This is a genomic window from Actinoplanes hulinensis (assembly GCF_019429605.1).
In the GTDB taxonomy this organism is placed as follows: Bacteria; Actinomycetota; Actinomycetes; order Mycobacteriales; family Micromonosporaceae; genus Actinoplanes; species Actinoplanes campanulatus.
Genome location: NZ_JAHXZI010000009.1, coordinates 164,647 through 220,013 on the forward strand (window position 1 = coordinate 164,647; position 55,367 = coordinate 220,013).

Annotated in this window: 57 protein-coding genes and 3 pseudogenes (2 of these 60 only partly in view); 29 read left to right on the forward strand and 31 right to left on the reverse strand. The window is 70.9% G+C overall.

The features are described from left to right. The 4 genes in view from KZ829_RS18590 to KZ829_RS18605 are tightly spaced (at most 25 nt apart) and all read right to left on the reverse strand, a layout consistent with a single transcriptional unit that may run on beyond the window. Positions 1-402, reverse strand: the 5' portion of a protein-coding gene (locus KZ829_RS18590) for a VOC family protein (RefSeq protein WP_246635841.1). Its footprint begins 288 nt before the window's first position; only the first 402 of its 690 coding nucleotides appear in the window; its start codon is at positions 400-402; its stop codon lies off the left edge, out of view. A 14-nt stretch (positions 403-416) separates the two neighbouring features. After that, positions 417-1,157: a metallophosphoesterase family protein gene (locus KZ829_RS18595; RefSeq protein ID WP_220145176.1), complete on the reverse strand. Its 741-nt coding sequence runs from the start codon at positions 1,155-1,157 to the stop codon at positions 417-419. 25 nt (positions 1,158-1,182) lie between these two features. Beyond that, positions 1,183-1,761: an HD domain-containing protein gene (locus KZ829_RS18600; RefSeq protein WP_220145177.1), complete on the reverse strand. Its 579-nt coding sequence runs from the start codon at positions 1,759-1,761 to the stop codon at positions 1,183-1,185. After that, positions 1,758-2,345, reverse strand: coding sequence for a hypothetical protein (locus tag KZ829_RS18605; protein WP_220145178.1), 588 nt, complete (start codon positions 2,343-2,345; stop codon positions 1,758-1,760). Before KZ829_RS18605 ends, KZ829_RS18600 begins: the two co-directional genes overlap by 4 nt. 48 nt (positions 2,346-2,393) lie before the next feature. Here KZ829_RS18605 and KZ829_RS18610 point away from each other — a divergent pair, with 48 nt between their 5' ends. Next, positions 2,394-2,804 carry a hypothetical protein gene (locus KZ829_RS18610; protein ID WP_220145179.1) on the forward strand — a complete coding sequence of 137 codons (411 nt, stop codon included), beginning with the start codon at positions 2,394-2,396 and terminating at the stop codon, positions 2,802-2,804. A 45-nt stretch (positions 2,805-2,849) separates the two neighbouring features. On the opposite strand, the gene KZ829_RS18615 is transcribed toward KZ829_RS18610, so the two are convergent. The 4 genes from KZ829_RS18615 to KZ829_RS18630 form a co-directional block, all read right to left on the reverse strand. Then, positions 2,850-3,434, reverse strand: coding sequence for a pyridoxamine 5'-phosphate oxidase family protein (locus KZ829_RS18615; protein ID WP_220145180.1), 585 nt, complete (start codon positions 3,432-3,434; stop codon positions 2,850-2,852). Between the two features lie 34 nt (positions 3,435-3,468). After that, complete coding sequence (locus KZ829_RS18620; RefSeq protein ID WP_220145181.1) at positions 3,469-3,888, reverse strand: DUF6086 family protein; 420 nt, start codon at positions 3,886-3,888, stop codon at positions 3,469-3,471. Positions 3,889-4,152: 264 nt separating this feature from the next. Continuing rightward, on the reverse strand, positions 4,153-4,716 hold the full coding sequence (locus KZ829_RS18625) for a hypothetical protein (RefSeq protein WP_220145182.1): 564 nt from the start codon (positions 4,714-4,716) through the stop codon (positions 4,153-4,155). Between the two features lie 466 nt (positions 4,717-5,182). After that, positions 5,183-6,757 carry a methyl-accepting chemotaxis protein gene (locus KZ829_RS18630; RefSeq protein WP_220145183.1) on the reverse strand — a complete coding sequence of 525 codons (1,575 nt, stop codon included), beginning with the start codon at positions 6,755-6,757 and terminating at the stop codon, positions 5,183-5,185. Between the two features lie 152 nt (positions 6,758-6,909). On the opposite strand from KZ829_RS18630, the gene KZ829_RS18635 reads away from it, so the two are divergent. From KZ829_RS18635 to KZ829_RS18645, 3 genes are all read left to right on the forward strand, one after another. Further along, positions 6,910-7,749 carry an ABC transporter substrate-binding protein gene (locus tag KZ829_RS18635; RefSeq protein WP_220145184.1) on the forward strand — a complete coding sequence of 280 codons (840 nt, stop codon included), beginning with the start codon at positions 6,910-6,912 and terminating at the stop codon, positions 7,747-7,749. Positions 7,750-7,896: 147 nt separating this feature from the next. Next, on the forward strand, positions 7,897-8,829 hold the full coding sequence (locus tag KZ829_RS18640; RefSeq protein WP_246635842.1) for a tyrosine-type recombinase/integrase: 933 nt from the start codon (positions 7,897-7,899) through the stop codon (positions 8,827-8,829). A 12-nt stretch (positions 8,830-8,841) separates the two neighbouring features. Then, positions 8,842-8,991 carry a hypothetical protein gene (locus tag KZ829_RS18645; RefSeq protein ID WP_220145186.1) on the forward strand — a complete coding sequence of 50 codons (150 nt, stop codon included), beginning with the start codon at positions 8,842-8,844 and terminating at the stop codon, positions 8,989-8,991. 555 nt (positions 8,992-9,546) lie between these two features. On the opposite strand, the gene KZ829_RS18650 is transcribed toward KZ829_RS18645, so the two are convergent. The 5 genes from KZ829_RS18650 to KZ829_RS18670 all read right to left on the reverse strand — a co-directional run bounded on the left by KZ829_RS18650 (position 9,547) and on the right by KZ829_RS18670 (position 12,592). Beyond that, a complete protein-coding gene (locus KZ829_RS18650; RefSeq protein ID WP_220145187.1) occupies positions 9,547-10,020 on the reverse strand; it encodes a GNAT family N-acetyltransferase in 474 nt (157 codons plus the stop codon). Positions 10,021-10,029: 9 nt separating this feature from the next. Beyond that, positions 10,030-11,229 carry an RNA polymerase sigma factor gene (locus KZ829_RS18655; protein ID WP_220145188.1) on the reverse strand — a complete coding sequence of 400 codons (1,200 nt, stop codon included), beginning with the start codon at positions 11,227-11,229 and terminating at the stop codon, positions 10,030-10,032. A gap of 18 nt (positions 11,230-11,247) precedes the next feature. Beyond that, positions 11,248-11,595 (reverse strand): YciI family protein, encoded by a 348-nt coding sequence (locus KZ829_RS18660; protein ID WP_220145189.1) that lies wholly within the window; start codon positions 11,593-11,595, stop codon positions 11,248-11,250. Between the two features lie 137 nt (positions 11,596-11,732). Beyond that, complete coding sequence (locus KZ829_RS18665; RefSeq protein ID WP_220145190.1) at positions 11,733-12,152, reverse strand: organic hydroperoxide resistance protein; 420 nt, start codon at positions 12,150-12,152, stop codon at positions 11,733-11,735. Then, complete coding sequence (locus tag KZ829_RS18670; protein ID WP_220145191.1) at positions 12,149-12,592, reverse strand: MarR family winged helix-turn-helix transcriptional regulator; 444 nt, start codon at positions 12,590-12,592, stop codon at positions 12,149-12,151. Before KZ829_RS18670 ends, KZ829_RS18665 begins: the two co-directional genes overlap by 4 nt. A 79-nt stretch (positions 12,593-12,671) precedes the next feature. Between KZ829_RS18670 and KZ829_RS18675 the strand changes: the two genes are divergently transcribed. After that, positions 12,672-13,175: a GNAT family N-acetyltransferase gene (locus KZ829_RS18675; protein WP_220145192.1), complete on the forward strand. Its 504-nt coding sequence runs from the start codon at positions 12,672-12,674 to the stop codon at positions 13,173-13,175. Between the two features lie 58 nt (positions 13,176-13,233). Here the strand turns inward: KZ829_RS18675 and KZ829_RS18680 are convergent, their stop codons facing one another. Continuing rightward, entirely contained in the window at positions 13,234-14,088 is an 855-nt protein-coding gene (locus tag KZ829_RS18680) for a sigma-70 family RNA polymerase sigma factor (protein ID WP_220145193.1), read from the reverse strand. 253 nt (positions 14,089-14,341) lie between these two features. On the opposite strand from KZ829_RS18680, the gene KZ829_RS18685 reads away from it, so the two are divergent. After that, positions 14,342-18,682, forward strand: a complete 4,341-nt coding sequence (locus KZ829_RS18685) for a prealbumin-like fold domain-containing protein (protein ID WP_220145194.1) — start codon at positions 14,342-14,344, stop codon at positions 18,680-18,682. Between the two features lie 13 nt (positions 18,683-18,695). On the opposite strand, the gene KZ829_RS18690 is transcribed toward KZ829_RS18685, so the two are convergent. Genes KZ829_RS18690 through KZ829_RS18715 form a run of 6 tightly spaced genes read right to left on the reverse strand, consistent with a single transcriptional unit; the run spans position 18,696 to position 22,516 of the window. Next, complete coding sequence (locus KZ829_RS18690) at positions 18,696-19,370, reverse strand: Clp protease N-terminal domain-containing protein (protein WP_220145195.1); 675 nt, start codon at positions 19,368-19,370, stop codon at positions 18,696-18,698. After that, positions 19,367-19,762 carry a DUF6204 family protein gene (locus KZ829_RS18695; protein ID WP_220145196.1) on the reverse strand — a complete coding sequence of 132 codons (396 nt, stop codon included), beginning with the start codon at positions 19,760-19,762 and terminating at the stop codon, positions 19,367-19,369. Before KZ829_RS18695 ends, KZ829_RS18690 begins: the two co-directional genes overlap by 4 nt. A 16-nt stretch (positions 19,763-19,778) precedes the next feature. Continuing rightward, positions 19,779-20,594, reverse strand: coding sequence for a sugar nucleotide-binding protein (locus KZ829_RS18700; RefSeq protein WP_220145197.1), 816 nt, complete (start codon positions 20,592-20,594; stop codon positions 19,779-19,781). Next, positions 20,591-21,283: a hypothetical protein gene (locus KZ829_RS18705; RefSeq protein ID WP_220145198.1), complete on the reverse strand. Its 693-nt coding sequence runs from the start codon at positions 21,281-21,283 to the stop codon at positions 20,591-20,593. Before KZ829_RS18705 ends, KZ829_RS18700 begins: the two co-directional genes overlap by 4 nt. A gap of 1 nt (position 21,284) precedes the next feature. After that, positions 21,285-22,148, reverse strand: coding sequence for an ATP-binding cassette domain-containing protein (locus KZ829_RS18710; RefSeq protein ID WP_220145199.1), 864 nt, complete (start codon positions 22,146-22,148; stop codon positions 21,285-21,287). Beyond that, positions 22,145-22,516, reverse strand: a complete 372-nt coding sequence (locus tag KZ829_RS18715) for a GntR family transcriptional regulator (protein WP_220145200.1) — start codon at positions 22,514-22,516, stop codon at positions 22,145-22,147. Before KZ829_RS18715 ends, KZ829_RS18710 begins: the two co-directional genes overlap by 4 nt. 78 nt (positions 22,517-22,594) lie before the next feature. Here KZ829_RS18715 and KZ829_RS44035 point away from each other — a divergent pair, with 78 nt between their 5' ends. Both KZ829_RS44035 and KZ829_RS18725 read left to right on the forward strand, forming a co-directional pair. After that, entirely contained in the window at positions 22,595-24,187 is a 1,593-nt protein-coding gene (locus tag KZ829_RS44035; protein WP_220145201.1) for a methyl-accepting chemotaxis protein, read from the forward strand. Between the two features lie 222 nt (positions 24,188-24,409). Then, positions 24,410-26,281: an ATP-binding protein gene (locus tag KZ829_RS18725; protein WP_220145202.1), complete on the forward strand. Its 1,872-nt coding sequence runs from the start codon at positions 24,410-24,412 to the stop codon at positions 26,279-26,281. A gap of 1 nt (position 26,282) precedes the next feature. Here the strand turns inward: KZ829_RS18725 and KZ829_RS18730 are convergent, their stop codons facing one another. The 3 genes from KZ829_RS18730 to KZ829_RS18740 all read right to left on the reverse strand — a co-directional run bounded on the left by KZ829_RS18730 (position 26,283) and on the right by KZ829_RS18740 (position 29,242). Next, complete coding sequence (locus tag KZ829_RS18730) at positions 26,283-27,686, reverse strand: hypothetical protein (RefSeq protein WP_220145203.1); 1,404 nt, start codon at positions 27,684-27,686, stop codon at positions 26,283-26,285. Between the two features lie 225 nt (positions 27,687-27,911). Continuing rightward, positions 27,912-28,169: a hypothetical protein gene (locus tag KZ829_RS18735; protein WP_220145204.1), complete on the reverse strand. Its 258-nt coding sequence runs from the start codon at positions 28,167-28,169 to the stop codon at positions 27,912-27,914. 191 nt (positions 28,170-28,360) lie between these two features. Beyond that, on the reverse strand, positions 28,361-29,242 hold the full coding sequence (locus KZ829_RS18740) for an LLM class flavin-dependent oxidoreductase (protein ID WP_220145205.1): 882 nt from the start codon (positions 29,240-29,242) through the stop codon (positions 28,361-28,363). A gap of 103 nt (positions 29,243-29,345) precedes the next feature. Between KZ829_RS18740 and KZ829_RS18745 the strand changes: the two genes are divergently transcribed. The 5 genes from KZ829_RS18745 to KZ829_RS18765 are packed head-to-tail and all read left to right on the forward strand — an operon-like array spanning position 29,346 to position 34,336. After that, on the forward strand, positions 29,346-30,155 hold the full coding sequence (locus KZ829_RS18745) for a hypothetical protein (RefSeq protein WP_220145206.1): 810 nt from the start codon (positions 29,346-29,348) through the stop codon (positions 30,153-30,155). After that, entirely contained in the window at positions 30,152-30,748 is a 597-nt protein-coding gene (locus KZ829_RS18750) for a DUF4129 domain-containing protein (RefSeq protein ID WP_220145207.1), read from the forward strand. Before KZ829_RS18745 ends, KZ829_RS18750 begins: the two co-directional genes overlap by 4 nt. Then, on the forward strand, positions 30,745-32,061 hold the full coding sequence (locus KZ829_RS18755) for a DUF4350 domain-containing protein (protein ID WP_220145208.1): 1,317 nt from the start codon (positions 30,745-30,747) through the stop codon (positions 32,059-32,061). The genes KZ829_RS18750 and KZ829_RS18755 overlap by 4 nt, the downstream gene beginning before the upstream one ends. Next, on the forward strand, positions 32,058-33,020 hold the full coding sequence (locus KZ829_RS18760; protein ID WP_220145209.1) for an AAA family ATPase: 963 nt from the start codon (positions 32,058-32,060) through the stop codon (positions 33,018-33,020). Before KZ829_RS18755 ends, KZ829_RS18760 begins: the two co-directional genes overlap by 4 nt. Further along, positions 33,020-34,336 (forward strand): DUF58 domain-containing protein, encoded by a 1,317-nt coding sequence (locus tag KZ829_RS18765; protein WP_220145210.1) that lies wholly within the window; start codon positions 33,020-33,022, stop codon positions 34,334-34,336. Before KZ829_RS18760 ends, KZ829_RS18765 begins: the two co-directional genes overlap by 1 nt. Here KZ829_RS18765 and KZ829_RS18770 read toward each other — a convergent pair. Next, positions 34,303-35,277: a stage II sporulation protein M gene (locus KZ829_RS18770; protein ID WP_220145211.1), complete on the reverse strand. Its 975-nt coding sequence runs from the start codon at positions 35,275-35,277 to the stop codon at positions 34,303-34,305. The two genes, KZ829_RS18765 and KZ829_RS18770, sit on opposite strands and share 34 nt — an antisense overlap. 22 nt (positions 35,278-35,299) lie before the next feature. Here KZ829_RS18770 and KZ829_RS18775 point away from each other — a divergent pair, with 22 nt between their 5' ends. After that, entirely contained in the window at positions 35,300-36,139 is an 840-nt protein-coding gene (locus KZ829_RS18775; protein WP_308285558.1) for an RDD family protein, read from the forward strand. A 127-nt stretch (positions 36,140-36,266) separates the two neighbouring features. Here the strand turns inward: KZ829_RS18775 and KZ829_RS18780 are convergent, their stop codons facing one another. Next, positions 36,267-37,412, reverse strand: a complete 1,146-nt coding sequence (locus KZ829_RS18780) for a hypothetical protein (RefSeq protein WP_220145212.1) — start codon at positions 37,410-37,412, stop codon at positions 36,267-36,269. A gap of 56 nt (positions 37,413-37,468) precedes the next feature. On the opposite strand from KZ829_RS18780, the gene KZ829_RS43095 reads away from it, so the two are divergent. From KZ829_RS43095 to KZ829_RS18795, 4 genes are all read left to right on the forward strand, one after another. Beyond that, the gene (locus KZ829_RS43095; RefSeq protein WP_246635843.1) at positions 37,469-38,095 is read left to right on the forward strand and encodes a hypothetical protein; all 627 of its coding nucleotides are present in this window, start codon (positions 37,469-37,471) and stop codon (positions 38,093-38,095) included. After that, entirely contained in the window at positions 38,092-38,277 is a 186-nt protein-coding gene (locus tag KZ829_RS18785; RefSeq protein ID WP_308285559.1) for an alpha/beta hydrolase, read from the forward strand. Before KZ829_RS43095 ends, KZ829_RS18785 begins: the two co-directional genes overlap by 4 nt. Before the next feature lie 45 nt (positions 38,278-38,322). After that, positions 38,323-38,493, forward strand: coding sequence for a hypothetical protein (locus KZ829_RS18790; protein WP_188124659.1), 171 nt, complete (start codon positions 38,323-38,325; stop codon positions 38,491-38,493). 71 nt (positions 38,494-38,564) lie between these two features. Continuing rightward, on the forward strand, positions 38,565-38,906 hold the full coding sequence (locus KZ829_RS18795) for a hypothetical protein (RefSeq protein ID WP_246635844.1): 342 nt from the start codon (positions 38,565-38,567) through the stop codon (positions 38,904-38,906). A 62-nt stretch (positions 38,907-38,968) separates the two neighbouring features. Here KZ829_RS18795 and KZ829_RS18800 read toward each other — a convergent pair whose 3' ends face one another. After that, on the reverse strand, positions 38,969-40,135 hold the full coding sequence (locus KZ829_RS18800) for a DUF808 domain-containing protein (protein WP_220145214.1): 1,167 nt from the start codon (positions 40,133-40,135) through the stop codon (positions 38,969-38,971). 157 nt (positions 40,136-40,292) lie between these two features. Between KZ829_RS18800 and KZ829_RS44555 the strand changes: the two are divergent. Beyond that, a pseudogene (locus KZ829_RS44555) lies at positions 40,293-40,733 on the forward strand (HAD domain-containing protein); the annotation flags it as partial. Positions 40,734-40,859: 126 nt separating this feature from the next. After that, a pseudogene (locus KZ829_RS44560) lies at positions 40,860-41,342 on the forward strand (GrpB family protein); the annotation flags it as partial. Here the strand turns inward: KZ829_RS44560 and KZ829_RS18810 are convergent. After that, the gene (locus KZ829_RS18810) at positions 41,334-42,251 is read right to left on the reverse strand and encodes a hypothetical protein (RefSeq protein WP_220145216.1); all 918 of its coding nucleotides are present in this window, start codon (positions 42,249-42,251) and stop codon (positions 41,334-41,336) included. The pseudogene KZ829_RS44560 and the gene KZ829_RS18810 sit on opposite strands and share 9 nt — an antisense overlap. Positions 42,252-42,782: 531 nt before the next feature. On the opposite strand from KZ829_RS18810, the pseudogene KZ829_RS18815 reads away from it, so the two are divergent. Together KZ829_RS18815 and KZ829_RS18820 are read left to right on the forward strand one after the other, a co-directional pair. Beyond that, a pseudogene (locus tag KZ829_RS18815) lies at positions 42,783-42,998 on the forward strand (DUF4158 domain-containing protein); the annotation flags it as partial. Between the two features lie 163 nt (positions 42,999-43,161). Beyond that, a complete protein-coding gene (locus tag KZ829_RS18820; protein WP_220145217.1) occupies positions 43,162-43,371 on the forward strand; it encodes a hypothetical protein in 210 nt (69 codons plus the stop codon). A 71-nt stretch (positions 43,372-43,442) separates the two neighbouring features. Here KZ829_RS18820 and KZ829_RS18825 read toward each other — a convergent pair whose 3' ends face one another. Beyond that, complete coding sequence (locus tag KZ829_RS18825; RefSeq protein WP_220145218.1) at positions 43,443-44,045, reverse strand: hypothetical protein; 603 nt, start codon at positions 44,043-44,045, stop codon at positions 43,443-43,445. A 371-nt stretch (positions 44,046-44,416) separates the two neighbouring features. Between KZ829_RS18825 and KZ829_RS18830 the strand changes: the two genes are divergently transcribed. Both KZ829_RS18830 and KZ829_RS18835 read left to right on the forward strand, forming a co-directional pair. Next, on the forward strand, positions 44,417-45,673 hold the full coding sequence (locus tag KZ829_RS18830) for a sensor histidine kinase (RefSeq protein ID WP_220145219.1): 1,257 nt from the start codon (positions 44,417-44,419) through the stop codon (positions 45,671-45,673). Positions 45,674-45,700: 27 nt separating this feature from the next. Then, positions 45,701-46,372, forward strand: a complete 672-nt coding sequence (locus KZ829_RS18835; RefSeq protein WP_220145220.1) for a response regulator — start codon at positions 45,701-45,703, stop codon at positions 46,370-46,372. 301 nt (positions 46,373-46,673) lie between these two features. Here the strand turns inward: KZ829_RS18835 and KZ829_RS18840 are convergent, their stop codons facing one another. Together KZ829_RS18840 and KZ829_RS44565 are read right to left on the reverse strand one after the other, a co-directional pair. After that, positions 46,674-48,260 (reverse strand): OmpA family protein, encoded by a 1,587-nt coding sequence (locus KZ829_RS18840; RefSeq protein WP_220145221.1) that lies wholly within the window; start codon positions 48,258-48,260, stop codon positions 46,674-46,676. A 381-nt stretch (positions 48,261-48,641) separates the two neighbouring features. Then, complete coding sequence (locus tag KZ829_RS44565; RefSeq protein WP_308285560.1) at positions 48,642-50,216, reverse strand: TnsB C-terminal domain-containing protein; 1,575 nt, start codon at positions 50,214-50,216, stop codon at positions 48,642-48,644. A gap of 189 nt (positions 50,217-50,405) precedes the next feature. Here KZ829_RS44565 and KZ829_RS18855 point away from each other — a divergent pair, with 189 nt between their 5' ends. After that, positions 50,406-51,416: a tyrosine-type recombinase/integrase gene (locus tag KZ829_RS18855; RefSeq protein WP_220145223.1), complete on the forward strand. Its 1,011-nt coding sequence runs from the start codon at positions 50,406-50,408 to the stop codon at positions 51,414-51,416. Between the two features lie 219 nt (positions 51,417-51,635). On the opposite strand, the gene KZ829_RS18860 is transcribed toward KZ829_RS18855, so the two are convergent. Continuing rightward, positions 51,636-52,205, reverse strand: coding sequence for a hypothetical protein (locus KZ829_RS18860; protein WP_220145224.1), 570 nt, complete (start codon positions 52,203-52,205; stop codon positions 51,636-51,638). 112 nt (positions 52,206-52,317) lie between these two features. On the opposite strand from KZ829_RS18860, the gene KZ829_RS18865 reads away from it, so the two are divergent. The 4 genes from KZ829_RS18865 to KZ829_RS18880 form a co-directional block, all read left to right on the forward strand. Beyond that, a complete protein-coding gene (locus KZ829_RS18865) occupies positions 52,318-52,935 on the forward strand; it encodes a TetR/AcrR family transcriptional regulator (RefSeq protein ID WP_220145225.1) in 618 nt (205 codons plus the stop codon). A gap of 75 nt (positions 52,936-53,010) precedes the next feature. Then, positions 53,011-54,510 (forward strand): FAD-dependent monooxygenase, encoded by a 1,500-nt coding sequence (locus KZ829_RS18870; RefSeq protein WP_220145226.1) that lies wholly within the window; start codon positions 53,011-53,013, stop codon positions 54,508-54,510. A gap of 51 nt (positions 54,511-54,561) precedes the next feature. Then, positions 54,562-54,891: a nucleoside triphosphate pyrophosphohydrolase family protein gene (locus tag KZ829_RS18875; protein WP_220145227.1), complete on the forward strand. Its 330-nt coding sequence runs from the start codon at positions 54,562-54,564 to the stop codon at positions 54,889-54,891. A 138-nt stretch (positions 54,892-55,029) separates the two neighbouring features. Next, positions 55,030-55,367 carry the 5' portion of a SigE family RNA polymerase sigma factor gene (locus KZ829_RS18880; RefSeq protein WP_308285561.1) on the forward strand. 157 nt of this gene lie beyond the right edge of the window, so only the first 338 of its 495 coding nucleotides appear in the window; it begins with the start codon at positions 55,030-55,032; the stop codon falls past the right edge of the window.

The window sequence follows — 55,367 nt, forward strand, 5'->3', positions numbered from 1 at the left end:
TTCCACCTCCCGGTCATGCACCGCCTCCGGCAGATCCAGGCACACCTGATCCACCAGGCTGTGCCGCCCGCCCGGCCGCACGCTTTCCCCGGACCACTCCACGAGACAGAACAGCAGCCCGGCGGGGGAGCGCAGCACCGTCAGCCCCTCCGCGATCTCGACCAGCTTCGCCCCGAGAGCGGCCGCCCCGTACGACGCGGCCGGCAGATCGTCGACATGCAGATCCAGATGCACCCGCGCCGGACCGTCCCCGACCACCTGCACCCGCAGAAACGCGTCCCCGGCAGCGGGCAGCAGCGTCGCGAACGTGCCGTCCTCCCGCCAGTCCGACAGACCGTAACCGGTCACCGCCTGCCAGAACGGCACCGCCGCCCGGTCCGGGGCGTCCAGGAACCCGGTCATCCACCGCACCGCCATCACGCCACCCGCCCCGTCCGCATCGCCGCCGCCACATCCGGGCGCCCGAAACCCTCCGCCGCCACGGCGGCCCGCTCCCACGGATACTCCACCGCCGCGAACGACACCTCCCACCGCCCGGACACGTCGTCGACCACCGCATAGCGGGCGTGCGGCGACCCCGCCTCCATCCGGTGCGGGTACGGCTCGTCATCGGCATAGGCCGGCCAGCCCACACTGCCCGGGTTCACCAGCAGCGCCCCACCGGGCAACCGCATCGACCCGACCAGATGCGTGTGCCCACACAGCAGCAGCGAATACCCGGACACGTCCCCGAGCCGCGCCAGCACCTCACCGGCCGTCGCCTCGCGCGCCCCCGACGCCTCGACCGTGTGCATCAGATACTGCAGATCGTCGTCCGGCGTACCGTGAAACGCCAGAACGCCGGGTATCGGGGACCGCACCGCAGGCAGCGACCGCAACCACGCCCAATGCCGCTCGGAGAGCACCCCTTTGGTGACCCGGTCGGCCATCCCGATCCGCTCCGGCCCGAAGGTCAGCAACTGCCGCTCGTGATTGCCGGCCACGGTCGGCAGGCCCAGGCCGATCAGCCGGTCCGCCGTGCCCACCGGATCCACATAGCCGGACAGCAGGTCACCCAGATTGACCGTCAGATCGACGCCGTCGTCCTCGATCGCCGCCAGCACCGCCTCCAGCGCCGGCAGATTCCCATGCACGTCGGAGATCACCGCTATTCGCATCCGGCCATCCTCCAAGATCCACCACTCAGACCGGAAACGCGTTCTGAAACGCGAGCCGATCGTCCGCCCCCGCCGCCAGCTCCTGCAACCGATCGTCGAGCGACACGAACGCCTCCCACACCGCGATCCCCGCCACGTCCGCGATCCGCTCCACCACCAACTGTTCCAGGTCCTCGACCCGGTGACCCTTCCAGATCTTGTCGGCCAGGCTCACCAGGCGGTCGTCCACACCGGCCCGCGGGTCATGCCACGATCCGTGGGTGCCGGCGAACCTGGCCAGCCGCGGCGGCACGCCACGCTCCAGCAGCAGCCGTTCACCGGCCGGCTCATGCCGCGTCCCCGGCACCGACAGCTCCGCACGATGCAGCACCTTGCCGATGTCATGGGTGGCCGCCCCGAACAGCACCGCCTCCCGGTCGAACACCACCGCCGGATACGCCGCCTCCAGCCAGCCCGTCAGGTCGCGCGCCACCGCGTACACCGCCCGAAGATGCGCACCCAGCCGGGCCGGAGCACCCAGGGCGACCAGCAACCGCACCGCCTCCGGCGGCAACTCCGGCAACGGTACGGACGCGCCGCGCACCGCCCGCTCCAGCGGCGTCACAACGCGCCGACCAACCGGGCGAAATGCTCCCGCACCTCGGGCGACTCCGCGGCGACCACACTCCACACCGCGACACCGCCGGACACCGCCACCGCGACCCGCGCGTCACCGCCGAACCGGTACGTGGCGTCACACCCCTGGTTCAGCGCCCACCCGTACGTCGTCGGCAACGGCCGCAACCAGCCACCCAGCCCGGCGATCGCCCCCTCCGGCAGGCCGTGATCGAACTCGGTCAGCGTGTCGCGCTCCCGCCACAGCAACGTCTCCCACAGCCGCGCGTACACGTACTCCGAAAAATGATCCGCATAGCGCGACCCGCCGAACGACACCGGCGGATCGTCGTCGCCCGCGCCCGGATCGACCGTCCAATCGCCGCAGCCCTGACCATCCGACTCCAGCACCAGCGACGTCCCGGCAACCCGCAGACCGGCCAGCCGGGTCACCCGATTGTCCCGGCAGACCGCCGCCATCCGCTCGTCACCGCCGAACCGGAACCACTCCCGTACCGCCGCCGGAAACGGCCCCACCGCCACCTCGTCACCGGGACCACCGACCAGATCGAAAGCCGCCACGTTCCACAACATCCGGCGATTGTGGCAGGATGCCGGTCATGCTCGACAACCGAAAGGGCCATGCCGCGTAGGCGCCCGCACGACATCCGCCGCCCCCGCACCACGCCCGGCAGCCCGCGCACCGACATCAACGGCCTGTCCCAGCGGGCCAACGCCGCCATCCGGTACGTCGAAGACGTCCACCTCTGGCCCGGCGCCACCGCGAAAGCCCTGGCCATGTACACCTGGCTGCTGCGGCGACCCGGCCGCTGGCTCGACGGCGACCCGGTCCACAGCCCGGGCATCGAACCCGAAGACGGCCGCGACACCCTCCAGGACGTGATCGACCTACTCCCACCGGCGCCCCGCCGGGAACTCGCACGCCTGCTGAAACCCTTCGACGACGACTACTACCGCCGCACCACACCCCTGCCGCTGCACGGCGGAGAAGACCCGGCCCGCTGGTGGTGGCACCGCGACCGCGAACTCTGAGGCCCACCCGGTGGACCGACCGCCGGTCGATCCACCGGAAAGACCTCAGGGCACCGGCGGCAGGGGGAGCGGCAGGCCCGGCAGCCCGTCCATGCTCACCGCGACATACTCCTTCTTCGCGAAGTAGGCACCCAACGACGCGTCGTCCTCCCGCGCGAACCGCTTGGCGTGCAGATCCCGATCCTCGTCGTACGTCATGAACGGCACCGCATACCCACACGTGTCCCGGATCAGCTCCGCCCGCACCACGACGATCGCCCGCAACCCGTGCCGCGAATAGTCGACAGTGGGGAAGTGGGCGAGCAGATCCGGCCACCGCGGATCATCCCGGAACACCGGCTCACCACGCCCGTGCACCCGCACGATGTTCGGCGGCCCGGCAAACGCACACCACATCAACGTGATCCGGCCGTTCTCCCGCAGATGCGCGATCGTCTCCGCGTTACTGCCGGCGAAATCCAGGTACGCCACCGTCGACTCGTCAAGAACCGCGAACGAACCACGCAACCCCTTCGGCGACAGATTCACCTTCCCGTCACCGGACAGCGGCGCCGTCGCCGTGAAGAACACCGGCTGCTCCTCGATGAACTCCCGCAACCGGCCCGAGATCCGCTCGTATTCCTTACCCATCCGAGCATCCTCACACGAGCAGCCGCGACCGTCGTCACACCGGCATCGCCCCGGCCAACTCCCGCGCCAGCGCCATCAGCCGTTCACCGTCACCTGATGGCGCGATCCCGCCGACACCCACCGAAACATCCCGCCGACTCGTGCCGACCTGCCCCGACAGCGACGGCAACTCACCACCCGCCCGCCGCACCAGCACCATCGCCGCCGGCAGGAAACCCTCCAACAGCGACCGCAGCACCGCATGACTCGACGCCCGGTACTCCCGCACCAGCGCATCCACGAACGGCACGAACACGTCCAGGTCGACCTCGTACTCGTCCCGGCAGTTGTCCACCACACCCGGCGGCAACCCCACCACCGGAGCCACCGCCGCACACGACCGGTAGAACAACTGCGCCACCCGGTTGGACGGATTCCACAACGTCAGATCATCAACCTTGAAGTACTGACTCACCCACTCATGATCACAAATGGATGCCGCCCACCGCCAACCTGCGCCGGTGCACACCGACACCAACGACCCACTCTTCCGGCCCTCGAAGCCGCCACACCGAAGAGGTGGAACGCGAGGGGGAGTGGTTCTGCGCACGAGAACAGGCACGAATCCTCGCCGGCCGGCAACAGCACGCGAAAGCCCCGGAGATCCTCGCCCAGTACGTCGCCACCGGACCGAACCCGGACGGATCAGCGAAGCGATAGCGGTCCAAACCTGCAGTCGCTATCCATTCGGCACGTCCAGGAAGCGCCGCCTCTCCGCCCAGTTCAGGCGGGCCTCCGCGAGGATCGCCGCCAGCGTTGCGTGCTGGTAGACGGGCTGGCGGCTGCTGTCGGCGGACTCGCCGAACCAACGCCATTCGGGATTCAGCAGCGGTTCGTGCTCCTCTTTCGCCTCCTGCCAGTTGAGGTGCAGGAACAGGCCGTGCCGGTAGCCGAACTTGGTCAGGAGATCCTGAACGCTCTTCTCGCTGCCGCCGCCCCGCCCGGAGGTGATCTTCAGCTCCAGGATGAGGAGGTTGTGCCGAGAATCTTCACCGGTCCGGCGGTGGATGATCACATCGGGGCGTCGCCTGGCGCGTGCGGAATCCCTCTTGATCTCTTTGAGTCCGGCCCGGTTGTACTCGCAGTCGATGTCCCATGACCGGGAGAACTGCGGAACGAGCAGGCGAGCGAGATGGGCGGACGCCGTCAACTCGGACACCGGCCGTTTGCCGTGGTGGGGCACGAACAGCGAGTATTCGTCCACGATCAGATTACGCAGGGCGGTTCGTACCCGGCTCTCCACGCCGTCTCTCCTCATGGCCTCTGATCATGCACCGCCGGGGCGGCGTGGAAGGCCGCCTCCGGCTGCTCGGTGCGCCAGGCAGGGGAGTAGGACATCTGTACGACGAGCGGCGAAATCCATCCGCCGCGCCCGGCCACTGGCTACGGCTACCGGCCAGCGAACGCCGCGCCGGCGTCGCATCCGACGGCCAGTCGGCGACCGTCGCGGGCGGTGGCTCTCACGCGCGACGACGCTGCGGGGAGCGGACAGGGAGTCACGTCTCTGAGCCATGAGCGATACGACTTCGACGCATGCCCGAGTAGCCGCCGGGTGATTCTCGCGCCGGAGAGGCCGGCGGGCGCTTTCGGCTCGGACAGGCCGTCTCCCGGGCTCAATTTCTCAGGTCGATAATCGATATTATGTCAACCAAGCTTGATCGGGCCGCACAAGGGGCGCCGCCGGAAGACCAGCGGCGCCCCACCACCACCTAACTCTTGAACTCGGTAGTCAACGAGTACAGACGCTCCGCAAGACGCGACAACTCATTGGCCGCCATAGCGGTGTTCGACGCACCCTCATGAGTCGTATCGGTCGCCGCCGTCACATCCGACATCGAACGCGAAATATCACCCGACGACTGAGCCGCCACCGCCACACTGCTGCTGATCGCCTCCGACGCCGTCGTCTGCGCATCCACCGCCTGATTGATCGACACCTGAATCTCATCGATCCGGGCGATCACCGCCGTGATCCGCGAAATCGCCTCGATCGCACTCGCCGTGTCCGCCTGCATCGCCATCATCTTCGCGTCGATGTCCTCCGTGGCATCCGACGTCTCCCGCGACAGCTCCTTGACCTCACCGGCCACCACAGCGAAACCCTTACCCTGCTCACCCGCCCGCGCCGCCTCGATCGTCGCGTTCAAAGCCAACAGGTTCGTCTGCCCCGCAATCGAGTTGATCACGCTCAGAACCGCCGCCACCTCCGCGCTCGACTCCTGCAACCGCGTCATCGTCTGACTCGTCTCCGCAGCCAGCGACACCGCCTCCCGCGCCACCGTGGTCGCCTCGGTCACCGCGTTCGAGATGTCACCGATGACCACCCGAAGCCCCTCGGTCGCCCGAGTCGCCGAATGAACGCTGCCACTGACCTCCGCCACATTGCCCGAAGCCCGCTGCGCCTGCTCGGACGCCACCTGCGCACCCTCGGACAACTGCTCACTCGTCGCCGTCAACTCGGTCGACGCCGCCGACAACGCGCTCGCATTGTCCGTGATCTCACTGACCGCACCCCGCATCGTCTCCACCACCGCGTCCAGGCTGCGTGACAGATCGGCCAGCTCATCGCTGCCGTCGACCACCACCCGCGTGGTCAGGTCCTTGGCCGCCAGCGCCTGCCCCGCCCGCACCGTCGCGTCGATGCGCCGCGACATCCGGCGCACCAGCAGCACCGCGATACCGCCGAGAGCCAGCGCGGCCACCACCGCGGTACCCAGAGTGAGCGCCTTGGCCCGGCTCGCCGTCGCGCCGGACGAGTCGGTCGCGTCGTCGGCGTACCGCGCGATGGTCGCCTCCAGCTCCGGCAGCGACTGGTCGAACCGCTGGTAGGTCTTCTCGAACGCCGGCCGCGCCGCGGCCGCCGCGGCCCGCTTCGGGTCGGAATAGGTACGGCTGGCCAGCGTCACGAGCCGCTGGCCCTGCGCCACGAACGTGTCGACGGTCTCGTCCATCGCGTCGATCTGGCCGGCCACCTCCGGCAGGTGCTGCCGCGTCGCGGCCAGCCCGTCACGCAGGCTGCCCACATGGACGGCCAGCCGGTCCAGCACCTCCTGCCGCTCGGTGCTGCTGTTGGTGATCAGGGCGGCCATCACGTCGGCCCGGAACGCCGTCCGCGCGGCGTCGGCCCGCTGAGCGGCACGCTGCGCCGCCGCGGCGTCGCGCACCGCCGCGTTACTGTCGATGAGCTGCGACATGCCGAGATACCCGATGCCGCCGGCGGCGAGCACGAGTACGAATCCGGCCACGGCCAGTGCCAAGACCTGGTGACGCAGTTTCAAGCGCATGCACATGCCCTTCGAGACGAACCGACGCTGGGGACATCGGCGCGGACGTCGGCGGCTTGAGGCTCTCGGGAGACTCAGGTCACGGGCTGTTGTGGCGATAGAGAGGGCCGACCGGAGTTTCCGGCGTCCGTCCGCTCAACCGGGAGCCGCCCATGCGAAAACTTGCCAGTCTGACCGGCCTCGCCGTCGTCCTCGCGTTGGCCGGATGCGGCGCGCCGGATGAGCGCCGGGCCGAGGATCCCCTTGCCGCCGCTCGTGCGCTGGTGCCCGAGGACGTCCGGGCCGCTGGCAAGCTGACCGTCGCCTCCGACCTGATGTTCGAGCCGATGGAGTACATCGAGGGCGGCGAGCAGAAGGGATTCGAGGTGGATCTGGCCGCGGCGGTGGCCGACCGGCTCGGGCTGTCGCTGGAGTTCGTGCAGACGGCCTGGGAGGACCTGCGCCCGGCGGTCATCAGTGGCAAGGCCGACGTGGTGATGTCGTCGATGACCGACACCGCCAAGCGGCAGGAGGAGGTGGACTTCGTCGACTACCTCAATGTCGGGTCGTCGATCGTGGTCCGGGCTGACCTCTCCGGTGTCGAGACGCTGGATGACCTGTGTGGGCACGCGGTGGCGGTGCAGGCGGAATCGATCTATCAGGATCTGGCCGAGAGTCAGGCCGAGCGGTGTCCCGGCGGGCGGTCGATGCGGATCGTGATCGTGCCGGACGGAAAGATCGCGGTGCTCGCGGGCAAGGCGGACGCGTATCTGCACGACTATCCGATCGCGGTGGTGGCGGCCGACAAGAATCCGAAGCTGAAGGTCGCCGGTGAGCAGATCGAGGCCGCGCCGTACGGTATCGCCGTCGCGAAGGAGCGTTCCGGGCTGCGGACCGCGATTCAGACGGTGTTGTTCCAGCTGTTCCGTGACGGCACGTATGACGGGCTGTTGAAGAAGTGGAACATCACCGAGGGCAGTCTCAAGACCGGCGCCATCAACGGCGGCGCGTGACATCTCGTGTTCGTCGACGGCCCGTCACCGTGGTTTGCCCGGTGGCGGGCCGTTCGGGTGTGAAGGACAGGGTGTCCCCTGGTGGGGTTGCCTGTCCTGGTAAATCTGGGTAAATGCTGCATAATGTGTCTTATGCAGCATTTGTCCATGGTGGAGTTGATCGACGATTTTCTGGCCGCCCGTGCCGCGCGGAAGCCCTCGGTGCACACGCTCGCGGCGTACCGTCGTGATCTTCATCTGGTGTTGCGGCTGACCGAGCCCGCCCCCATCACGGTGAGTGACCTCTCCCCTCGCGTGCTGCGTGCGGCTTTCGCGCGGTTCGCCGCGGATCGTGCCGCCGCCTCGGTGTCGCGGGCCTGGTCGTCGTGGAATGCGTTCTTCACGTTCCTGGTGACCGAGGGTCTGGTGGCGGGAAATCCGATGTCGGCGGTGGACAAGCCACGGCCGGTGGCCCTCTCCCCCAAGTCGTTGCGTGGTGAGGACACGCCGGAGGTGCTGTTGCGGGCGGTGAGCCGTCCGGATGAGCGGCAGCGGGATCCGTGGCCGGAGCGGGATGTGGCGGTGCTGGCCCTGGCGTTGTGTGCTGGTCTGCGGCTGTCGGAGATGCTGGCTTTGCGGGTCGGCTCGGTGGCGGGTCGTGACGGCGAGCGGCGGGTGGAGGTGGCCGGCAAGGGTGGGCGGCCGCGGACGGTGCCGATCGAGGATGGCCTGAGTTCGGCGGTGCGGCGTTATCTGGACAGCCGGCGGGTGCGGTTCGGTCGGGTGGGTGCGACCGCGCCCCTGCTGGTGGACCGGCGTGGTGAGCCGTTGCGGCGCGGTGGGCTGCAGTATCTGGTCCGGTCGTGTTACCAGCGGGCCGGCATCGGTGACCGGGTGCCGCGGGGTGCGCAGTTGCACGCTCTGCGGCATACGTTCGCGACGCGGTTGGCGGAGGACGGGGCGAACGCGTCGGAGATCATGCGGTTGCTGGGGCACGCGTCGTTGGCGACGTCGCAGTCGTACATCGAGGTGACGGCGCAGCAGCAGCGTGCGGCGGTGGCAGCGAACCGGACGAATCGGGTGCTGGGCGAGTTGGTGTGACAGAATCCGGGCATGGACGAGGTGAGCTTCAGTCGGCGGTCTCTGTTCGGGCGGGTGCTGTTGGTGGCCGGTGGCGCGGCGACGTTGCTGACGTTGACGGGTTGCCCCGGTGGTGACCAGGACGACGACGATGACGACGACGGTGACGAGGAAGACGACTGAACGGGGCACGGCCTAGGCCGTGCCCCGTTTCGGTATCGAGGCGGCGCTGCATGCCGCTCTCCCCCGCTGCCGGCCCGGGACGAGCGCCGGTGGGCGAGGTTCGCGTTTCGCTTCCGCTTCTTCTTTCGGTACGCGTGACGCGGTCCCGTTCTTTTCAGGGCCGTTCCGCCCTGCCGCGCGAGCCGGCCGGCACTGCGTCCTGTGCCGCGCCCGCCGGGCTGAGATCGGTGGCCGGGCAGGCCCGGCCGCACGTCACACCGGCGTGTGCCGCCGCCCACGGATCTCCTGCCGGCCGCGTGACCGTCAGTGCTGGGCGGGCACGTGCACACGATGGCCGTGCCGTGATCCCCGACCTCGGATATGACGTTGGCCGTCGCGCACGCACGGCCTCTCGTGTGTGACAGCCACCCGCCGCGGCCGGGTTCGCGCTCATGCAGTTCGGGAACCGGCTGGTCGTGGGTGCTGTCTCGGAGCGCTCGAGACAGCGCTGACGACCAGCCGGACAAGAGCGGCCACGGTGCACAGGCGCCGGAAGCGGACAGGCCACGGGTCGGGTCAGCTCAGGGTGATCCAGTAGTGGCGGAGGTGGCCGTCGTCGGTGGTGAGGGTGCCGCCATTGCGTTCGATGGTGCGGGCTGAGGTGGTGTTCGCGGTGAGGCAGAGCAGCAGGACACGGTCGAGGCCGAGGGTGCCGGCGAGGGTGAGGGTTTCGGCGAGGGCCCAGGTGGCGAGTCCGCGGCCGCGGGCGGCCGGGCGTACGCCGTACCCGATGTGTCCGGTCTTGGGGTTGAGGTGGTGTTGCAGGGTGATGGCGCCGAGGAGGTGGCCGTCTTCGGTGATCCAGCGTGGGGTGGCCGGGTGGTCGTCGGCGGTGATGCGGTTGATCCAGGTGGTGAAGCCGTCGGGGGTGTCGACGTCGTCGGTGGCGGTGATGCCGAAGCCGTCTTCGTGCAGGCCGGGTCCCCAGTCGTGGCGGCAGTCGAGGAAGGCTGTGTGCATGCCGGTGGCCGGCGGGATGAGCGAGGGCATGGAGGTTAGTCAATCGTGGCGGTTCGGTGACGGCATCGAGAGGGTGTGGTGTCTCCGGCGCTCGAGATCGGCGGCCTGTCGGGTGAGGTGGCGGCGCTGGGCGGGGTCGGTGGTGAGTTCGGCGGCGCGCCGGTAGGCGGTGGCGGCTTCGGTGTGGTGGCCGAGCTGGCGCAGCAGGTGGGCGCGGGTGGCGTGGTGGACGTGGTAGCGGTCGAGTTCGGGGAGGGCGTCGAGGCCGGCTTGTGGTCCGTGGACTTCGGCGACGGCGATGGCGCGGTGGATGGCGACGACTGGTGTGGGGGTGAGGGTGTGGAGGTGGTCGTAGAGGGTGAGGATCTGTTGCCAGTCGGTGGGGGTGCCGCTGGTGTGGACGGCGTTGATGGCGGCCTGGAGTTGGTAGGGGCCGGGCCGGTCGCGGCGTAGGCAGGTGCGCACGAGCCGGTGCCCTTCGTCGATCATGGCGGGATTCCAGCGGGTGCGGTCCTGGTCGGCCAGCAGGATGAGGTCGCCGTCGGTGGTGGTGCGGGCGGGGCGGCGGGCCTCGGTGAGCAGCATGAGGGCGAGCAGGCCGGTGACCTCGGGTTCGTCGGGCATGAGGTCGGCGAGGACGCGGGTCAGGCGGGTCGCTTCGGTCGCGGTGCGTTCCTCGTTGAAGATCAAATACAGGGCGAGGAGTACGGCGGGAAGGCGCGCGGGCAGGTCGGCGTCTTCGGGGACGCGGTAGGGGATGCCGGCGTCGCGGATCTTGGCTTTGGCGCGGGTGAGGCGCTGGGCCATGGTGGTTTCCGGGACGAGGAAGGCGTGGGCGATCTCGGGTGTGGTGAGGCCGCCGAGCAGTCGCAGGGTGAGGGCGGTGCGGGCGGCCGGGGCGAGGGCCGGGTGGCAGCAGGTGAAGATGAGCCGGAGCCGGTCGTCGGGTACCGCTCCCCCGTGGTCGGGTTCGGTGGGCCGGCGTTCGTGGGCCTGGGTGTGTTTGTGGTGGCGGGTGGTGTCGCGGCGTAGCCGGTCGATGGCGTGGTGGCGGGCGGTGGTGATGATCCAGCCGGCGGGGCTGGGTGGGATGCCGTGGCGGGGCCAGGTGTGCAGGGCGGTGGTGAAGGCGTCCTGGACGGCGTCTTCGGCGAGGTCGATGTCGCCGAAGGTGCCGATGAGGACGGACACGGCCCGGCCGTACTCGGCTTTGAAGATTGTTTCGAGGGTGTCGGTCATGGCCGTGTCCGCCGGGATTCAGCCGGTGAAGGCGATGGGGCGGACCTCGATGGGCAGGCTGGTGATGCGGGCCATGCGGGCGGCCCAGGTGAGGGCGGCGTCGAGGTCGGGGGCGTTGATGGCGGTGAAGCCGCCGAGGTGTTCCCTGCCTTCGGCGTAGGGGCCGTCGGTGAGCAGGGGTTCGCCGTTGTTGTCGCGGACGACGGTGGCGGTGGCGGTGGGGTGCAGTGCGGTGGTGTAGAGCCAGGCGCCGGTGGCTTTCATCTCGTCGGTGAGGTCGGCGAGTTCTTTCATGATCGGTTCGAGGGCTTCGGGTGGGGGCGGGTCGCCGACGGGCTGGTACATGGCGAGCAGGTACTGGCGCATGGTGTGGCTCCTCGTCGTGTGGGCCTCTTTCGTGGTCTACACGAACGGGCCGGGCCGGATACGACATCGGGGCCGGGATTCTTCGAAAAGAAATTGCCGGGCCGCGCGGTCGCGCGGCCCGGCAATTGTGACGGCGGTCAGGCCAGGGTGATCTGGACGTCGACGTTGCCGCGGGTGGCGTTGGAGTAGGGGCAGAGCTGGTGGGCGGCGTCGAGGACGGCCTTGGCGGTGGGCTCGTCGAGGCCGGGCAGTTCGGCTTCGATGGCGACGGTGAGGCCGAAGCCGCCGGTGGGCAGGGGGCCGATGCCGACGTCGACGGTGATGGCGGTGTCGGTGAGGGTGACCTTCTGGGTGGCGGCGACGCGCTTGAGGGCGCTGTGGAAGCAGGCGGCGTAGCCGGCGGCGAAGAGCTGCTCGGGGTTGGTGAGCTGGCCGCCGGGGCCGCCGAGGTCCTTCGGGATGGCGAGTTCGAGGTCGAGGACGCCGTCGCTGGAGCGGACGTGGCCGCTGCGGCCGTCGCCGGTCGCGGTGGCGGAGGCGGTGTAGAGGGCGGTCATTGTTCGCCTTTCGGAGGGGTGGCCCGGCCGCGGGCGCGGCTGAGCAGGTGGTGCAGTTGGGTGAGCTCGTCGAGGGTGAGCCCGGTGGCGCAGACGAGTTGCCGGGTGAGGTCGCCGACGGCTTCTTGGAGGGCGAGGCCGGTGTCGGTGGGGTGGATGACGACGGTGCGTTCGTCGTGGGTGCCGCGTTCGCGGCGGATGTGGCCCTGGGTTTCGAGGCGTTTGAGCAGTGGCGAGAGGGTGCCGCTGTCCAGGCGCAGGGTGCGGCCGAGGTCACGCACGGTGGTGGGGCCGTCGTGCCAGAGCACGCGCAGGACGAGGTATTGGGGGTAGGTGAGGCCGTGTGGGTCGAGGTAGGGGCGGTAGAGGGAGGTCATGGCGCGGCTGGCCGCGTAGAGCTGGAAGCAGATCATCTGGTCCAGGGCGGTGCTCTCACGCATGCCAGGAACAGTAGTGCCCAACTTAGTTGTGCACAACTGAATGGTGCCGCCGGTCACCACCGTGTGTGATCATGCGGCCATGTCGTCCATCCGCTTCCTCAAGCTCTCCCCCACCGTGCTGACCGCACTGGTGGCCGGAGACCTCGACGCCGCCAGCACGGCGGCCGGTCACCCGCTGAGCCCCTACCTCGTCGAGGAGAGCTGGCTCTGGGAGATACGTCTCGACGACATCGGCCGTGACCCGGAGGCCGCCGAGTGGATCGCCCGCGCCGCCGTCGCCGAACCCGAGGGGATCGTCGTCGGGCACGGCGGGTTCCACGGGCCACCCGACGGCGAGGGAGTGGTCGAGGTCGCGTACTCGGTCGATCCGGCCCACCGCCGGCGCGGGCACGCCAGGGCCATGCTCGCCGCGCTGCTGGCCCGCGCCGACGAGGACCCGCGGGTCACCGCGGTCCGGGCCAGCATCCGGCCGGACAACGTCGGCTCCCGGGCGGTGATCGCCGGATTCGGCTTCCGCAAGGTCGGTGAGCAGTGGGACCCGGAGGACGGTCTCGAAGACGTCTGGCTGCGCGCGGCGGCCTGAAACGCCGCCGGGGCCGCCGCACCTGATCAGTGCGGCGGCCCCGGCGGGTGGACCCTGCTCACGCGGCGGCGGCCAGGCGCTGCCCGTGCACGTCGGTGGCCGACAGCCGGCTGCTCATCGTGCTGCGTGCGGCGATCTGCGCGACGTAGCCGGCCCGGCGGCGGGCCGCGCAGCCGTCCCTACCGGCCGGGGCGCCGGTCTGCTCCATGTGCCGGGACAGGCCGTCGCGCAGCAGCGCCAGCGCCTCGGTGCGCAGCTGCGACACCCGCGACTCGGTCACCCCCAGCGAGACGGCGACCTCCGACAGCGGCCGCTCCTGCAGGAACGTCGCCTCCACCACACGCCGCAGCCGCTCCGGCAGGACCGCGACCGCGTCGTGCAGGTAGCCCAGCCGCTCCCGGTGCAGCAGCAGCTCCTCCGGGTTCATCGCGGTCTCGGTGACCATGTCGTCCGCGCCCGCGGTGAAACCCTGCAACGACAGCACGGCGGCACGCTGCACGTCGTCGTCGACGCTGGACAGCTCGCCGACCGCGACACCGAGCAGCTCGGCCAGCTCCTCCGGCGTCGGGGTACGGCCCAGCTGCCGGGTCAGCTCCTCGCGGGCCACGTCGGCGCGGCGGGCCCGGGCCCGTACCGACCGGCTGGCCCAGTCCATGCTGCGCAGCTCGTCGAGCAGGGCGCCACGGACCCGGACCGCGGCGAACCGGCCGAACGGGATGCCGCGCTCGGCGTCGTACGCCTGGGCGGCGGTGACCAGCGCGGCGTAACCGGCTGAGGCGAGATCGTCGCGGTGCACGTGCGGCGGCACCTTGAAAAGCATCTCGCGGACCATGTGACCGACCAGCGCCATGTTGTCGCGGATGAGCTGTTCCTGGTCGCGGGTAACGGATTTCGGCTGGGCGGTGGCGGTCATTTCGAATCCCCCTGTGTCGGCTGACCGGCTGACAGAGGGAACTTTTCGTTGCTACGGGTGCAGCCTGCGGGCACTCTCGGTTGCCGCTCGGGTGCACCGGTTTTTTCTCCTCAAGTCGGCGAGAGCCGGGGATACACCGCTGCGGGATGACGGCGGCATGCGGTGCCTTGTAAGGAACTCTCACTTTACGTGCACATTGCCCTATTTTGGCTGTTAACCTCCACGTGGCTCACCGATGTCCGGGAGGTAAGCAGTGGCGCCGAGGTCTGCGACGTTGGTGGCGGCGGTGCTGATGGCCGTGTGGCCGGCGCTCGCCGTCTTCCCCGCCCCGGCACACGCGGGCCCGGCGGGCACCTGGAACGGATCGCGGGCGGAACTGTTCCTGGTGGACATCGTCACCCCGGCGATCGCGCCCGGCGGCGGCGCTCGCCCGGTGACCGCCGTCCTGGTCAACCACGGCCCGAGCAGCGCGACGAACATCCGCTTCCGCTACACCGTGCCCACCGGCCTGACCTACCGGAGCGCCGGCGTGGGCGCCGGCTCCTGCACGTTCAGCGCCCCCACGGTGACATGCACGGTGGCCAGCCTGGCGAACGGGGCGAGAGTCCCGGTGTCGATCGGGCTGTCCGCGCCCACCGGCACCGGAGCCGGCGCCAAGCCGGGCAGCTTCAGCGCGGTCACCGCGGACCAGTTCACCCCCGCCGGCGGGAACCTGCTTCTGCATACACGGAACCCGAACTGGATCGGCACCGACGAAGGCGCCCCCATCTCCCCGCTGTGGCCACCGTCGGACCCCTACACGGGCACGCCACCGCCGTGCCGGGACTACACCGACACCCACGCGGTGTTCCAGCCGTGCTCCGCGACCGCCGTCACCACCACGGTGCTCGCCGGCAGCGCCGACCACCAGTGCTGGGGATCGACCACGAACTGCATCCGTACCTGGGAGATCGCCGGCACCTACTACGCGCCGGCGAGCGGTGCCGTCAACCTGTGCATGACCCACCCCGACGACAGCGCCTACGTGAACTGGTCCACCGGCTACGACCCCGCCACCAGCACCGGCCCCAGCGGCGGCTACCGCAACCAGGCCGAGATGTCGCGGTACACCTACGCCTGGAAAACCCCCGCGTGGCCGGTCTCCGCCGGTAAGGCGTACCGGTTCAGTATCAGGATCGCCAACCGCGACCGCGCCTCGGCCGGGTCCACTACGGGCGGCGGCGGGTTCACCGGACTCGGCCTGTCCGCGGTCGACGGCGGCCCGTCCAGCTGCTCCTACGCGAACTTCGCGCCCTCGCGGCCGGCGGGCGCGACGGTGTCGGCGAACGCGGCCGGTGTGACCCTGTCCAAGGCGCTGATGGTTCCCCGGGCCGGGGCCTCCGATCAGTTCACGGTGCAGATCCGTGACGGTTCCGGGGTGGTCAACCGCACCACGGCCGCCACCACGGCCGGATCCGGTGGCACCGTCACACCCGGCACCGGCACGACCGGATCGACCGACGTGACACCGGGCGGCACGTACCGGCTGACCGAGGTGGGCGCCGCCGGCACCGACCTGTCCCGGTACGACACGTCGATCTCGTGCGCCAACTCGCGGCCGGGCTCACCGACGATCCTGCCGGCCGGCCCGGTCGACCAGGGCGAGCCACCGACAGTCACCCCGGCGGCCGGAGACGCGATCGACTGCGTGCTGACGAACACGGTGAAACCCCGGTTCACGATTGTGGCCACCACCGCCATCTTGGACGGCACCTTCGGCTACACCGTCAGCGGCGGACCCGCCCCCGCCCACCCGTCGATCACCACCAGCGGGCACACCGGCCGGCTGACCCTCGGTGGTGTACAGGCCGGCCAGCAGGTCGACGTCACCGCCGACCCGGTCGCCGACTGGCAGGTCAGCGGCAGCGTGTGCGCCAACGCGGTCAACGGCACGACCGTCGCGTTGCCGTACCGGCTGCACGCCGGCGACGATATCGTCTGCACCTTCGTCAACCGGCCGCTGGCCGGTCTCTACCAGCCGTGCCCGGACACGAACCTGGCCCGCAACGGCGCCTTCACCACCGGCCTCGCCTCCTGGAACGCCGGCGGCGGATGGACCGCGGCGGGCGGCCGGGCCGTCAACACCAACCCGGCCGCGGCGTTCGGCACCGACCAGCTCAGCCAGAGCATCACCGCGGTGACCCCCGGCGCCGGCCTCGCGGTCGACGTCATCCCCGCCGACGGTACCGGCGGCAACGGCGGCGACCAGGCGCAACTAGAGATCGTCTATGACGGGACGGTCTACGCCACGATCACCACCACCCCGGCCGCTGCCGGCTTCACCGGCAACGCGACCGTCGCCGCCGCTGGCGGCGCCACCGTGACGCCCGCGACGATGCCGATGGCCGGCGGCGGCACGGTCACGCTGCAGCTTCCCCCCGGGGTATCGCGCTCCGGTGAACTGCGCCTGCAGACGGCCGTCACCGGGACCGGCGACACCGCCGGCGCCGCGGACAGCTTCGCCGTGGACAACATACGGATGCAGGCCGCAGCGATCTGCCTGCAGGTCGAGTCACCCGGCGGCCACGACACCTTCACGTTCACCACCACCAACATCGACACCGACCCAGGAATCCCCAGCACCGACACCGGGTTCACCGCCACCACCAGCCCGGGCAGCAACCCGACCACGGTCAACCCCGACTTCACCGGCGTCCCGCACCTGTCCCTGCTCACCCCCGGCACGGACGTCACCCTCGACCAGAACGGCCCGGTCGGGTGGCTACCCGACACGATCACCTGCCAGAACGCTGTCACCGGCGCGGACATCCCCGCCGCCATCGCCTCAGGCACCGTCACCGTCGACGGCGCACCGATCAGCGGCCGGACCATCGTCAACTGCTACCTGACCGAGAAGCTGGTGCAGCCCACCGTCACCGTCGTGGCCACCACCACCGGCCGCGACGCCACCTTCGGCTACACCGTGACCGGCGGACCGGCCCCGGCCGCGCCACAGATCACCACCACCCACATGGTCGGCAGCCGCACGCTGGACGACGCCCTGATCGGGCAGGTCGTCGACATCACCGCCGACCCCGTCGCCGGATGGCGGGTCTCCACCCAGGTGTGCGTCAACGCCCGCACCGGTGCACTGCTCACCCTGCCGTACCCGCTGCAGGCCGCCGACGTCGTCGTCTGCACCTTCACCAACCGGCCGGTCGCCCCGGCCGGGCAGCCCTGCCAGGTCACCAACCTGATCCGCAACGACGCGTTCACCGCCGGGCTCACCGCCTGGAACCACACCGGCTCGTGGACGGTGACCGCGGGGCGGGCCACCAACCCGGACCCGGCGGCGACGTTCACCACCAACCGGCTCGCCCAGACGATCAGCGGGATCGCCGCGCGCGGGGCGATTGCCGTCGACGTGACACCCCGCGACCTCGGCGGCGGCGACCAGGCCGACCTGCAGATCAGTTTCGGCGGCACCGTCTACGCCACCGTCACGACGTCCCCGGCCGGCGCCACCGGCGGCGACGCCGGCGTCACCGAAGCCAACGGCGCCACGGTCGAGCCGGCCGCGATCCCGATGAACCAGTCCCGCACCCTGATCATCCACCTGCCCGCGGCGGGTGTTCCCAAGGCCGGCGACGTCGAGTTCCGCACCCGGGTCGCCCCCACCGGCGCCGGCACCGCCGACACGTTTCTGCTCGACGAGGCCCGCGTCCTGACCACCGCGATCTGCCTGGAGATACGCTCCCTCGACGGCGCCGGGACCTTCCGCTACACCACCGGCAACATCGACACCGACCCGAGCCTCCCCGCCGACGTCCCCGGCTTCACCGCGACCACCATGAGCGCCGGCGTCCCGGTCACCGTCAACCCCGACTTCACCGCCGCCGGCACCCAACTGCTCGTACCCACCCCCGAGCTGGACGTCACCATCACCCAGACCAGCTCCCGCAGCTGGATACCCACCAGCCTGACCTGCGCCGACGCGTTCACCAAGGCCCCCGTGACCGTCACCCTCGAAGGCGTCACCGCCACCATCGACGGCGCCGGGGTGACGCCCTACACGATCGTCAACTGCCACCTCACCCAGCAACCGCACCGGTACACGGTGACCAAGACCGCGAACACCGCCACCGCCCGGCCCGGGCAACAGGTGACCTACACCATCACGGTCACCAACACCGGCTCCACCGCCTACCGTGACGCCGCCGTCCGCGACGACCTCACCCGGGTCCTCGACGACGCCACCCTCGCCGGCACCCACGCCACCACCGGCGCCGTCACCTACCGCAAGCCGTACCTGACCTGGCACGGCGACCTCGCCGCCGGCGCCGAAGCGGTCGTCACCTACACCCTGCGGGTCAAGAACGGCGGCCCGGGCGACGGCAGCCTCGACAACGCGGTGAGCGTCGACGCGCCCGGCGCACGCTGCGCGGACCCGGGATCCGGTTGCCGGGCGGTGATCGCGGTGGCCGGCGCGAAGCCGGGCGACGACCGCGCAAGCGTGCCGGGCACCGGGCCCGCCGCGGCCACCGCCGCCTTCTTCGCCGTCGCCATGATCGCCCTCGGGGTGCTCACCCGCCGGGTGGCCCGCCGGCGCCGCTGATCGGCGGCTGGGGCTACTCGGGTGGGCCGGCGAGCACGACCTCCTCGACGGCGGCCTTGAACAGGTCGAGAGGGCCGCCCTCGGGTTCCTGCTCCTCGAGCAGGGCGAGCAGCATGTGGCCGGTGCCGACGCGGTCGTGGCCCAGCCGCAGCGCCTCGCGGAAGCTCAGCTCGAGCGCCTTGCGGGCGCGGGCGTCGAACGGGATCAGCGGCCGCGGCTCGGTGTCGCCGGGTGCGAGGGTGACCGCGGCGCGGACCTCGTCGAGGCTGCGGCCCTGCGCGGTGACGGCCTCCACGGCCAGACAGCCGGGCTGATCGAGCAGGCCGAGGACCAGGTGCCCGGGGGTGATCTCGGGGTGGCGCAGCCGGGCGGCGTGGGCCATCGAGGCGACCACCGCGGCGCGGGCGGGGTCGGTGTAGCGGTGGAAGCCGGCCGACGGGTCGGGACCGGCCTTGGGCGGCACGAACCGTTTCTGTGCGGCCTGTTTGGTGACGCCGAGGCTGCGGCCGATGTCGGTCCAGGAGGCGCCGGAGCGGCGGGCCTGGTCGACGAAGTGGCCGATCAGGTGGTCGGACAGCTCACCGAGGTAGTCGCCGAGCACGACCGCGCCGGCGAGACGGTCGAGCGGGTCGTCGGGGTGGTTGGTGTTGATCGCGGTGATCAGGTCGTCGAGGCGTACCGTCGTCATGCCGTCAACCTTATGGTTTCGGCGGGACGTCCCGCCACGACAAAGTTTAGGGGTCCGGCCCCGTTTCCGAGCGGGATCTCCGACATGTCGACGGTCTGCGACGTGATCCGCTTGAAGCCGTACCCACGCTCGGTCATCCACGCCGCCGCCTTGGCCTCGGCCCGCTGCGTCACCTTCGGGATCTCCCGCTCGTCGTCGACCTGCTCGGCGAACCGGAAACAGAAGAACGGCCGCGCGGCCAGGTCGTAGGTGAGATGGCCGTCCTCGGTGTACTCCACGGCGAGGATGTCGGCGTGCCGGTCACCGGCGGCGATCAGCTCGCCCTTCTGGGCGTCGGACAGGTTGTCGAAGGATCCGCGAACGGTGACGCGGATCGTGCGGCTGGTGCTCATCGCGCCAGTATCGGCCTCACCGGCCCGCCGCTCGAACGAATTCCCGGGCCCCGCGCAGCCGCACGCTCAGCAGTTTCACCGCCCGGTCGGTGACCAGCCGCAGGTCGGCCGGCCGTTGCAGGCCCAGCTCGGCGAGACTGGCCGCCGGGATCGCGGCCGGATCCAGGCCGTCGCGCCGCGCCACCAGCACCCCCAGGTCGTAGCGGCTGATCACGTCGGCGCCGGCCACGTTGAGCACCCCGGCGTAGTCGCCGGCGGCCAGCTCCAGCAGCGCGTCGGCCAGGTCGTCGACGTGCACCGGCTTACGGATCTCGTCGGTGAACAGGGCGCCCGCCACGCGGCCCGCGATCAGGTCGTGGGTCAGGATCTCGTGGGCGCCGCGCCCGTCGCCCATGATGATCGAGGTACGGACGATCGCCGCTCCCGGGTCGACGGCGCGCACCGCGGTCTCGGCCGCCGCCTTGGCCGCCCCGTACGCGTACACCGGGTCGGGCCGCGCGTCCTCGTCGTACTCCCCCTGCCGGCCGGAGAAGATCGCGTCACTGGACACGTGCACCAGCCGGATCCCGGCGGCGGCCAGCGCCACGTGGGCGGCGCCGTCGGCGGTGGCCGGCCAGTCGTTGCGGTCCCGGCCGGCCGCGGTGTGCACGATCGCGTCGGGGCGCACCTGCGCCACCACCCGCCGTACGTCGGCGAGATCCCGGATGTCCAGGCGCACCGGCGACGCCGACAGCGAGGCGCCGACCGCGTCGAAGCCGGCGGCCGCCGCGCGGGCCATGACCCGCCGGCCGAGGGAACCGGTGGCGCCGGTGACGAGCAGCCGCCGGGTCACGACGCCACCCTGGTCCGCAGCGGCACGTCCCGCAGCGCCGCCCACAGCAGCGCCCAGCCGGCCGCCACCGCCACGACCGTGACCGCGGCGATCTCGGGCGCGCTGGTCAGCCCCCAGCGGGTGAACGGCAGGCTGAGGAAACCGTTGGCTCCCCCGCTGACGCTCAGCAGCACCGCGGCCGGCAGCAGCGCCAGCAGGCCGCCGCCCTCGTCACGGTAGAAGGCGCCGCCGAGCAGCGCGCCGGTCATCATCCAGACCGCCAGCATGCTCACATACGCCAGCAGGATCATCGGGTGGTCGCCGGCCTCGAACACCCGCTGATCCTGGAAGGTGCGGGTCCAGCCGGCCGCGCGGTAGACCACCGCCTCCACCTTGTACGCGCCGGTGGCCACGACGGCGAGCAGACCCGCCGTCACGAGCAGGAAGACCGGGTGCTGCGCCAGGAACTCCCGGCGGGTCCGGCCGTGGGTCAGCACGGTGGACAGCAGGGCGGCGGCACTGTAGCCGTAGCCGGCGGCCAGCCACGGCAGCACCTGGCCGGCGATGTCCACCCCGGACACGGTGACCTCGGTGAACATCGAGGCCACCGCCACGATCACGGCGACCAGCAGGTAGACGCCGAGAAGGAAGCCCACCAGCACGACGGTGTGACTGGACAGCAGATAACGCAGGATCGGCCAGCGGTTCAATCTAGACACCTCCGGTCAGGTGGATGAACAGGTCCTGGACGGCCACCGGGCCCAGTTGCAGACCGTGCAGGCGGGCCGCCTCCCGGTCCTGTTCGGCCAGCGCGCCGTAGACGGTGACCTCCTTGGTCGGGCCCAGGCTGCGCTCGCCGAGCACGGTCAGGCCGGTGACGAAGTCGTCGACCAGTGTCGCCGGGCCGGTCACCGCCACCCCGCGGGTGCGCAGGTCGTCGACGTCCTCACGCAGCAGCAGCCGGCCCCGGTGCAGGATCAGCACCTGCTCGAACAGCGGGCTCTGCTCCTCGATCAGATGGGTGGACAGCAGCAACGTGCGCGGATGGGCCACGTAGTCGGCCAGCAGCTCGTCGGCGAAGATCCGCCGGCCGGGCGCGTCCATGCCCAGATGGGCCTCGTCGAACATGGTCAGCGGAGCGCGGGAGGCCAGGCCGACGACGATGCCGAAGGCCGAACGCTGCCCGCGTGACAGGCTGCCGAGCGTCTGGCGGCGCGACAGGCCGAAGCGGTCGAGCAGCGCGGCCGCGTACCCCTGATCATGGGTTCGGCGCAGTGCCCGGGCCATGTCGAGGATGTCGCCGAGCCGGTCGATGCCGTCGCCGAGGCCGCCGTCCTCCCGGATCAGGCAGATTTGGGAGGTGGCGCGTGGGTTCTCGAAGACCGGCTCGCCGTCCAGCAGCACCCGGCCGGAACTAGGTTTGCGGAACCCGGCGAGGGCGGAGAGCAGGGTGGTCTTGCCGGCGCCGTTGCGGCCCAGCAGGCCGTAGATGCGCCCGGCCGGCAGGTCCAGGTCGAGGGCGTCCAGGGCGGTGGTCTCGCCGTAGCGGACGCACAGGTCGGTGGTGGTGATCATCGGCCGTCTCCCGGGGAGGTGAGCTGGTGGATGCGGGCCACGATGTCGGCGACCGGGATGCCCAGCGTGCGGGACTCGGCGATCATCGGCTCGAGCACCTCGCCGAAGAAGCGCTCACGCCGCAGGTCACGCAGCCGCCGCTGGGCGCCGGCGCTGACGAACATGCCGACGCCGCGCCGCTTGTAGAGGACGCCCTCGTCGGCGAGCTGCTGGAACGCCTTCGCGGCGGTGGCGGGGTTGATGCGGTAGTAGGCCGCGTACTGGTTGGTGGACATCACCTGCTGGTCCTCGGCGAGCACCCCGCGCAGCACATCGTCCTTGATCTGGTCGGCGATCTGCCGATAGATGGGGCTGCGATCGTCGAACATCTCAGCCCCTTCGGTTGATTACCTCACCAACGAACCGTAGAGGTTAAAGTCCGACCGGTCCATGCCGATGGAGGGTTCATGAAGAACTTGACCATCGGTAAGCGACTGGGAGTCGGATTCTCCGTCGTCGTTTTCACCATGGTCGCGCTGGTGGTGACCGGCGTCGTTCAGGTCAACAAGATCAACGACAAGCTCACCGTCATCAACGACCAGAACGCCGTCAAACAGAGGTACGCCATCAACTTCCGGGGAAGCGTGCACGACCGTGCGATCGCGCTGCGCGACCTCGTCCATGCCACCAGTTCCGGCGATGTGGCCAGTGAAAAGTCCGAGATCGAGGAGCTGGACGCCAAGTATGCCGAGTCCGAGACGAAGATGAACGGCATCTTCGCCGACGAGTCGATGGTCAGCCCCGCCGAGAAGGAAGCCCTCGACGGGATCAACGAGGTCCAGGCGCAGACCCTCCCCCTGGTCGACCAGGTCACCGAGCTGCGCGAGGCCGGCCGCACCACCGCGGCCGTCGCCCTGCTCAACGCCGAGGCCAAGCCCGCCTTCACCGAATGGCTCAGCGTGATCAACGAGTTCATCGACCTGGAGGAGTCGATGAACCAGCAGGAGACCGCCACCGCCCGCGACATCGGCGACGAGTTCCGGACGCTGATGATCCTGCTGCTGGCCGCCGCCATCGGCGTCGCCGCCGTGATCGCCTGGTGGGTCACCCGCAGCATCACCCGCCCGCTCGGCCAGGCCGTCGACGTGCTCGCCTCGGTCGCCGACGGCGACCTCACCAAGCGCCTCGACAACCAGTCCGCCGACGAGGTCGGCCAGATGAGCCGGTCGATGAACACCGCCCTGGAGTCCATCGGCGCGGCCATGCGCGGCCTCTCCCACGGCACCGACACCCTGACCACCACCAACGAGCGCATGGGCCGGCTGTCCGCGCAGCTCGCCGACGGCGCCCGGGAATCGTCGACGCAGGCCGACATCGTCGCCGCCTCCGCCGACGAGGTGTCACGCAACGTGCACACCGTGGCCGCCGGGTCCGAGGAGATGGGCGCCTCCATCCGGGAGATCTCCACCAGCGCCAACGAGGCCGCCATCGTCGCCTCCCGTGCCGTCACCGCGGTGCAGACCACCACCGCCTCGGTGTCGCGGCTGGGCGCCTCCAGCCGGGAGATCGGCGACGTCGTCAAGACGATCACCAGCATCGCCGAGCAGACCAACCTGCTGGCCCTCAACGCCACCATCGAGGCGGCCCGGGCCGGCGAGTCCGGCAAGGGCTTCGCGGTCGTCGCCGGCGAGGTCAAGGACCTCGCGCAGGAGACCGCCCGGGCCACCGAGGACATCGCCCGCCGGGTCCAGGCCATCCAGGCCGACACCGCCGGCGCGGTCACCGCGATCAGCGAGGTCGCCGAGGTGATCGAGCAGATCAACGAGTACCAGACCACGATCGCGTCCGCGGTGGAGGAGCAGACCGCCACCACCAACGAGATCAACCGCAGCGTCTCGGAGGCGGCCGGCGGCTCCGGCCAGATCGCCGCCAACATCGGCAACGTGGCGTCGGTCGCCCGTAACACCACCGACCTGGTCAACCAGTCCGACCAGGCGGTACAGGAACTCGGGCAGGTCACCGGGGAACTGCGCACGCTGGTGGCGAAGTTCCGGTTCTGACGCCGGTTCGACGAAAGAGGGGTTTCCCGATGGGGAAGCCCTTCTTTCGTCTTCACAACGGCGCCGCGGCCGGTACCGGACGGCCCGAGGTGCTGGAGGGGCGACCGGCGGCACCGGCCGCGGCGAGCTGACGCCATATTGCTTGATCATGATGACTGTCGCATCCGGCCAATCGCCTAGGGGGTGCCACCGCGTCTACGTAGAAGCCGGTATGGTGCGCCGATGATCGGGGACCACAGCGGCGAACTGCCGCTCGATCTGAGCCCGTTCGTCGGCCGCGACGACCTGCTCGCCGCCGTGACCGAGCGACTGCGCCGAACCCGGCTGCTCACTCTGACCGGTCCCGCCGGCGTCGGCAAGAGCCGGCTGGCCCTGCGCGCCGCCGTCCGCCTCGGCCGCGTCCGCTACGCCGACCTGGCCACCGGCACACCACTGTGGGCACACCTCGCGGCCGCCCTCGGCATCCCCGACCACGACACCGCCCACCCCGACGCGATCTTCGCCCACCTCGCCGGGCTGCCCACCGTCCTCATCCTGGACTCCTGCGACCGGATCCCCGGGGCCGCCGACGCCACCACCGCCCTGCTGCGCGCCGCACCCGGGCTGCGGATCCTGGCCACCGGACGCCGGCGGCTCGGCATCGACGGCGAGTACGCGCTGCCCGTACCCCCGCTGGGTCTGCCGGACGCGGTCCGGTTGTTCCTCGACCTCGCCGAAGCCGGCGGCGTCGCCGCGACCGCGCTGACCGACCGGGCGGCCGTCGAACGACTCTGCACCGAACTCGACGGACTACCACTGGCGATCAAACTCGCCGCCGCCCGCGCCCGCACCATGTCACTGACCGAACTCACCGAACGCGCCGCCGACCGGTTCACGCTCCTGCCCGGCCTGCGCACCGCCGTCGACCTCAGCTACCGGCAGTGCAGCCCGCAGGAACGGCAACTGTGGACCACCTGCGCGGTGTTCGCCGCCCCGTTCACCGCGGCCGCCGCACCCGGCGACCTCGACGGGCTGGTCGACAAATCGGTGCTGACCGCGGCCACCGACACCCACCCGGCCCGGTTCACCATGCTGCGCACCCTGCGCGCCTACGGCCTCGAACAGCTCGGTGACCGGGCCGGCGCCGCCCGCGACCGGCACCGCGACCACTACCGCGCATTCCTGGCCGGCGCCGCCGACGGCTGGTTCGGGCCGCAGGAACTGGCCGTGCTGACGACCGTCCGCGACGAACTGCCCGACATCCTCGCCGCCGTCGAGCACGACGGCACCCACACCCTGACCCGGGATCTCGTCCGCACCCGCGCCCCGTTCGTGTTCGGGTTCCCCGGCGTCGTCCCGCTCGCCGACGCCTGGGACATCCTCAGCGCCGACCGGCACACCGGTCCACTGATCGCCGCGATCGGCGCCGCCTTCACCGGCGACCCGAACGCGCCCACCCTCGCCGCCGACTGCCTGCACCGAGCCGAGACGGCCGGCTCCCCGATCGCCCTCACCTGGGCGCTGTGGGCCGCCGCCCTGGCCCGCCACCGTGCCGGCGACCAGAACACCGCCGCCGGGCTGCTCACGATGTGCCTCGACAGGCAACGGTCCTTCGACGACCGGTGGGGCCAGGCATGGAGCATCGAACTCGCCGCCTGGATCATCGCGGCCCGCTGCGACGACACCGACGAGGCCGGACGAGCCGCCTGGCTGCTCGGCGCCGCCACCGCCCGCCACCGCGAGCTCGGCGTCGACCTGACCGGCATCCGGCAACTCGACGACGCCCGCACCCGGGCCCGCAACCGCATCGAGACGCTGCTCGGCGCCGACACCACCGCCGCCGAGACAGCCGCAGGCGAACAGGGCCACGACCACGCCATCCGCATCGCGCTCGGCGAACCCGTCTCCCGCCGCGCGTCCGCCCCACCCGGCGGCGGACTCACCACCCGCGAACAGGAGATCGCCGGCCTGGTCGCCGAAGGACTCACCAGCGCCCGGATCGGGGCACGGCTACGGATCAGCGCCCGTACCGTCGACACCCACATCCGCAACATCGGCGCGAAACTCGGCCTGGCCAACCGGGCCGCCATCGCCGCCTGGGCGTCCTCCCGCTGACCTACTGGCCGCCGCGGTTGATCGCCCGGCCCGCACCGGCGACCACCGTGGTCGCCAGGATCCAGCCGGCCGCCATCACCGCCAGCGTCACCGCCTTGTCCGCGCCGACCGGGTCCCACGCCTTGTCATGACCCAGATCCACCAGCGGCACCAGCACGTCCACGCTGTACAGGAACGGATCCCAGGTCGGCGACTCGTCCGGCTTCACCGCCCGCAACGGACCCGACCAGGCGAACCAGCCGGTACTCGCCGCCACCACCGCCAGCAGCCACAACAGCGCCCGGCCCGGCCGGTACCCGAACCCGATCGTCACGTTCTGCACCGCACCCCACAGCGCACCCAGCCGGCCCTTCGCCCGGTGCCGCAGCCGCTCCCGCACCACCAGCACCTGCCGGGCCTCCTGCTCCCGGCCGTCGCGCCGCAACGCCGCCGCCAACTGGTCGTACGGCCCCAGCGCGGCCCCCGTCGTGAACCGCGCCATCCAGTCCAGACGCTGCCCGGCCGTCCAGCCGTCCACATCCTCCGAACGGCGGGTCAGCCGCTCGTAGGTGAGCCCGTCCAGCTCGACCCGGCAGCCCTCGGGCCAGTTCACCGGATCGTCGACCAGCCGCCCCACCCGGGCGTCACGCAGACTGATCGTCCCGGTCGACTCCGGCGCCGGCCGCACCGTCAGCATCCGCGCCTGCGTCTCGATCAGCAGCAGGGCATGCCGGCCCTCGCGGCCGCGCAGCACCGCCCGCTGCAACGTGATGCTGCCGGCCACCCGCGTGCCGATCAGGTTGACCTCGCCGTCGGCGACCAGATCGTGACTGAAGAACCCACCCCCGACCACCATCCCGCCGGCGTTGACGGCCGCCCCGGTGTCCGTCGCCGCACCGCACTTCGACCTGGTCAGATCCACGTTCCCGCCGACCCGGGAACCGGCCAGCCGCAGACCCTTCACCACCGTCGCGTCCCGGACGATCACGCCGCCGCCGACCTCGGCCCGCTGCAGATAGACCGAACCCCGCACGACACTGCGGTCCAGCTCCACGGTCCCGTCGATGCGGGCCGGCAGCATCCAGATGTCGCCACCGACGGCCAGGTCCCGGCCTGCGAAGTCACCGGCCACCCGCAGCCCGTCGGCCTCGATCCCGGGCAGCGCGCACTCGTCCAGGTTCACCGACAGCAGTTCGGCGTGATTCAGGCACAGCTCCCGCTCGAACACGCACCGCCGTAACCGCAGCGGCGCCTCGATCCGCGCGCCGGTCAGGTCCAGGGCCCCGGTGATCCGGGCGCCGGCCAGATCCAGACGGCCGGGCTCGCGCAACAGCCCGGCCAGAAACGCCGCATCCACGGTCCGGCCGGCCAGATCCAGGCGTGTACCGGCCCGATAGGCGCGGCGCACCCGGCTTTTGATCGTCACCCGCCGATCTAAACAGACCCTTTCCGGTACGGGCCACGCGCTCTGCCGCTGCCGGGGCCGCGGCGCGTTCACCGGCGCGAATCGGTGGTCCAGGCCTGCGACCATGATCGAATGCCGCCGACCGCAGCCGACCTCGCCCACCTGATCCGCGACACCGGCCGGGTTCGGGTCCGGTCCGAACCGTCGGCCACCCCCCGCACCGGCGGAGTCCCGGCCCGCGGTCGATCAGCGCAGTGGGGTCGGGACGCCTTCGCGCAGCATCCGGCAGGACTCCTCGGTGGCGACGGAACCCTCGATCCAGCCGGCGAAGTTCAGCGCCTCCTTGATCGAGACCCCGAACTCGGCCCGGAAAGCGATCGCGGTGTACACGCAGTGCCGCCCCCAACCGTGGGCCTGCGCGGCCAGGGCCACATCGACGACATCGCCACCGGCATCCACGGTCTCCCGGAAGACGCGCCGGATCTCGTCGCGTTCGATCAGCATGGTGGGCAGGATCGCAAACGGGACCTCACGTTCGTTGCCGGGTGTGGAGATGCGAAGTGCACGTGCTGGTGGACGACGCCGGGATGTGAGCTCGACCGACGGATGAGCCCGGCGGGCGCGGCACGAGCCTGCCGTGGCAGCTCCTCGCGGGTCTGCTACGGCGGGTTCGCGTAGCCCGTACAAGATCAGGTTTAGGAACGCACGACGGCCTGGATGGTGTCGAGGGCCTTGAGCCGCTCGGCACCCGTGCCGAGCAGACCGTCCGGGATGATCAGCTCGTCGAGGCCGATCGCGCGGTAGGCCTCGACGGTGCGGGCGATCTCGGAGGCGGAGCCGCCGTAGACCGGGACCGGCAGGTTCTGCGGCAGCGGGCCGTCGACGACGACCAGCGCCTGCGCGGTCCGGCCGATCGCGCGAGGGTCGCGGCCGACGGTGGCGCAGTGCTCGTCGAGGACCCGTGACTTGTGGGCGATCGTGTCCGGCAGGCCCCACGTGTTCCACAGGTCGGCGTATTCGGCGACGACCTTGAGCATGCGTTTCTCGCCCTTGGCGCCGATCAGGATGGGCAGCGGATCCTGGACCGGCTTGGGTTCGCAGACCGCGCCGGTGAGCTGGTAGTACTCGCCGGTGAAGTCGGTGGTCGGGGTACGCAGCAGGCCGTGCCACACCTGCAGCGCCTCGACGAAACGGTCCAGCAGCTGTTTCACCGGGGGCAGCTCGATGCCGTACTGGTGGTGTTCGTTGACCTGCCAGCCGGCGCCGACACCGAAGACGAACCGGCCGCCGGTGATGTGGTCGACGGTGGCGGCCATGTTCGCCAGGACCGCCGGGTGCCGGTAGGTGTTGCCGTAGACGAGCGTGCCGATGCGCACCCGCGGGATCGCCGCGCCCAGGGCGGCGGCAAGCGAACCGGCCTCCAGCATCGGCTTTTCGGGCCGTTGTTCGATCGGCAGGTTCGCCATGAAGTGGTCGGCGATGTAGACGCCGTCCCAGCCGGTGTCGGCCGCGTGCCGGGCCACTTCCAGGATGCCGGTGTACGGCTGGGACGCGCTGGGCCAGATCGAGAGTCGCATGATCGAAACCTTGCCAGACCACCCGAACGGGTGGCGGCGCGGTTCACCTAGGATGCCCGCCATGCGGGCGAACGGGGAGACGGCAATCGTTCCCATGCGGGCGATGACCGGGGGCGAGACCCTGGACGCTGCGGTGGCGCTGCTTCGGCAGCGGGCACTGCCGCTGCTCGCCGTGGCCGCACCCCTGGCGATCATCGAGCAGGCGGTGCTGTTCGTCTGGCGGTCGATGCTGGATCTGGACCCGCCGATCTACTGGCCGGACGACCCGTCCCTGCCCTGGTGGATGATGATCTCCGCCGGGTTCGCGGTGGAGGCGTTCGTGATCGCGCTGCTCGGCGCGTACGCGGGTGCCGCCGCCGGCCCGGCGCTGCTCGGACAGCCGGTGTCGCACCGGCAGGTCTGGCGCCGCTACCGGCCGCTGGCGGCGATCCCGCTCGCGCTGGTGCTGGGCGGCGTGGCGTACGCGGCCGCGTTCGGCGGCTTCCTCGGGCTGATCCTGATCTGGGTGCTGTTCGGGCTGGCCCCGGCCGTGCTCACGTTCGAGCGGGCCCGGAACCCGATGATCGCCGTCGGCCGGTCGGCGGCACTGTCGACCCGGGCCGGCATGCGCGCCGGCGGGCTGCGGCTGCTCGGCTACGGCGTGTGGCTGGCGATCCGGTTCGCGCTGGGCGCCGGCTGGACGGCGGCCGCCGAGATGCTGGGCACGATCCCGGGTTCGCAGACGTGGATGGTGTGGGCGGTGCCGGCCGCGTGGGCGTTCGCCAACACTCTCGCCTACGCGGCGCTGGCCTGCCTGGACGCGGTGCTGGTGGCGGAGACGAGGATTCGTACCGAGGGGCTGGACATCGCGGTGGGCCGGGCCCGCAGCCGCGGCGAGGACGGGACGGCGGCGCTGGTGGTGGCCAAGCGATGAGAGGGTACGACGAGTTCCTGGGCCGGGTCTTCGAGGTGATCCCGCCCGGCCTGATGCTGTTGATCCTGCTCGCGGTGACCGGGTTGGTCGCGGCGGGCTGGTACTGGTATCCGGCGTGGGTGCCGCGCCGGTGGCCCCGGTTCACCTGGAAGAAGCCGCGGCTTCCACGCTGGCGGCGCAAGAAGAAGGCGAAGCACGGGAAGAAGAAGGAACCCGTTCTTAAGGCGACTAAAGCGGACAAAAAGCGCAAAGAAACGAGAACCCCGGCTCTGGTACGGCAGTCGGCGGCTGACCGGCTGGCCGCCGAGGGCCGTTACGCCGAAGCCATCCGCGAACGCCTGCGCGACACCGTCGCCGACCTCACCCGCGCCGGCGTGATCGACCCCGAACCCGGCACCACCGCCGCCGAACTGACCACCGCCGCGAGCACCGGCCGCCCGCGGCTCAGCCCCCCGCTGACCGGCGCCACCGGCCTGTTCTCCGAGATCTGGTACGGCCACCGCCCGGCCGGCCCCGGCGAGGACGAGAAGATGCGGGAGATGACCGCCGAGGTGCGCGCCGCACTGCAACCCGGACCGGGAGCCGACCGATGAAACGCTGGATGCGGGTCGCCATCCCGTTCGGACTGCTGACCGCCGCGGTCACCGGCACCCTGATCGTGCACGCCGTCGAACAGCCCGACCCCGACGACCCCGAGTACCTGACGCCGGTGCACGTCCAGGAGATCAGCGGCGGCACCCTGGCCGAACGCCTGGTCGCCGAGGGCGTCACCGTCGAACGCGCCACCACCACCGAGGACGCGGTCACCGCCGTCACCAGGGCCGGCCGGGCCACCCTGTTCCTCTCCACCCCCGACCTGGCCGACCTGCCGCAGCTGCGGAAACTGCCGCGCGGCACGAACATCGTCGCGGTCGCCCCGTCGGAGCTGACGCTGCGCCGCATCGACTGGCCGGTCTCGGTCGAGGGCAGCCACTGGACCAGCACGGTCACCGATCCGGGCTGCGCCGACCCGGTCGCCACCGCCGCCGGCCCGGCCGCCGTGCGGCGCACCGAGTACCAGGCCGACGTCGGCACCACCTGCTACGCGGGCGGGCTGGTGTCGTTCAGCCACAACGGCCTGTTCGTGACGGTGGCCGGCTCCCCGGACCCGTTCCGTGACGACCGGATCGCCGAACACGGCAACGCCCCACTCGCCGTCGGGCTGCTGTCGCGCGACACCCGGATGGTGTGGCTGGACGTGCACGAGCCGGACGTCACCCCGACGACACCGCCGCCGACCCCGGAATACACGCCGAGTCCCACACCGATCGGCGACCATTACGACGAAGACGGCGAATACGAGTACTACGACGACGAAGACGGCGGCTACGGCGAGCCGGGCGAGGCCGACGGCCAGGGCGAAGCAGAGGAAGGCGACGGGGAAGGCGAGGACGAGAGCAACGCCGGGGGCGGCAGCCCGCTGCGCGACGACCCGTTCCTCAACTCGCTGCCCTCCACGTTCTGGGCCACCCTGCTGCTGCTCGTGCTCATCCTGATCGCGCTGGCCGTCGCGGCCGCCCGCCGCCTCGGCGCCCCGGTCACCGAACCGCTGCCCTCACAGGTCCCGGCGAACGAGACGATGCTCGGCCACGCCCGCCTCTACGCGGTCGCCCGCGCCCGCGACGAGTCGATGCTGGTGCTGCGCGACGCCGCCCGGCGCCGGCTCATCACCCACCTCAACCTGCCGCCGGACGCCGATACCGAGCAGATCGCCCACGCCGCCGGCCTGCCGGTCCGGTACGTCCGCGACATCCTCGACCGCGATCCGCCGGAGTCCAACAGCGACCTGGTCGAGGCCGCCACCCTGCTGCAAGGACTGGTCCGCGACGTGACCGGAACCCACACCGAAGAAGGAGACCCCTCGTGACAACCGATTCCCCGCACGCGCGCGAGGCGCTGAGCCGGCTGCGCGCCGAGGTCGGCAAAGCCGTCGTCGGCCAGGACGCGGTGGTCAACGGGGTTCTGGTGGCGCTGCTGTGCGGCGGCCACGTGCTGCTCGAAGGCGTACCCGGTGTCGCGAAGACGCTGCTGATCCGGGCCCTGTCGACCGCGCTGGACCTGGACACCAAGCGCGTCCAGTTCACCCCCGACCTGATGCCCGGCGACGTCACCGGCTCACTGATCTACGACGCGCACAGTGCCGCGTTCAACTTCCGGGCCGGGCCGGTCTTCACCAACCTGCTGCTCGCCGACGAGATCAACCGGACGCCGCCGAAGACCCAGGCCGCACTGCTGGAGGCGATGGAGGAACGGCAGGTCACCATCGACGGCAGCCCGCGGCCCCTGCCGCAGCCGTTCCTGGTCGCCGCCACCCAGAACCCGATCGAGTACGAGGGCACCTACCCGCTGCCCGAGGCCCAGCTCGACCGGTTCCTGCTGAAACTGTCGGTGCCGCTGCCGCAGCGCGACGAGGAACTCAACATCCTGCGCGCCCACCACCACGGCTTCGACCCGCGGGACCTGAAATCGGTCGGTATCCAGCCGGTGGCCGGGCCCGCCGACCTGATCTCCGGCCGGTACGCCGTCCAGCGGGTGGCCGTCGCCGACCCGGTGATCGCCTACATCGTCGACCTGTGCCGCGCCACCCGTACCGCCCCCGCCCTGGAACTCGGCGCCTCCCCGCGCGGCGCGACCGCCCTGCTCGCGGTGTCGAAGGCGAACGCCTGGCTCAACGGCCGCGACTACGTCGTCCCCGACGACGTGAAGGCGTTCGCCGTACCCACCCTGCGGCACCGGGTCCGGCTGCGCGCCGACGCCGAACTCGACGGCGCCACCGTCGAAGGTGTGCTCGCCACCGTCCTGGCCGCGGTCCCGGCGCCCCGCTGATGGTCACCAGGCGCTTCGCGCTGCTGCTCGCCCTCGGCCTGCCCGCGCCGATCCTGCTGCCGCAGCCGTGGCTCGCCCTCGGCGCGGTGTTCGGGTTCGCGCTGCTGCTGACCCTGCTCGACGCGGCCGCCGCCGGGCCGCTGACCGGGATCCGCCTGGAGCGCGCCGGCGAGCGGACGGTGTGGCTGGGCGGTTCCGCCACGGTCACGCTGACCGTCGCCAACACCAGCGGCCGTACGGTCCGGCTGCGGCTGCGCGACAGCTGGGTGCCGTCGGCCGGGGCCGCCCCGCTGTACCACCGGCTCACCCTCACCCCGGGCTCGGCGAAGACGGTGGCCACCGTGCTGACCCCGACCCGGCACGGCGACCGGCCCGCGGTCCGGGTCACGCTGCGCTCGTCGGGGCCGCTCGGTCTCGCCTACCGGCAGCGCCGCCAGGCCTTCAACGATCACCTGACGCCGCCGTGGACGCTGCGGGTGCTGCCGCGTTTCCCGTCCCGGCGGATCCTGCCGGAGAAACTGGCCCGGCTGCGCGTGGTCGACGGGTCGGCGGTCACCCGCGGCCGCGGCCACGGCACCGAGTTCGACAACCTGCGCGAGTACGTGATCGGCGACGACGTCCGGTCGATCGACTGGCGGGCCAGCGCCCGCGCCCACGACGTGGTGGTGCGCACCTGGCGGCCGGAACGCGACCGGCGGGTGTTCTGCGTGCTGGACACCGGCCGTACCAGCGCCGTCCGCATCGGCGACGCGCCCCGCCTGGACGCCTGCATCGACGCCGCCCTGCTGCTCAGCGTGCTGGCCACCCGCGCCGACGACCGGGTCGACCTGCTCGCCCTGGACGCCACGGTCCGCGCCCGCGTCGAAGGCGGCGGCCACCGCTCCAAACTCGGCCGGCTCATCAACGGCATGGCGTCGCTGCACCCGGAACTCGCCGAGACCGACTTCACCCTGCTCGGCCGGGAGATGCTGCGCCGCGACCGCAAACGCGCCCTGCTGGTCGTCTTCACCGCTCTGGACACCGCGCCGATGATCGCCGGGCTGCTGCCGATCCTGCCCAAGCTCGCCACCCGCCACAAGGTGATCGTGGCGGGCGTCCGCGACCCGATCGTCACCCGGCTCGCCGACCTGCCCGCCGACGCCAGCGCCACCGACGTGCACCAGGCCGCGGCCGCGCACCGGGTGCTCGCCGAACGCGACCGGGTCCGCGACGTGCTCGCCCACTCCGGGGCGACCGTCGTCGACGCCGACGCGGGCGACTTCGCCGCCCGCGTCGCCGACGTCTACCTGCTGCTCAAGGCGTCCGGGCGGCTCTGACCCTCCAGGTGGGCCGCCCGGCCCCGGACCAGCGCGTACATCAGGAACAGCCCCCACAGTCCGGCGCCGATGCCGACCCGCACCATGGGCGGCAGCGGCGACGGGGTCACGTACGCCTCCAGGATCCCGGCGACCAGCAGCACCCCGACCAGCCCCACCGCGACGATCATGCCCTCCTTCGCCCAGTGCACCAGCGACTGGCGGCGGCTCAGCAGCGGCCCCGGCGCGATCCACGACCAGCCGATCCGCAGGCCCACCGCCCCGCCGATGAACACGCTGGTCAGCTCCAGGAACCCGTGCGGTGCGATGTAGACCAGGTAGATGTCGCCGGCGCCGGCCTCGACCATCGCGGCGCCCATCATGCCGATCGCGATCAGGTTACTGGCCAGCAGGTAGAACACCGGCAGGATCAGCACCCCCGACGCCAGGCACTGGGCGGTCAGCATGGCGTTGTTGACCCACACCGCGGAGAAGAACGTCTCCGCCCGGTACTCGCTGTAGTAGGTGACGAAGTTGTCGACGAGCGCCGCCTCGTCCGGCCGCTGCCCGAAGTAGGTGGCGATCAGGTCCGGCCGCTGCGACACATAGCTGATCAGCGCCCACCCGGACGTCATCATGATCATTGTCACGGTGATCCACCACCACCGGGTCCGGTACAGAGCCGCCGGGAACCGTGTCGTCAGGAAACCGGCGACCGGCCGCCACGACAGCCGCTGCCGCCGGCTGATCGCGGCCCGCCCGGCGAGCACCAGACGCGACAGGTCGGCCAGCACCACGGCGTCCGGCGTACGGCTGCGCACGATCGACAAATGGGTAGCCGCCCGCTGATACAGAAGCACCAGTTCGTCGGCTTCGGCCGGGTTCAGCCTCCGCTGGGTGACCAGCACCTCGAGCCGGCGCCACTCACCGCCGTGCTCGGCCACGTACGCATCCAGATCCACCCTCGCACCTTAAACGTCGATCGTGTTGACTGTGCGGGTGCTCACCACCGCCGAAGCCGTCGAGATCGACGTGCGGCCCGCCCGGCTCGGATCCCGCGCCATCGCCCTGACGTTCGACATCATCGTGCAGGCCATCCTGGTCGGCATCCTGACGACGCTCTGGCTGATCGTGACCGAGTTCCTGCCGGAGGACACGCTGCTGCCGGAGACCGGCCGGTGGATCGTCATCGCGATCGTCGCGGTCGGCTACCCGACCTTCGCCGAGACGATCAGCAACGGCCGCAGCCTCGGCAAGGCCACCATGGGCCTGCGCGTCATCCGCGAGGACGGCGGCCCGATCCGCGCCCGGCACGCCTTCACCCGCGCCCTGATCGGCCTGTCCATCGAATGGCCCGGCCTGCTCATCCCCTACGTCACCTGGGCCGGCAGCATCAGCACGATGATCGCCTCCCGCCGCGGCCGCCGCCTCGGCGACCTCGCCGCCGGCACCCTCGTCGTCCACGAACGCCGCCCCGTCCCGTGGAACATCGTCCCCGGCATGCCGGCCGGCCTCAGCGGATGGGCCTCCACCGCCGACCTGTCCGCCGTCGACGACGCCCTCGCCGAAGCGGTCCGCCAGTTCGCCGCCCGCTCACACCAGTTCGCCGAACCGCACCGCGCGATCCTCGGCCAGAGCCTGTTCACCGAGGTCAAGCAGAAGGTCTCCCCGGACCCGCCGCCCGGCACCGCCCCCTGGCTGTTCCTGGTCGCCGTCCTCGCCGAACGCCGCCGCCGCTCCGCCGCGCAACTCGCCGCCACCCGCACGGTCACCCAGCGCGTCCTGCCCGGCTTCGGCCAGCTCCCCACCAACAGCCGCCGCTGATCGTTCCACCGCCGGCTCCGCGTCCGGTCACCCTCTTTCCAACCCCCTTTCTGGTACGGGCTACGCGCGCTGCCCCGCGCAAGAGGCAGCTCGCCGGCACCGGCGCAGCGGTTGAGCCGGCCCCGGCTCAACCGATCGTCAGGCGCTCGTCCGCCCAGGACGCGGTGAACCGGCCCGCCGCGGTCCACGCCGACGCGCCGACCCGCCAGCCGTCCTCATGGGGCCTGGCGAAGTTCGTGACGACCTCGCCCGCGCGGTAACTCGCCAGCGTCAGCCACGCATCGCCCGGCAGGCCGCCAGCACTCTCGCCGACCCGGGCCGGAACCCGCCACCGCTCGGTCATCTCCCGGTAGGCCTGTTCCTGCCGGGAGCGGGGCATCTCGGCGGCCGCCCGCACCCGGGAACCGGCACCGGACACCGCCGCGCACAGCCCGGCCAGCGGAACCCGGCCGACACCCTCGGCATGACGCACCTGGCGAATCTGGAGCATCACGTCGTGGAAACGCCGGGCCGCCGCCCACGCCGCCTCGCCCACCGGCAGCAGCACCAACGGCGCCCGCCTGCTCCGCGGATCACGCCGGGGGATCAGCGCGTCCGCGGTCCGCCCCGCCCGCGACCGGTGCCACATCCGGTCGTCCAGGGTGACCGTCGCCGCGGTGGCGCACACCAGGCCCGCCTTGCCCACCCGCAGCTCAGCGTCGCCCGCGATCCCCAGTCCGCCACTGTCCGTACTGGTCAGCCGCGCCGCGCGGACCCCGTCAAGATGCACCGTGAGTTCGGCGACGCCGTCGGCGTACCGTCGCGGGGTCAAAAGGGTGAGGTGACCGCCCACCTCGCGCCCCCGCCGCTCCAGAGCGAAGCTGCGCACCACCGCCGCGTCCAGGTCGTAGTCGGCGTCGAGCCCGGCGGCGGCCAGCGGCAGCCGCGACGGCACCACCCGGTCCGCGTAATCACGCGAGTACAGCGGATCCGGCCCGATCCCGTCGAGCAGCCGCCGCATCGGCTCACCGCCGTGGGAGATCATCCACGCCCGCCGGGCCTCGCCCATGTCGGCCATCCAGCGCAGCGCCTTGCGGGCGGACCGTTCCCGCAGCCAGCGGGGCCGGATCCGGGCCACCCCGAACACGTTCGACGTGTTGTTGTCCCAGATGTCGGCGAGCTGGACGATCCGCTGCCGGTCGAAGTGCCGCCCGTCGGCGGCGATCCGCGCGATGTCCGCGACCGCCGCGTCCATCAGCCCGGTCAACATCTCCCACGCGCTGTCGCCCCTCATCCCGCAGATGATATTCACAGATGCAACCCATTCACTCGGCTGGTTGGATGGCCGCCATGTCCCGTATCCGGCCGGCCATCGAGGTCCCGCTGTTCACCGAGCCGCCACCCCCGTGGCCGGTCGCCGCGGCCGAGCCCTGGTCGTGGCTGCCGCTCGACGGCGACCTCACCGACGAGCAGACCGGCCTGTTCGTGGCCGTGATCGCGGGCGGTCAGACCCTCACCGACCTGCTGGACGAGGAGACGATTATCGTGCCGGGTGGGCTCGTGGTCGACGACAGCATTCATCCCGGCTGCTGCTGCGGCCTGGAGGACTGGCGGGAATGGCTGGACCTGCTCGACGGCGGCCACCCATGGCTGGGCCACAGCCCCGACCCGGTCGTCGAACACCGCGGCGGCACCCTGCGCGTCTGGCAGGACGGCAAGACCCGCGACCGGTACGCCGACATCCCCCGCACCGACCTGTTCGGCATGTTGCGACAGGTCCACCGCGACCTGAACGCGTTCCTTGCGGTCCTCGGCCGCTGGGTTGCCGCGCACGGCGCCGACCCGGCCCTGGTCACCCTGATCGACCAGAGCCTGCAGATCTCCGCGCCCCTGGGATACCCGGACCCGCCGGGCTGGCCGGCGGCTCCGCCAACGCCGCGGTGGCCGCCGATGTCACCGTCCCGGTCCGGTTCGTGATCGCCGAGGACGACGAGCGGATCCCCCGTGAACGGTCCCTGGCCCTGTACGACGCCCTCGGCTCGGCCGAGAAGACCCTGCACACCCATCCCGGCGGCCATTCCGATCCGCTGCCGGACCATGAACTCGACGCGCAGGTCGCCTTCCTCAGTCGCCACCTGTTGACTCACCCGCAAGGGTGAATTCCGGGCATGTGCCGTCAGAGCTGGTGTCGCTACGCTTCTGCCATGCCCGACGACGAGCCCCAACGGCGTCCCAGCCAGATCATCTGCGAAATGCTCGGCATTCCGGAGCGGACGTTCACCCCAGAGGAGGAGCGTGCCTTCCGGGAAGCATCGGATCGCGCCGACGCCGAGGTGCGAGCCATCATCGAGCGCCGCCGGCGCCGTGCCGCATGATCGAGTTTCGCCCGCCACGGATCCTTGACGCATCCGCCCTGGTCGAACTCTTCTCCGGTCATCCAGGTGTCATGCAGGTCCTCGACGAGGCGTCCGACGACGGCTATTTCGTCGTCGTGCCGACGCTGGCCATCGCCGAGGCGCAGGCGGTGATCGGCGCGGCATCGGACCACTGGTACCACGTGCTGAGGCTGCCAAGCCTGCGAACACTGGATCTCTCGCCGTATGTCGCCGTCGCGGTGGGCAGGATCGCCGGGCCCCGCCTCCAGCACCACCCGGTCCAGGCCCCGCTCATCGGACCGTTGATGACCGCGCAGGTCCTCCACGAGGCGAGATCCATGACCGGGGTGATCGTGACCAGCGTGCCGGAGGCCTACGGCGGCCATGAGATCGCAGTCCATTCGCTCAACTGAACAGACGCGAAACGGCCCGGGACGCCACCCTCATTGAGGGCCTCCCGGGCCGTTTCTCGTGCTTATGGCTGCTTGCTGCCCGTACCGGTGTCGTCCTCGGTCTTGGTCTCGACCTCGGCCACGCTCGGTGCCGGCGCCGTCGGTGCGGTCTCGGCCACCGGCTCGGTCGCGGCGTCAGCCTCGGCCTTGGTTTCCGCAGGAACCGGGGCCGGGGTCACGGGCTGTTCGCTCGTGGCTTCCGTGGTCGCGGCTTCCGCGGTCGCGACAGGAGCAGCGGTCGGCGCCGGCTCGTGCTTGTCCTCGGCGGCGCCGTGCGACCTACGGTGGAACGTCAGGCTCATGAACAGCACGATCAGCGCGCCCACGATCAGGCCGGCCACCGCGCTGGCGAAGGTGTTGACCAGCCAGCCGACCACACCGCCGAGGGCGCCGGTCGCGTCGTGGGCGGCGTCCTCCATGTGGTGAACGGATTCGTACAGCGGGTGGAAGCCCAACTCGTCGATACCGGCCAGCAGGATGTGACCGCCGACCCACAGCATCGCCACGGTGCCGATGACGGTCAGCGCGGTCAGCACCTTCGGCATCGCCTTGACCAGGCCGCGACCGAACTTGGCGGTCGCCTTACCGGGCCGCTCGGCCAGCATCAGACCGGCGTCGTCCATCTTCACGATCAGGCCGACCACGCCGTACACGAGCACCGTCATGATCACCGCGACGACCGACAGGATGATCAGCCGGTTCCAGAACGTCTCGTGGGCCACCTCGTTCAGCGAGATCACCATGATCTCCGCCGACAGGATCAGATCGGTACGGATCGCGCCGGAGATCAGCGTCTTCTCGTCCGGCTGCGCCTCCTCCTCGGCGTGCTCGCCGTGGGCGATCCGCTCCCAGATCTTCTCGGCGCCCTCGTAACACAGGTAGGCGCCACCGATCATCAGCAGCGGCGTCAGCAGCCCCGGCAGGAACTGGCTGAGCAGCAGGATCACCGGCAGGATGATCAGGAACTTGTTGCGCAGCGAGCCCAGGGCGATGCGCTTGACGATCGGGATCTCACGTTCCGCGGCCAGCCCGCGCACGTACTGCGGGGTGACTGCCGTGTCGTCGATGACCACACCGGCGGCTTTCGTGCCGGCCTTCGCGGCAGCGAGCCCCACGTCGTCGATCGACGCGGCGGCCGCACGAGCCAGGACCGCCACATCATCCAACAGGGCCGCGAGTCCAGCGCTCAAGGAAAGTCCTCCCCAATCGGCAACCGTATGTGCAGTCTCATTCTCGTTCAGAGCCGCAGACGACGGATGACCGCCCTCCGCGTCACCCGGCCGATGCCCCGAAAAGCACTCGATCACACCTTTACCGGATAGGGTGCCGAATGTGACGGACAGCCCGCTGATCTTTCTCGATGTCGACGGCCCGCTGATCCCGTTCCGGCCGCGACCCGGCGCCGCCGACACCCCGCAGCAGGAGTGGCTGCACCGCCTCGACCCGGCCGCCGGCCGCCGCCTGCTCGCCCTCGGCGCCACCCTGGTCTGGGCCACCACCTGGATGGAAACCGCGAACGAGCAGGTCGCACCACGGATCGGCCTGCCGCCGCTGCCGGTCGTCCCGTTCCCCGACGACGACCACCTGCCCGGCAACGGCCTGCACTGGAAGACCATCCCGCTCATCCTGTGGGCCGCCGGCCGTCCGTTCGTGTGGCTCGACGACGAACTCACCGACACCGACCGCGGCTGGGTCGCCGACCACCACCCCGGCCCGGCCCTGCTGCACCGGGTCGACCCGTTCACCGGCCTCACCGACGACGACCTCGCCCGGGTCGAGCAGTGGCTGCGGACCGCCCGGCCGCGGCGGACGCCACCGATGCCGCCGCCGTCCGTGCGGCTCACCCCCGAGCAACTGGCCCGCCGCACGGTCGGCCCCCGGACCGGCGACGTGCCGGTAAAACCCATCACCATCAGCGCGTACGACCCGGGCTGGCCGACCCGCTTCGCCCGCGAGCAGACCCGCATCCGCGCCGCGCTCGGCACCCGGGTCCTGGCCCTCGACCACGTCGGCTCCACCGCCGTACCCGGACTGCCCGCCAAGAACCGCATCGACATCGACCTGATCGTCGCCGACCCCGCCGACGAGGACACCTACGTCCCCGACCTGACCGCCGCCGGCTACCAGTTGCGCACCCGCGAACCGCACTGGTACGAGCACCGCTGCCTGTGGACCCCCGGCCACGACGTCAACCTGCACGTCTTCGGCCCCGACTGCGACGAACACCTGCGCCACCTGATCTTCCGCGACTGGCTGCGCACCCACCCCGCCGACCGCGACCTGTACGCCGCCCACAAGTTCGAGGCGGCCGCCCGGCACCCGGACTCGGCCTCCGCCTACGTCCACGCCAAGGGCGCCGTGGTCCGGGAGATCCTCCAGCGCGCCGGCCTACGCTGACAGCCGCCACACCCCGGTGCACTGCCCGTCGTCGTGATGGACGTCGCCGGTGAACACGCCCGGCGCGAGCCCGAACAGCGGACCCTCCACGGCCGCCCCGGCGGGCACCGGCGGCAGATCGATCCAGGCGACCGGCCGCAGATCACGGTCACAGAGCAACGGCCCACGCCGGTAGTCGCACAGCACCACCCGCTCGTCGTCGAGGTAGAACCCGTACAGCTCGATCCCGTCGCCGAGGGCATCCAGCCGGGCCAGCGGCGCCCGGTCCGGCCAGCTCCACACGGCCGCCTCATCGTCGAAGCTGGGATGCGGCGTCATCAGCAGCCGATCCCCCGCCGGCGCGAAATCCGCCGCGATCACATCCTCGGCGAGACGCTCCACCACCAGAGCGCCGTCGACGACCCGGGCCAGGCAGACCACGCAGCCGTCTTGCCCCAAACCCGCATTCAACAAAACCGAGCCATCGTACGGGTGAGCGCACACGTGCACACCCGCGCCCGCCACGTCGAGGCCGGCCCGGTCCAGGATCCGCCCGTCCGCACCGACCAGGTACGCCCAGTTCTCACTGTCCCGCGCGGTGATCAGCACCTGCCCGCCCGGCAGCAGCGTGGCGGAGTCCGCCGCGGCGATCGCCACCTCGTACCGGTCATCGCCGGCCAGCAGGGTGACCGCCCGCTGCCCGGCGACCACCACGACGTTCAGCCCGGGTTCGGCGGCGAGCAGCCGCACCCGGTCCCCGACGTCGGCGCTCCTTCGCCGAACCGGCCGCAGCCGCTCGTCGAGAGCCTCCACCGCACCGTCGAGCAGCCGGAATCGCGGACCCGCCCCGAGCAGTGCGGGCGCGAGATCCCGGCTGATGTCCAGCTGCGGCGGCACCAGTTCGAGAAGTTCAGCGCTGACACGTCGCATGTGTTCATCCTGTCAGCCGCGACAGCACCGAGATCTACTGGTCCGCTGCAGCGGTGGAGCGCTGTCAGCGGGGTGGCCTGCTCCACGGTGGCCACGATTCTTGCCCGTCACGGCCGGCGGCGCCGGCCGTGGACGGGTCGCGGCCGCGTGCCAGGTCTCGCTAATCATGGCCGGAAGAGGTGCCGCTGATCTGCGGCGGGTCACTTCGTTTGAGAAGTTCTGCGGTCGGTTCTTCTCACTTGAAGTGGCCGATTTCGGGGCTGCGATCGGTTCCGTAGTAGCCCTTCAGGGAGGAGAGGCGGGTGCTCTCGAATCGTCCGTGATGGTTGATGACCCAACGGTGCAGGGCGTCGAGGGGATAGCGGATGAGACTGCGTTCGGTGGCCCCGGGTGCGTTGGGCGACGAGGCGGTAGAACTTCCGGTGGCCCGCGGTCGTCGGCGCGACCGCGCCCTCGGGGACTAACGTTCGGGAAAGTCACGCTAACCAAGATCAAGCGATAACCGTCGATAGTGGCGGTCGTTGATGTGGCGTGAGAAGTTTTCTGACTCCCGACGAAGAGGTGGTCTACGGCCGGTTCACCGGCCCGCCGGAGCAGGCGGTCCTCGAACGGTTCTTCTTCCTGGACGACGCGGACCGAGACCTCATCGCGTCCAAGCGCGGTGATCACAACCGGCTGGGGTTCAGCCTGCAACTGGTGACGGTTCGCCATCTCGGCCGGTTCCTGGAGGATCCGCTCGACGTGCCGAGAGTGGTGGGGTAGTCGTCGACAGGGATGACCTCGTCGCCTCCGGCCGGGTAGCGCGGATGGATAAGCTGCCAGCCGCTGCTGGTGTGGTCGAGGGTGACCGCCGGGGCGCTGCCGTACCTCATGCCGCCCGCGCACACCGCCGAAGCGCGCCGGATTCTCGGTGACGGGCCGTTGCTCGTACCCGAGCAGAAGATCTTTCTCGGGTCCGACGCCGTGGTGGCCCGCGCTGACCGGGCGCCGCGCCCTGCGGTTCTATCTGGCGCTGCCGGACCACACCAGGCAACTGCTCCGGTACGGCCTGGACGAGCCGGATCTGACCGGTGAGGGCAGGTACCGGTTCATCGACGTGATCCTCGGCCTCACCCCGTAGCCGTCGACGGTGGTGCCGGGTGGCGGAGACCGATGGCCGCCACCCGGCCGCAATGGAAGTTCGGCTTCCCGTCAGCAGGGGAAGACGAGTTCCACGTTCGCCCAGTTGCCGGTGGCGTCGAAGGAGTATGACGGACGCGTCACGAAGACACGTTCGCCGGACTTGGCGTACATCACCGCCCGGGTTCCGCGAGTCTGGTCGTTCACCCAGGAACCGCCGCTGGTGAACTTTGACACGTCGTAGTAGAGGCCGCAGCCGTACATGCCGATCCGCGTCCCTTTGTAGTGAGATTTGCTGTAGGCACAGAACCATCCCGAATACTTGACGCCGTCGAGGCAGGGGTCGGCGGCCAGGGTCGTGGCGTCACCCGCGGTGAAGTCGCGGGGGTGGTCCTCGCCGGGAATGGCGACCAGGATCGCACCGGTGCCATTGAGGTCGATCTTGTTGAGCGACACCTGCCGTCCACCGCTTCCGGCGAGGTAGCGGTTCACCTCGGCCTGCAACGCGGCGCTCTGGGCCCGGCTCAGATGCGCGGCTCTCGCCTGCGCGCTGAAGGCGGTGTCGGCCGTGGGGGCCGCCGTCGCGGCGGTCGGCGGTGCCATGGCGGCGGCGATGCCGGCCATGGTGACGACGGCTGTGATCATCACCCGTCGGATGCTGGTGACAGCACGCATGACTACTCCTTCGGTAAAGGCGGACACACCGCATCGAACGACGGGCCCCCCGTTGTGCCGATACCGGCAAGATTGAGAACCGTCAATCGTTAGGCGGTGACTCGACGGTAGGCGCCGCGCTCGGCGATGGCGTCAGACCAGGGCGGTATCGTCGCGGTAAACCCCGGTCGCAGCAGATGCGCCAGGATGCCGCGCCGGGTGCAGCCGCAGGCGGATCGGCTGTCCCCACCGATGGCCGGGTGCCCGCGAATCGCACTGTCCGCAAGGCGAAACCGCCGGTAGGGAGCGGTGCCAGAGGGTAAACCGCTGCGGTAGACCGGCTACCGCAGCGGTATGACGACCTTTCCGCGAGCGGCGGCTACCGTACAGCGATGCGATCGCGCACGGCACTGGTACAGCAGGGTGCGCGGATGTCGGCGCGGGTCACCGACGTGATCGACCGGCGGCCGCTGCTCGTCGACATCATCGCGGCCGCCGTGGTCGCCGCGGTCAGCCTGATCCTCGTCTCCGGGGAGCAACCGGATGAGATGCGGCCGTTCGACGAGCTGGCGCTGGCGCTGACCTGCGCGATGGTCCTGCTCCTCACCGCCCGCCGGCGGGCGCCCCTCGCCATCGCCGTCGGATACTCCGTCCTCTGGTTCGGATATGTGGCCCTCGGCTACTGGCCGGTGGTGAACAGCCCCGGCGCCATGCTCGTCGTCTACACGGTCGCGGCGAGCCGGTCGACACGGTCCGCCGCGGTCGCCGCGACACTGTTCGGAGTCGTCTGGACCTACGCCGGATCGCGCAGCGGTCAGATCTCGCTGCAGATCGCCATCGCACAGAGCATCGGGTGGATCGGGGTCATCTGGCGGGTCGGGTACACCGCCCGGCAACTGTCCGAACGCAACCGTCAGCTGGCCCTGTTCACCGTCGAACTGGGTCGCGAGCAGGAGGACCGGGCGCAGCGGGCGGTCCTCGACGAGCGAATGCGCATCGCCCGTGAACTGCACGACGTGGTCGCCCATCACATGTCGGTCGTCTCCGTTCAAGCCGGACTCGCCGCGTTCGTGCTGGAGACCGACACGGTCACCGCACGGGCCGCGCTGCGGACGGTGCTGCACACCAGCGGAGAGGCGTTGCAGGAGATGCGGCGGATGCTGTCGCTGCTCGACACCGGCCCGGACGCCGACGAGGAGACAGCCGGCGCGTACGACCCGGCGCCCGGCCTCGACCGCTTGGACGACCTGGTGGACCGGGTCCAGGCGGCCGGCGTGCCCGTCGAGGTGACGGTCAGCGGGGATCGCCACCGGCTCGCCCCCGGCGTGGATCTGTGCGCCTACCGGGTCGTGCAGGAGTGCCTGACCAACGTCATCAAGCACGCTCCGGGGGCCCACACCACGGTGCGGCTGCGCTACGATCCCGACCGGCTGACAATCCACGTGGGTAATGGCGCCATCGATGTCACGGCGGGTGTCCCGCATGCCGATCCGGGCGGTCACGGCCTGGCGGGAATGCGGGAACGCGCCCGCCTCTACGGTGGCGCGCTCACCGCCGGGCCGCGTCCGGGGGGCGGCTTCGAAGTGGTCCTGGTCCTGCCGACCCCCGTGGAGATGGGGCCGTCGGCGGACACGAGCCCGCCCGGGTGACTTGGCCGGCCGACGAGGGAGAGACTGATGACCGGTGTGCTCGTCGTGGACGACCAGGTCCTGATCCGTGCCGGGCTGGCGGCCCTCATCGACGCGGCGGAGGACCTGCACGTCGTCGGTCAGGCCGCGAACGGGCAGGAGGCGGTGGCCGCCGCCGCGGCGATGCGCCCCGACGTGATACTCATGGACATCCGGATGCCCGGCCTCAACGGTGTGGCCGCCACCGAGCGGATCCTCTCCACAGCCGACCCGAACCCGCCACGGATCATCATTCTCACCACCTTCGACCTGGACGAGTACGTCTACGCCGCGTTGCGTGCTGGCGCGAGCGGGTTCCTGCTCAAGGACACCCCGCCGGAACGGCTCATCGCCGCCATCCAGCTGATCGCGGTCGGAGATCTGCTCTACGCGCCGACAGTCATCCGGCGGCTGATCCAGGCGTACGCCCACAAGCCGCAGCCGGGATCGGCGCCGGTCGGGTTGGATGTGCTGACCGCCCGGGAGGTCGAAGTGCTGCGCCTGGCCGGCCGGGGCCTGAGCAACACCGACATCGCGGTACGGCTGACGGTCAGCGAGGCGACGGTCAAGACGCACCTCAACCGGGTGATGACCAAACTGGACCTGTCCAGCCGGGCACAGGCGGTCGTGGTGGCGTACGAGAGCGGACTGATCACCCCCGGCCGCCCCGCCGACTCCTGAGACCCGAGGGCGGCCAGTGTCCCGCAGATGAAACCCACGACCGTGTACATGGCGAGCATCGCGCCGGGGCTGTTCATCGCCGGCCGATACCCGGCGATGACATAGACGGCCCACAGGCCGGCGTACCCGGTGAAGACCGCTGACGGCGCCCGCCGGTGGGCCGTGAGCAGCAGGACCATAGCGCACGTGAGGACGAGGGCGAGCTCGTCGAATGGCTGGTTCTCCGTGGGCTGCCGCCCGATGACCAGGATCAGGCTGACCATGGCGACCGCCGGCATCGGGACTGCGCGGAGGGCTCGTCTCACCCGACCCGGAGGCCGGAAGTCTTGATCATGGTGTAGCCGCCCTTGGTCCACGGGAACCAGACCTCGACGGTGCCCACCTCGGGCGGCAGCTCGTATGAGGCCGAGTACGTGCTGCTCTCCCCGGGGTTGAAGGCCGATTTGGCCTCACCGGTGCCCACGGTCGTGGTGCACAGGCACTGGCCGCTGGACGCCGTGAGCGGGTAGTGCCGGGTCTTGGTCGCCGGATCGACCAGCAGGACACCGCCGACGGTGAACGCCCGGTGCGGGGAGAACTGTCCGTGGATCTGGATGAAGATCTCGAACTCGGAGGAGACGTCGACGGGCGTGGATCCGGTGTTCTCCACCGTCCACACCAGGGTTGTCAGCCCGGAGGCGTCCCGGTGGAGCCCGTTGACCCGGGCGACGAGGCCGCTGCCTGTTCCGCCCGGGAAGGTGGCCGTGGCGAGGGTGGGCGCGGCGCCCTCCGGCGACCGGTACGGCATACCGGCCGCCGGGGACGCCGGCGTGGGCGCGGGTCCGGGCACGGGCCGGATGAAGGCCACGGTGACCCGGCGGTTCTTGCGCCGTCCGGCCTCGTCGGCGTTGGACGCCACCGGCTCGGCGGACCCGTGACCGGCCACCTGAAAGGTGACGCCGGGACGGGTCACCAGTGTCTTCAACCGTCCCGCAACGGCCTCGGCTCGCCGCCGGGACAGCGGTTCGTTGATCGCGTCGTTGCCGGTGGTGTCGGTGTGCCCGTCGACCTTGACAGCCGTCGCGGTGGAGGCGTTGATCTGCCCGGCCACCTTGTCCAGGGCCGCGGTCGCCTGAGCGGTCAGATCCGCCTTGTTCAGAGCGAACAGGACGTCCGACGACAGCCGTACGGAGCGGTTCTCGGCGCTGTCGGTGACCGATTCCACGTCCCCGTCCGACTGGCTGGTGACCGCAAGGATCCGGGGAGCCCGTAGCCGGGCGGTCGCGGGGTCGGCCCGCAGGTCGGACGGCGTTCCCACCGGCCCGGACCCGAGCGTGACGTCCTGGAACGGCACCGTGAGGGGCATCGTGACGGTCACCCGGGTCACATCGGCCGGTGGCGCGGGGAACATCGCGTAGAGCTCGGCGGACTCACCGGGCTTCAACAGCCGTGAGAACGTCGACGAGCACAGACATGTGCCGTCCTCCGTGCTGAGCGGCAGATAGAGCTTGTTGTGCACCGGATCGAGCAGCCCGGCGCCGCTGACCGACAGGGACTCGCCCCACGGTCCGGGGTCGCCGTTGAAGAGGGGCTCCTCCCCGAAGGTGGCGGTCAGATCGATCGTCCCCCCGCCGTCGTTCACCACGCGGAAGCGTGCGGTCACCACCGTGCCGGCCGTCCTGCTCACCGCGACGAGATCTACGTATGCCGGGCCGAACTCGTGCGACATCGGCTCGGTGAGCAGCGGCGCGGCCGGACCCGGGTCCGCGCTCGAGGCCGCCGTCGCGCTCGGGCCGGACGGCCCGCTGCTGTCGCCTCCGCCGGCAGGGCTGTCCGGGCCAGTGCAGCCGCCCAGGACGAGGACCGCCACCACGACGCCGATTCCGGTGAGCTTGCCTCGTCGAACCACGCTGTTCCCCCTCGGGTCCTCGCCCTCGTTCGCCGGCGGGTGTGCGCCGCGCTGACGAGCCTACGAACGGCCGGCGGAGGTGTCGTCAACCCGGAGATTGGTTTGCCGTACCGCGGAAGTTGCAGGGCCCGCGCGGCGCGGCAGAATTTTGCGTCGCCCGCATCTTTGCGTGACACGCATAGATCATGATGCCGGGGCCCTTGTAGCGCTGGTGCCACTCGTTCTCTGGGGGTCGAGCGCCACCTGGGCCTAACTGATCTGCGTTTGAACAGTTCACGGGCTGTCTGGAGTCGACGTTATCGGTGCAACAGATGTGGTGCACGCACGACGCCCCGAGGCTCGCTTTCGACTTCGTGCAGGTTCTGCCCGGAGACGTGGCGACTACACGAACATGTCGAGCAGCGGTTCGAGGACCTCGGTCCGTTGTTCGTCGTCGGCGGTGAGCAGGGCGGCTTGGACGCGGTCATGCAGCCGGTTCCACATGTCCTTGCCAATGTCCGCGTTGATGCTGGAGAGCAAGCCGAGAGCCTCTCGGCTGACTTCCCAGTTGCCGGTGATGGCCAGGTCGACGAGCAGTTCCAGGATCGGGTCAGATCGGTGTAGCTCACCAGGCGTCGCCTTCCTCGAACGCGTCGAACAGCCCGAATGGCTCCACCCCGGCCAGCGCCCCCGCTTCCGGCTCTGGGACCGGCTCGGACGGTGCGGGCAACGCCTGGACGGCCCGCTCGTCGACGAGGTCGTGCAGGTCGTCCTCGACGTCGCCGGGTGCGGCAGCGGCGCCCGGGTGGGCAGTGCGTTGACGACCTGGTCGCGGGCCAGCACCCGGCGTTCGCGGGATGGGCCCTGCTCAGCCCGGGCCAGCAGCCCGGCCAGCACGACCGCGACGGCGGTCTCGTTGGTGTCGTCGACACCGCGCCCGGCGGCGGCCCGCCGCGCGTAGCGCCAGGTGAACTCGGCGAACGGCTGCCGGACCAGGCTGTGATGGGTCCACGGGACGGTGACCCAGCAGTCGCGGCGGGTGTCGCGGACCCAGATCCGGGACACGTCGTAGGGGTCGTAGTGCACCTCCGCCCGGTTGCCGCGGCCCGGGTCCAGCGACGGCTGACCGCGGCAGGCGCGCAGCTCACGGCAGTTGTAGGTGCGGTAGCCGATCTGGATACCGGCCTCGCCGATCATCCGCCATTCCACCGGCAGCAACTCGATGTAGTCGTCACCGGTCAACGTGATCGGCACGTATCCGGCCGCCGCGACCATCGCGGCGTAGACATCGTTCGGTGAGGCCGCCCGGTCCGGGCTGAACGGATGCCGTAGCCCTTCGTGCGGCCGCGATTGCCACCCGGCGATGACCCATTCGTCGAGCAGTTCCTGTAGCTCACCGATCGACCACACCGCCCGGTCGGCGACATCGGTGCCGCGCCGGGTGACGTCGCGGCCGGTGTAGCCGGGCACGTGCTGGCAGAACAGCGTGTTGATCGACTCGAAGGTCCGTTCGACGTGCGGCTTGTCGCTGCCGGTCTTCGGCCGGGCCGGCTGCACCGAGATCCCGAGTGTCCGGGCCGCGCGGGTGAACGCCTCGGACACGAACACCCGCCCGTGATCGATCACGATCGTCTCCGGGACGATCACCGGTTTGGCCGCCACCAGCTCCAGCCGCCGGTCGATGTCGACCAACCGCGCGAACGGCAGCCGCGACGCCGACATCCGCAGCACCTGATCCCAGCCCGGCCGCATCGGCTCCGGCACCATCATCCGGGCCAGGAGCAACGCCGCATCGACCGCCTTGGCCTTCTCCGGGCGCAGCACCGCTGCGCAGATCGTGCGGGTCGCAACATCGACCGCCATCACCAGCTCAGGCCGGTCCATCACGCCGTCGTCCATCATGGCCATCACGTCGAGCGTGGTGCCGTCCATCTGCACCTGCTCGCCCGGCCGGGCCGCGACCACCGCGGTGAACACCGCATCCGGCCGGCCACCTCTCTTGAGAACTCACAGTCAGGCCGATGCACCGGGTGTGCATCGCCTCCCGCATGGATTATCGGATTAGGATTATCGGTAATCCAGTAATTAATGCCGAGATTCCACGGGCGATCCCCCGCCGCGAGACGCGTTAAATAATGACCGTTATCCGTCAGGTAGGATCCTGGCGTGACAGACGAACCACATGGCACAGTCGGCAGTGAACTCGTCGCGACCGACCCGGCCTCGTTGCCCGCGACGGCGATGCCCGCGCCGACCCGGCTCGCGGAACTGACCACGATGTGGCTGAGCCGGCAGCGGTCCGCGCACACCCGCACCGCGTACCGGCGGGACCTCTGGCAGTGGGGTGACTGGTGCGCGGCCACCGGTCGCAACCCACTGACCGCCCGGGCCGCCGACCTCGACGCGTGGATCGTCGAGCAGCGGGCGACCGGTGCCCGCGGCAAACCCGCCGCTGAGTCCACGATCGCGCGTCGGCTGTCCGCGGTCGCGTCCTGGTACGACTATCTGGTCGTCAACACCGCCGCCGACCCGGAGCCGCTGATCCGGCACAACCCGGCGCAGGCGGCTGCCCGGCCGCGCATCGACCCCGACGACAGCAGCACCGTCGGCCTCGACCGCCCCGAAACCGACCGACTGCTCGCTGAGGCGCGCACGGACTCCCTGGCCGCCCACGCCCTGATCCTGCTGCTGCTCGTCGCCGGCCTCCGGGTCGGTTCGGCGATCGGTGCCCGAATCGAGGACCTCGGCCACGACCGCGGCCACCGGGTGCTCAACCTGACCGTGAAGGGCGGGCGCCGCCGCCGGGTCCCGCTGCCGCCGGCGCTGTCGCACGCCATCGACCTGATGCTGGCCGAACGCGGCACCCCGGCCGACGGCCCGCTGTTCCTGACGCCGTCCGGCCTGCCGATCTACGAGCTGTACGTGCACCGGCTGATCCGCCGGCTCGCTCGCCGCGCTGGGCTGGCCGCGGCGAACGAGCTGAGCCCGCACTCGCTGCGCCACACCGCGATCACCGAGATCCTCGACGCCACCGGCGGCGACCTGCGCCGGGCCCAGGACTTCGCCGGCCACGCCGACCCGCGTACCACTCGCCGCTACGACCGGCGGCGGGACCAGCTCGACAACCACGGCGCCTACCTGCTCGCCGGCCGCTTCGGCGGCACCGAGCCGGGCTGATCATCGGTACGGACGGTTCCGTCAGAACGATTCTCCTGAGATTTTCGTACACCGGACGAGCCGTCAGACGAGGACGAGGACGACCTCGATTTGGATCTTGCAGATACCGTTGGGTGAGGAGCATCCTCGCGTACAGGACGCGGTGTCGGTGCGGGCCGCCCCGCACATCTTGGGCGCCTCGCACGCATTGAGGAGCCTCGTACTCGTGGACGGTGTCGGCTACCGCGGTAGGTAGGCCAGCAGCCCGACATCCGGGTGGTCGATGCCCGGTTGGCCGAGTGCGCGCAGGTCGGCCTCGACGTCGGCACGGTTCAGAACGCCCGCCCGGACCGCCTGGTATCGCACGATCGCGTAGAGGAACACGTCCAGGTTGTCGAACCTGGTGTCCGCCTCGATGACCTGCTCCTCGTGAAACCAGACCGCGACCTGCCCATTGGTCAGCACCACGTAATAGTTGCCGCCTCCGTCGAAACCGATCGACCACACATCGTCGTCGGAGAGGGCTGTTTCGTAGTCACTGTCGAGAATGTCGCATCCGTTATCGGCGAATTCGAAGCCGTACGAGTCGTCGCTGACGTCGAGAACCCTTGGCAGGGTGCCTGACCGGACCTTGCGGTCGAAGCCTTCCAGCGCCGCCGCGGCGCCTCCCGGCAGTCTTTCCAGGAACGGCGCGACCGGGCGGATCTGGTTGCTCAGCGCGACCGAAGGGCGGTCAGGAAACCATCGGGCCAGGTCGGCGTCAAAATCGCGCTCGCCGTATCCGGCCAGTCTTTCGACAGTCACAGGCATCCGTACAAGGTAGGGGGTAAATGGTGGGCGCGGCGCACCGGCTGTGGCGTGATCCCAATTATTGCGTGCCACGCATCTTTGCGGGGCACGCAATAATTGCTACTGTGGGGACATGACGGGGCTGCGCGAACGCAAGAAGGCCGAGACCCGGGCGGCCCTCGGCTGGGCCGCGATCCACCTCACCGCCGAGCGCGGCTACGACAACGTCCGCGTCGAGGACATCGCCGACGCGGCCGGGGTCTCCGCGCGCACCTTCAACAACTACTTCTCCAGCAAGGCCGAGGCGATCGCCTCCCGTCACCTCGACCGCAGCATGCGCACGGCGGCCGCGCTACGTGAGCGCCCTACCGAAGAACCGCTCTGGGAGGCGCTCACCGCCGCCGCGCTGGAGCAGTTCACGCGCGGTCCGGAGGTCGAGGCGATGCCGTCGCCCGCGCACGCGCAGTGGGTGGCCGGCGTCCGCGCCATGCTCGCCGAGCCCGCGTTGCAGGGTGAGCGGCTGCGCGCCGCCGCGGTCGCCGAGGCCGAACTGGCGGCCGCGGTCGCCGAGCGCACCGGCACCGACCTCGCCACCGACATGTATCCGCGGCTCGTCGCGGCCGCCGCCGGCGCGGCTGTCGGCGTCGCCATGCAGCACTTCCTGGACAGCGCCGACCCACCCCCGATCGATCGCCTCATCATCGACGCGTTCGCTCAGGTCGCCGCCGGGCTCCCGCCGCCGGCTCGCTAGCAGCCACTCCTTCTTACTCCCGCGGCCGGCCCGGCCCGCCGCGGCGATGACGCACGCCCCGAAGGGATCACGATCATGCTTGATGTCCTCGTTGTCGGCGCCGGCCCCAACGGCCTCATGCTCGCCTGTGAACTGGCGCTCGCCGGCGTCCACCCCGTCGTCCTCGAACGCCATCCCGCGCCCACCGGCGAACCTCGCGCCAACGGCCTCGTCGGGCAGGTCGTGCGCCTGCTCGACCGGCGTGGCCTCTACACCCCGCTCAGCGGTGACAGCGCCCCGCCGGCGCCGCAGCCGGCGTTCACGTTCGGCGCGTTCCCGCTGGATCTCACGGTGCTCGACGAGAATCCGCACTACGTGCTCGGTGTGCCGCAGGCGCAGTTGGAGGCCGGTCTCGCGGCCCGGGCCGCCGAGCTGGGTGTCGAGGTGCGCCGCGGCCACGAGGTCGCCGACCTCCGTCAGGGCCCGGATGCGGTCGAGGTCGTCCTCGCCGACGGTACGCGGCTCACCTCCCGTTTCGTCGTCGGCGCCGACGGGGGCCGTAGTGTGGTGCGCCGCCTGGCCGGTATCGACTTCCCGGGTGTCACCAACGACCGGTCGGTCTCCCGTACCGCCACCGTGACCGTGCCCGGGTCCGCCCTGGATCCCGCGACCGGTGGTCTGCTCGTTCCCGGCTACGGGGTGGTCCCGCCGTTCATGCACACCCGGACCCCGCGTGGCCTGATCGCCTGGGCGCCGTTCCCGGGCCGCCCGGCGATCCTGAGTACGACGGAGTGGCCTGACGTGCCGGCCGGTGACGAGACGCCGATGAGCCTGGCGGAGCTGCGCGCCAGCGTCGCCCGGGTGCTCGGCGCCGACGTCCCGATCGGCGCGAGTGAGGGTGCCGGCCTGCTGCGGCGGCTGACCGGCGGGAACACGCGGATCGCCGCCCGCTACCGCGACGGCCGGGTGCTGCTGGTCGGCGACGCCGCGCACGTGCACCCGGCGATCGGTGGTCCCGGCCTCAACCTGGGTTTGCAGGATGCCGCCAATCTGGGGTGGAAGCTGGCCGCCACGGTGCGGGGCTGGGCGCCGGCGGGGCTGCTCGACACGTACGAGACGGAGCGCCGCCCGGTCGCCGAACGGGTCGTCATGTCGACGCAGGCGCAGTCGGCGCTGATCGGCCCGGGCGACGACATCACCGGGCTGCGGGGCCTGTTCGCGGAGTTGCTGCGCAAGCCGGAGGTGACCGGGCACATCGCGGCGCTGATGTCCGGCGCGGATGTCGCCTATCCGGCCGATCCCGCCGATCCGCTGGCCGGGCGTTGCGCGCCGGACGTGGTGGTGCACGGTGACGGCGCTCCGGTGCGCCTGGCAGAGCTGACCCGTACGGCCCGGCCGTTGCTGCTGGATTCCACGGGGACGTACGCCGAGGTCGCCGCCGGATGGCGGGATCGCGTCGACGTGGTCACCGGCCCGCTGGAGGGCACGGCCGCGACCGCGCTGCTCGTGCGGCCCGACTGCTTCGTCGCCTGGTCGGCCGGTGACGCGGGCACGCTGCGCGCCGCGCTCACCGGCCACTTCGGCGGTCCGTGTTGACCGGGGCCCTGGTCAGGGCCCTGTTCCGGAAGCTGGGCATACTGGTGCGCCGTGGACCTGGACGAGTATCAGCGCGGCGCTCTGCGTACCGCCGCTTCGCGTGACAAGAAGAACGAGCTTCTGCATCTGGTGCTCGGGCTGGTCGGTGAGTCCGGCGAGGTCGCCGAGAAGTTCAAGAAATGGGTACGGGACCTCGACAGTGACGAGACGCGCATCGACCGCGCGGATATCGCCAAGGAACTCGGTGACGTGCTCTGGTATGTGGCGGTCCTCGCCGACTACCTGGATCTCTCGCTGGACGACATCGGCACCGCGAACCTGGCCAAACTCGCCAGTCGCCAGACCCGTGGCGTGCTGGGCGGCAGCGGCGACGACCGCTGACTCAGGCCACGACGTCGAGCAGGTCCCCGCTGTCCAGGACGGACTTGAGCCGCCGTTGCGGCGGTGGGGACGGAAATCGGGATGCAACCTTCCGGTGCACTGGGGAGTAGAAGGGGTGATCGATCGACAGGAGGCGTAGTGATCCGATCCGACTGGGAGAACCAGTTCGTCGAATATTTTCGGGTACGGGCGCAGCCGCTGCGCCGGCTCGCCTACGCACTGTGCGGCGACTGGCACACCGCCGAGGATCTCGTACAGCTGACGTTCGTGCGCCTCTACCGGCGCTGGCCGCGGCTGCGCGACGAGTCAGTGGACGCGTACGCCCGCAAGATCGTGGTCAACGCGTTCCTGACGCACCGGCGTGACCGGCGGCGGGAGTCACTGATGGCCGAGCCACCCGAACGGGCGGCCGGCGGCGCCGACCCGGCCGAGACGCTGGCGATCCGGCGGGCGCTGGCCGATCTGGCGCCACGCCA

Coding starts and splice junctions, on each gene's coding strand:
- KZ829_RS18595 (WP_220145176.1), bottom strand. CDS start 1,157: ATGCGAATAGCGGTGATCTCCGACGTGCATGGGAATCTGCCGGCGCTG.
- KZ829_RS18605 (WP_220145178.1), bottom strand. CDS start 2,345: ATGTTGTGGAACGTGGCGGCTTTCGATCTGGTCGGTGGTCCCGGTGAC.
- KZ829_RS18610 (WP_220145179.1), top strand. CDS start 2,394: ATGCCGCGTAGGCGCCCGCACGACATCCGCCGCCCCCGCACCACGCCC.
- KZ829_RS18615 (WP_220145180.1), bottom strand. CDS start 3,434: ATGGGTAAGGAATACGAGCGGATCTCGGGCCGGTTGCGGGAGTTCATC.
- KZ829_RS18630 (WP_220145183.1), bottom strand. CDS start 6,757: ATGCGCTTGAAACTGCGTCACCAGGTCTTGGCACTGGCCGTGGCCGGA.
- KZ829_RS18635 (WP_220145184.1), top strand. CDS start 6,910: ATGCGAAAACTTGCCAGTCTGACCGGCCTCGCCGTCGTCCTCGCGTTG.
- KZ829_RS18640 (WP_246635842.1), top strand. CDS start 7,897: ATGGTGGAGTTGATCGACGATTTTCTGGCCGCCCGTGCCGCGCGGAAG.
- KZ829_RS18645 (WP_220145186.1), top strand. CDS start 8,842: ATGGACGAGGTGAGCTTCAGTCGGCGGTCTCTGTTCGGGCGGGTGCTG.
- KZ829_RS18650 (WP_220145187.1), bottom strand. CDS start 10,020: ATGCCCTCGCTCATCCCGCCGGCCACCGGCATGCACACAGCCTTCCTC.
- KZ829_RS18655 (WP_220145188.1), bottom strand. CDS start 11,229: ATGACCGACACCCTCGAAACAATCTTCAAAGCCGAGTACGGCCGGGCC.
- KZ829_RS18660 (WP_220145189.1), bottom strand. CDS start 11,595: ATGCGCCAGTACCTGCTCGCCATGTACCAGCCCGTCGGCGACCCGCCC.
- KZ829_RS18665 (WP_220145190.1), bottom strand. CDS start 12,152: ATGACCGCCCTCTACACCGCCTCCGCCACCGCGACCGGCGACGGCCGC.
- KZ829_RS18670 (WP_220145191.1), bottom strand. CDS start 12,592: ATGCGTGAGAGCACCGCCCTGGACCAGATGATCTGCTTCCAGCTCTAC.
- KZ829_RS18675 (WP_220145192.1), top strand. CDS start 12,672: ATGTCGTCCATCCGCTTCCTCAAGCTCTCCCCCACCGTGCTGACCGCA.
- KZ829_RS18680 (WP_220145193.1), bottom strand. CDS start 14,088: ATGACCGCCACCGCCCAGCCGAAATCCGTTACCCGCGACCAGGAACAG.
- KZ829_RS18690 (WP_220145195.1), bottom strand. CDS start 19,370: ATGACGACGGTACGCCTCGACGACCTGATCACCGCGATCAACACCAAC.
- KZ829_RS18695 (WP_220145196.1), bottom strand. CDS start 19,762: ATGAGCACCAGCCGCACGATCCGCGTCACCGTTCGCGGATCCTTCGAC.
- KZ829_RS18710 (WP_220145199.1), bottom strand. CDS start 22,148: ATGATCACCACCACCGACCTGTGCGTCCGCTACGGCGAGACCACCGCC.
- KZ829_RS18715 (WP_220145200.1), bottom strand. CDS start 22,516: ATGTTCGACGATCGCAGCCCCATCTATCGGCAGATCGCCGACCAGATC.
- KZ829_RS44035 (WP_220145201.1), top strand. CDS start 22,595: ATGAAGAACTTGACCATCGGTAAGCGACTGGGAGTCGGATTCTCCGTC.
- KZ829_RS18725 (WP_220145202.1), top strand. CDS start 24,410: ATGATCGGGGACCACAGCGGCGAACTGCCGCTCGATCTGAGCCCGTTC.
- KZ829_RS18735 (WP_220145204.1), bottom strand. CDS start 28,169: ATGCTGATCGAACGCGACGAGATCCGGCGCGTCTTCCGGGAGACCGTG.
- KZ829_RS18740 (WP_220145205.1), bottom strand. CDS start 29,242: ATGCGACTCTCGATCTGGCCCAGCGCGTCCCAGCCGTACACCGGCATC.
- KZ829_RS18745 (WP_220145206.1), top strand. CDS start 29,346: ATGACCGGGGGCGAGACCCTGGACGCTGCGGTGGCGCTGCTTCGGCAG.
- KZ829_RS18750 (WP_220145207.1), top strand. CDS start 30,152: ATGAGAGGGTACGACGAGTTCCTGGGCCGGGTCTTCGAGGTGATCCCG.
- KZ829_RS18755 (WP_220145208.1), top strand. CDS start 30,745: ATGAAACGCTGGATGCGGGTCGCCATCCCGTTCGGACTGCTGACCGCC.
- KZ829_RS18765 (WP_220145210.1), top strand. CDS start 33,020: ATGGTCACCAGGCGCTTCGCGCTGCTGCTCGCCCTCGGCCTGCCCGCG.
- KZ829_RS18780 (WP_220145212.1), bottom strand. CDS start 37,412: ATGAGGGGCGACAGCGCGTGGGAGATGTTGACCGGGCTGATGGACGCG.
- KZ829_RS43095 (WP_246635843.1), top strand. CDS start 37,469: ATGTCCCGTATCCGGCCGGCCATCGAGGTCCCGCTGTTCACCGAGCCG.
- KZ829_RS18790 (WP_188124659.1), top strand. CDS start 38,323: ATGCCCGACGACGAGCCCCAACGGCGTCCCAGCCAGATCATCTGCGAA.
- KZ829_RS18795 (WP_246635844.1), top strand. CDS start 38,565: ATGCAGGTCCTCGACGAGGCGTCCGACGACGGCTATTTCGTCGTCGTG.
- KZ829_RS18810 (WP_220145216.1), bottom strand. CDS start 42,251: ATGCGACGTGTCAGCGCTGAACTTCTCGAACTGGTGCCGCCGCAGCTG.
- KZ829_RS18825 (WP_220145218.1), bottom strand. CDS start 44,045: ATGCGTGCTGTCACCAGCATCCGACGGGTGATGATCACAGCCGTCGTC.
- KZ829_RS18830 (WP_220145219.1), top strand. CDS start 44,417: ATGCGATCGCGCACGGCACTGGTACAGCAGGGTGCGCGGATGTCGGCG.
- KZ829_RS18835 (WP_220145220.1), top strand. CDS start 45,701: ATGACCGGTGTGCTCGTCGTGGACGACCAGGTCCTGATCCGTGCCGGG.
- KZ829_RS18860 (WP_220145224.1), bottom strand. CDS start 52,205: ATGCCTGTGACTGTCGAAAGACTGGCCGGATACGGCGAGCGCGATTTT.
- KZ829_RS18865 (WP_220145225.1), top strand. CDS start 52,318: ATGACGGGGCTGCGCGAACGCAAGAAGGCCGAGACCCGGGCGGCCCTC.
- KZ829_RS18870 (WP_220145226.1), top strand. CDS start 53,011: ATGCTTGATGTCCTCGTTGTCGGCGCCGGCCCCAACGGCCTCATGCTC.